The 57,671-nt window shown below is 55.5% G+C and carries 55 protein-coding genes (1 of these 55 running past the window's edge); 41 read left to right on the top strand and 14 right to left on the bottom strand.

From position 1 onward, the window contains the following. Window positions 1–971 carry the 5' portion of an NAD(P)/FAD-dependent oxidoreductase gene (locus EST62_RS13225; RefSeq protein ID WP_129052524.1) on the bottom strand. 487 nt of this gene lie to the left of the window's left edge, so only the first 971 of its 1,458 coding nucleotides appear in the window; it begins with the start codon at window positions 969–971; its stop codon lies off the left edge, out of view. 446 nt (window positions 972–1,417) lie between these two features. Here EST62_RS13225 and EST62_RS13220 point away from each other — a divergent pair, with 446 nt between their 5' ends. Continuing rightward, window positions 1,418–2,683, top strand: a complete 1,266-nt coding sequence (locus tag EST62_RS13220) for an ArsA family ATPase (RefSeq protein ID WP_256372376.1) — start codon at window positions 1,418–1,420, stop codon at window positions 2,681–2,683. Between the two features lie 116 nt (window positions 2,684–2,799). On the opposite strand, the gene EST62_RS13215 is transcribed toward EST62_RS13220, so the two are convergent. The 3 genes from EST62_RS13215 to EST62_RS13205 all read right to left on the bottom strand — a co-directional run bounded on the left by EST62_RS13215 (window position 2,800) and on the right by EST62_RS13205 (window position 5,770). Beyond that, window positions 2,800–3,507, bottom strand: coding sequence for a uridine kinase (locus tag EST62_RS13215; RefSeq protein ID WP_245153680.1), 708 nt, complete (start codon window positions 3,505–3,507; stop codon window positions 2,800–2,802). 506 nt (window positions 3,508–4,013) lie between these two features. Continuing rightward, window positions 4,014–4,787, bottom strand: a complete 774-nt coding sequence (locus EST62_RS13210) for a hypothetical protein (protein ID WP_129052522.1) — start codon at window positions 4,785–4,787, stop codon at window positions 4,014–4,016. A 137-nt stretch (window positions 4,788–4,924) separates the two neighbouring features. Next, entirely contained in the window at window positions 4,925–5,770 is an 846-nt protein-coding gene (locus EST62_RS13205) for a hypothetical protein (protein WP_129052521.1), read from the bottom strand. A gap of 344 nt (window positions 5,771–6,114) precedes the next feature. Here EST62_RS13205 and EST62_RS13200 point away from each other — a divergent pair, with 344 nt between their 5' ends. Further along, window positions 6,115–6,318 carry a hypothetical protein gene (locus EST62_RS13200; RefSeq protein WP_129052520.1) on the top strand — a complete coding sequence of 68 codons (204 nt, stop codon included), beginning with the start codon at window positions 6,115–6,117 and terminating at the stop codon, window positions 6,316–6,318. Between the two features lie 489 nt (window positions 6,319–6,807). On the opposite strand, the gene EST62_RS13195 is transcribed toward EST62_RS13200, so the two are convergent. After that, window positions 6,808–7,491 (bottom strand): fibrobacter succinogenes major paralogous domain-containing protein, encoded by a 684-nt coding sequence (locus EST62_RS13195; protein WP_129052530.1) that lies wholly within the window; start codon window positions 7,489–7,491, stop codon window positions 6,808–6,810. 208 nt (window positions 7,492–7,699) lie between these two features. On the opposite strand from EST62_RS13195, the gene EST62_RS13190 reads away from it, so the two are divergent. From EST62_RS13190 to EST62_RS13160, 7 genes are all read left to right on the top strand, one after another. Continuing rightward, window positions 7,700–8,200 (top strand): hypothetical protein, encoded by a 501-nt coding sequence (locus EST62_RS13190; protein ID WP_167599371.1) that lies wholly within the window; start codon window positions 7,700–7,702, stop codon window positions 8,198–8,200. 35 nt (window positions 8,201–8,235) lie between these two features. Next, window positions 8,236–8,622 carry a histidine triad nucleotide-binding protein gene (locus tag EST62_RS13185; RefSeq protein ID WP_129052519.1) on the top strand — a complete coding sequence of 129 codons (387 nt, stop codon included), beginning with the start codon at window positions 8,236–8,238 and terminating at the stop codon, window positions 8,620–8,622. A gap of 139 nt (window positions 8,623–8,761) precedes the next feature. After that, window positions 8,762–9,055 carry a FeoA family protein gene (locus EST62_RS13180; protein WP_129052518.1) on the top strand — a complete coding sequence of 98 codons (294 nt, stop codon included), beginning with the start codon at window positions 8,762–8,764 and terminating at the stop codon, window positions 9,053–9,055. Continuing rightward, entirely contained in the window at window positions 9,052–11,190 is a 2,139-nt protein-coding gene (gene feoB / locus EST62_RS13175; RefSeq protein WP_129052517.1) for a ferrous iron transport protein B, read from the top strand. The genes EST62_RS13180 and feoB overlap by 4 nt, the downstream gene beginning before the upstream one ends. Before the next feature lie 234 nt (window positions 11,191–11,424). Beyond that, window positions 11,425–12,279: a DNA damage-inducible protein D gene (gene dinD, locus EST62_RS13170; protein WP_129052516.1), complete on the top strand. Its 855-nt coding sequence runs from the start codon at window positions 11,425–11,427 to the stop codon at window positions 12,277–12,279. Between the two features lie 185 nt (window positions 12,280–12,464). Next, the gene (locus tag EST62_RS13165; RefSeq protein ID WP_129052515.1) at window positions 12,465–13,151 is read left to right on the top strand and encodes a hypothetical protein; all 687 of its coding nucleotides are present in this window, start codon (window positions 12,465–12,467) and stop codon (window positions 13,149–13,151) included. Between the two features lie 78 nt (window positions 13,152–13,229). After that, a complete protein-coding gene (locus tag EST62_RS13160) occupies window positions 13,230–13,799 on the top strand; it encodes a four helix bundle suffix domain-containing protein (RefSeq protein WP_129052514.1) in 570 nt (189 codons plus the stop codon). A 78-nt stretch (window positions 13,800–13,877) separates the two neighbouring features. Here EST62_RS13160 and topA read toward each other — a convergent pair whose 3' ends face one another. Then, a complete protein-coding gene (gene topA / locus EST62_RS13155; protein WP_129052513.1) occupies window positions 13,878–16,277 on the bottom strand; it encodes a type I DNA topoisomerase in 2,400 nt (799 codons plus the stop codon). Between the two features lie 395 nt (window positions 16,278–16,672). Here topA and EST62_RS13150 point away from each other — a divergent pair, with 395 nt between their 5' ends. The 8 genes from EST62_RS13150 to bioA all read left to right on the top strand — a co-directional run bounded on the left by EST62_RS13150 (window position 16,673) and on the right by bioA (window position 25,445). Beyond that, window positions 16,673–18,424, top strand: a complete 1,752-nt coding sequence (locus tag EST62_RS13150) for an N-acetylmuramoyl-L-alanine amidase (RefSeq protein WP_245153676.1) — start codon at window positions 16,673–16,675, stop codon at window positions 18,422–18,424. A 213-nt stretch (window positions 18,425–18,637) separates the two neighbouring features. Continuing rightward, complete coding sequence (locus tag EST62_RS13145) at window positions 18,638–19,639, top strand: biotin--[acetyl-CoA-carboxylase] ligase (RefSeq protein WP_129052512.1); 1,002 nt, start codon at window positions 18,638–18,640, stop codon at window positions 19,637–19,639. Beyond that, window positions 19,636–20,637: a biotin synthase BioB gene (gene bioB, locus EST62_RS13140; RefSeq protein ID WP_129052511.1), complete on the top strand. Its 1,002-nt coding sequence runs from the start codon at window positions 19,636–19,638 to the stop codon at window positions 20,635–20,637. The genes EST62_RS13145 and bioB overlap by 4 nt, the downstream gene beginning before the upstream one ends. After that, window positions 20,634–21,851, top strand: coding sequence for an 8-amino-7-oxononanoate synthase (locus tag EST62_RS13135; RefSeq protein WP_129052510.1), 1,218 nt, complete (start codon window positions 20,634–20,636; stop codon window positions 21,849–21,851). The genes bioB and EST62_RS13135 overlap by 4 nt, the downstream gene beginning before the upstream one ends. Further along, window positions 21,848–22,528 carry a DUF452 family protein gene (locus EST62_RS13130; protein ID WP_129052509.1) on the top strand — a complete coding sequence of 227 codons (681 nt, stop codon included), beginning with the start codon at window positions 21,848–21,850 and terminating at the stop codon, window positions 22,526–22,528. Before EST62_RS13135 ends, EST62_RS13130 begins: the two co-directional genes overlap by 4 nt. Beyond that, window positions 22,507–23,307, top strand: coding sequence for a malonyl-ACP O-methyltransferase BioC (gene bioC / locus EST62_RS13125; RefSeq protein WP_245153675.1), 801 nt, complete (start codon window positions 22,507–22,509; stop codon window positions 23,305–23,307). The genes EST62_RS13130 and bioC overlap by 22 nt, the downstream gene beginning before the upstream one ends. Further along, window positions 23,304–23,999, top strand: a complete 696-nt coding sequence (bioD, locus tag EST62_RS13120) for a dethiobiotin synthase (RefSeq protein WP_167599370.1) — start codon at window positions 23,304–23,306, stop codon at window positions 23,997–23,999. Before bioC ends, bioD begins: the two co-directional genes overlap by 4 nt. A gap of 138 nt (window positions 24,000–24,137) precedes the next feature. Next, complete coding sequence (bioA, locus tag EST62_RS13115; RefSeq protein ID WP_129052507.1) at window positions 24,138–25,445, top strand: adenosylmethionine--8-amino-7-oxononanoate transaminase; 1,308 nt, start codon at window positions 24,138–24,140, stop codon at window positions 25,443–25,445. 10 nt (window positions 25,446–25,455) lie between these two features. Here bioA and EST62_RS13110 read toward each other — a convergent pair whose 3' ends face one another. After that, window positions 25,456–26,322 (bottom strand): hypothetical protein, encoded by an 867-nt coding sequence (locus EST62_RS13110; protein ID WP_129052506.1) that lies wholly within the window; start codon window positions 26,320–26,322, stop codon window positions 25,456–25,458. Window positions 26,323–26,502: 180 nt separating this feature from the next. On the opposite strand from EST62_RS13110, the gene EST62_RS13105 reads away from it, so the two are divergent. Further along, window positions 26,503–27,477 carry a calcium/sodium antiporter gene (locus tag EST62_RS13105; RefSeq protein ID WP_129052505.1) on the top strand — a complete coding sequence of 325 codons (975 nt, stop codon included), beginning with the start codon at window positions 26,503–26,505 and terminating at the stop codon, window positions 27,475–27,477. Window positions 27,478–27,545: 68 nt separating this feature from the next. Here EST62_RS13105 and EST62_RS13100 read toward each other — a convergent pair whose 3' ends face one another. Next, on the bottom strand, window positions 27,546–28,250 hold the full coding sequence (locus EST62_RS13100) for a PHP domain-containing protein (RefSeq protein ID WP_129052504.1): 705 nt from the start codon (window positions 28,248–28,250) through the stop codon (window positions 27,546–27,548). A 648-nt stretch (window positions 28,251–28,898) separates the two neighbouring features. On the opposite strand from EST62_RS13100, the gene EST62_RS13095 reads away from it, so the two are divergent. The 4 genes from EST62_RS13095 to EST62_RS13080 all read left to right on the top strand — a co-directional run bounded on the left by EST62_RS13095 (window position 28,899) and on the right by EST62_RS13080 (window position 33,046). Continuing rightward, window positions 28,899–29,111, top strand: a complete 213-nt coding sequence (locus EST62_RS13095; RefSeq protein WP_129052503.1) for a hypothetical protein — start codon at window positions 28,899–28,901, stop codon at window positions 29,109–29,111. 566 nt (window positions 29,112–29,677) lie between these two features. Then, window positions 29,678–30,319 carry a hypothetical protein gene (locus tag EST62_RS13090; RefSeq protein ID WP_167599369.1) on the top strand — a complete coding sequence of 214 codons (642 nt, stop codon included), beginning with the start codon at window positions 29,678–29,680 and terminating at the stop codon, window positions 30,317–30,319. Window positions 30,320–30,467: 148 nt separating this feature from the next. Continuing rightward, window positions 30,468–31,409: a hypothetical protein gene (locus EST62_RS13085; RefSeq protein WP_129052501.1), complete on the top strand. Its 942-nt coding sequence runs from the start codon at window positions 30,468–30,470 to the stop codon at window positions 31,407–31,409. Window positions 31,410–31,444: 35 nt separating this feature from the next. Beyond that, window positions 31,445–33,046: a bifunctional glycosyltransferase/class I SAM-dependent methyltransferase gene (locus EST62_RS13080; RefSeq protein ID WP_129052500.1), complete on the top strand. Its 1,602-nt coding sequence runs from the start codon at window positions 31,445–31,447 to the stop codon at window positions 33,044–33,046. 96 nt (window positions 33,047–33,142) lie between these two features. Here EST62_RS13080 and EST62_RS13075 read toward each other — a convergent pair whose 3' ends face one another. Together EST62_RS13075 and EST62_RS13070 are read right to left on the bottom strand one after the other, a co-directional pair. Next, window positions 33,143–33,835 (bottom strand): isoprenylcysteine carboxylmethyltransferase family protein, encoded by a 693-nt coding sequence (locus EST62_RS13075; protein ID WP_167599368.1) that lies wholly within the window; start codon window positions 33,833–33,835, stop codon window positions 33,143–33,145. A gap of 91 nt (window positions 33,836–33,926) precedes the next feature. Further along, the gene (locus EST62_RS13070; protein WP_167599367.1) at window positions 33,927–34,244 is read right to left on the bottom strand and encodes a hypothetical protein; all 318 of its coding nucleotides are present in this window, start codon (window positions 34,242–34,244) and stop codon (window positions 33,927–33,929) included. Between the two features lie 904 nt (window positions 34,245–35,148). Here EST62_RS13070 and EST62_RS13065 point away from each other — a divergent pair. The 15 genes from EST62_RS13065 (at window position 35,149) to EST62_RS12995 (ending at window position 47,224) form a co-directional block, all read left to right on the top strand. Continuing rightward, the gene (locus EST62_RS13065; RefSeq protein ID WP_129052497.1) at window positions 35,149–35,358 is read left to right on the top strand and encodes a Flp family type IVb pilin; all 210 of its coding nucleotides are present in this window, start codon (window positions 35,149–35,151) and stop codon (window positions 35,356–35,358) included. A 37-nt stretch (window positions 35,359–35,395) separates the two neighbouring features. Continuing rightward, a complete protein-coding gene (gene cpaB / locus EST62_RS13060; RefSeq protein ID WP_129052496.1) occupies window positions 35,396–36,199 on the top strand; it encodes a Flp pilus assembly protein CpaB in 804 nt (267 codons plus the stop codon). A gap of 164 nt (window positions 36,200–36,363) precedes the next feature. Then, window positions 36,364–37,965 carry a type II and III secretion system protein family protein gene (locus EST62_RS13055; protein ID WP_245153672.1) on the top strand — a complete coding sequence of 534 codons (1,602 nt, stop codon included), beginning with the start codon at window positions 36,364–36,366 and terminating at the stop codon, window positions 37,963–37,965. Between the two features lie 5 nt (window positions 37,966–37,970). Further along, on the top strand, window positions 37,971–38,384 hold the full coding sequence (locus EST62_RS13050; RefSeq protein WP_245153670.1) for a TadE/TadG family type IV pilus assembly protein: 414 nt from the start codon (window positions 37,971–37,973) through the stop codon (window positions 38,382–38,384). Window positions 38,385–38,386: 2 nt separating this feature from the next. Beyond that, window positions 38,387–38,929, top strand: a complete 543-nt coding sequence (locus EST62_RS13045) for a pilus assembly protein TadG-related protein (protein WP_129052494.1) — start codon at window positions 38,387–38,389, stop codon at window positions 38,927–38,929. 6 nt (window positions 38,930–38,935) lie between these two features. After that, window positions 38,936–40,078: an AAA family ATPase gene (locus tag EST62_RS13040; RefSeq protein WP_129052493.1), complete on the top strand. Its 1,143-nt coding sequence runs from the start codon at window positions 38,936–38,938 to the stop codon at window positions 40,076–40,078. Then, window positions 40,054–41,529, top strand: a complete 1,476-nt coding sequence (locus EST62_RS13035; protein ID WP_129052492.1) for a CpaF family protein — start codon at window positions 40,054–40,056, stop codon at window positions 41,527–41,529. Before EST62_RS13040 ends, EST62_RS13035 begins: the two co-directional genes overlap by 25 nt. 14 nt (window positions 41,530–41,543) lie before the next feature. Beyond that, window positions 41,544–42,512: a type II secretion system F family protein gene (locus EST62_RS13030; RefSeq protein ID WP_129052491.1), complete on the top strand. Its 969-nt coding sequence runs from the start codon at window positions 41,544–41,546 to the stop codon at window positions 42,510–42,512. A gap of 17 nt (window positions 42,513–42,529) precedes the next feature. After that, window positions 42,530–43,477 carry a type II secretion system F family protein gene (locus tag EST62_RS13025; RefSeq protein WP_129052490.1) on the top strand — a complete coding sequence of 316 codons (948 nt, stop codon included), beginning with the start codon at window positions 42,530–42,532 and terminating at the stop codon, window positions 43,475–43,477. Continuing rightward, window positions 43,474–44,190: an A24 family peptidase gene (locus EST62_RS13020; RefSeq protein ID WP_129052489.1), complete on the top strand. Its 717-nt coding sequence runs from the start codon at window positions 43,474–43,476 to the stop codon at window positions 44,188–44,190. Before EST62_RS13025 ends, EST62_RS13020 begins: the two co-directional genes overlap by 4 nt. 160 nt (window positions 44,191–44,350) lie before the next feature. Then, a complete protein-coding gene (locus tag EST62_RS14045) occupies window positions 44,351–44,677 on the top strand; it encodes a hypothetical protein (protein ID WP_167599366.1) in 327 nt (108 codons plus the stop codon). 36 nt (window positions 44,678–44,713) lie between these two features. Next, entirely contained in the window at window positions 44,714–44,926 is a 213-nt protein-coding gene (locus EST62_RS13010) for a UDP-N-acetylglucosamine 2-epimerase (RefSeq protein ID WP_129052488.1), read from the top strand. 616 nt (window positions 44,927–45,542) lie between these two features. Next, window positions 45,543–46,271 (top strand): response regulator transcription factor, encoded by a 729-nt coding sequence (locus tag EST62_RS13005; RefSeq protein ID WP_167599365.1) that lies wholly within the window; start codon window positions 45,543–45,545, stop codon window positions 46,269–46,271. Window positions 46,272–46,334: 63 nt separating this feature from the next. Beyond that, window positions 46,335–46,670 (top strand): hypothetical protein, encoded by a 336-nt coding sequence (locus EST62_RS13000; RefSeq protein ID WP_129052486.1) that lies wholly within the window; start codon window positions 46,335–46,337, stop codon window positions 46,668–46,670. 245 nt (window positions 46,671–46,915) lie between these two features. After that, window positions 46,916–47,224, top strand: coding sequence for a thiol-activated cytolysin C-terminal domain-containing protein (locus tag EST62_RS12995; RefSeq protein WP_129052485.1), 309 nt, complete (start codon window positions 46,916–46,918; stop codon window positions 47,222–47,224). Between the two features lie 406 nt (window positions 47,225–47,630). Here EST62_RS12995 and EST62_RS12990 read toward each other — a convergent pair whose 3' ends face one another. Continuing rightward, window positions 47,631–48,374, bottom strand: a complete 744-nt coding sequence (locus EST62_RS12990; protein ID WP_129052484.1) for a metallophosphoesterase — start codon at window positions 48,372–48,374, stop codon at window positions 47,631–47,633. A gap of 11 nt (window positions 48,375–48,385) precedes the next feature. Beyond that, a protein-coding gene (prfB, locus tag EST62_RS12985; RefSeq protein ID WP_209019455.1) for a peptide chain release factor 2 occupies window positions 48,386–49,481 on the bottom strand; the annotation gives its coding sequence in 2 pieces (ribosomal slippage) (window positions 48,386–49,411 and window positions 49,413–49,481; 1,095 coding nt in all). A gap of 263 nt (window positions 49,482–49,744) precedes the next feature. On the opposite strand from prfB, the gene EST62_RS12980 reads away from it, so the two are divergent. From EST62_RS12980 to EST62_RS12965, 4 genes are all read left to right on the top strand, one after another. Continuing rightward, window positions 49,745–51,757 (top strand): alpha-1,4-glucan--maltose-1-phosphate maltosyltransferase, encoded by a 2,013-nt coding sequence (locus EST62_RS12980; RefSeq protein WP_129052482.1) that lies wholly within the window; start codon window positions 49,745–49,747, stop codon window positions 51,755–51,757. Window positions 51,758–52,083: 326 nt separating this feature from the next. After that, complete coding sequence (gene treS, locus EST62_RS12975; protein ID WP_129052481.1) at window positions 52,084–55,410, top strand: maltose alpha-D-glucosyltransferase; 3,327 nt, start codon at window positions 52,084–52,086, stop codon at window positions 55,408–55,410. A gap of 69 nt (window positions 55,411–55,479) precedes the next feature. Continuing rightward, window positions 55,480–56,121 (top strand): alpha/beta hydrolase, encoded by a 642-nt coding sequence (locus EST62_RS12970; RefSeq protein WP_129052480.1) that lies wholly within the window; start codon window positions 55,480–55,482, stop codon window positions 56,119–56,121. A 16-nt stretch (window positions 56,122–56,137) separates the two neighbouring features. Further along, the gene (locus tag EST62_RS12965) at window positions 56,138–56,419 is read left to right on the top strand and encodes a GIY-YIG nuclease family protein (protein WP_129052479.1); all 282 of its coding nucleotides are present in this window, start codon (window positions 56,138–56,140) and stop codon (window positions 56,417–56,419) included. Here the strand turns inward: EST62_RS12965 and mazG are convergent. After that, window positions 56,416–57,228 (bottom strand): nucleoside triphosphate pyrophosphohydrolase, encoded by an 813-nt coding sequence (gene mazG, locus EST62_RS12960; RefSeq protein WP_129052478.1) that lies wholly within the window; start codon window positions 57,226–57,228, stop codon window positions 56,416–56,418. The two genes, EST62_RS12965 and mazG, sit on opposite strands and share 4 nt — an antisense overlap. 327 nt (window positions 57,229–57,555) lie before the next feature. Continuing rightward, window positions 57,556–57,630, bottom strand: a complete 75-nt coding sequence (locus EST62_RS14040) for a hypothetical protein (RefSeq protein WP_371414703.1) — start codon at window positions 57,628–57,630, stop codon at window positions 57,556–57,558. Window positions 57,631–57,671 lie beyond the last annotated feature (41 nt).

Below are 57,671 nucleotides of genomic sequence, written 5' to 3'. Positions count from 1 at the left end.
TCGTCGAAGGATTTGGCCTTGTAATCGGCATCGACCTTCATGAACTTGTTCGGCAGGAACATCTTGTCGGTGATGTCGTTGCCGCTCTTGTCGAAGGCGCTGAGGCCGACGCCGGAGAACGACGGAATGAGCATGGAAAAATCGAACTCCTGCGTCAGCATTTCGCCATCCAGCGTTTCATAATGCGCCACGCCCGGCTCCACCTTGAAAACGCCCGCGCGGCGAATCCACTTGATGCCGTATTCGGCAAGCAGCGATTCGGTAAAAATCTTCGTCGGAGTGATGTAACCTCCGCGCTTGATAAACGCGCCGCCCATGCCGAAATCACCCACTTCATACTCGTTTGAAATCCAGGTGATTTCCGCCATGTGGCTGAGGCCGAGCGAGGCGATTTCGTGAGCGATATTAAGAATGTACTCAAAGGCCGCGCCCTGGCAGGTGGCCATCGCATGGCCGGTGCCAATGAGAAAGCGCTGCTTCTGACCGCTCTTCATCTTCTCGATACTTTTCTGCAACTCCTCCCATGCGTGGGCCGCATGGCTGTACGTACAGACCGACATACTGTTCTTGTCGGGGCCGAGTCCTTCGGTGGCCTCGAAGTTCAGCTTCGGGCCGGTGGCGTTGACCAGGTAGTCGTAATCGACCGTCTCGGTGTAACCGGCGTACTCCTCGTCGGTGTATTCGATGGTGACGTAACCCTTGCTGGTGGAGGCGTCGCCTTCGGGATGAATCGACAGCGCCTTGGCCTGCTTGAAGTCGATGCCCCAGCGGTCATAGACCTTTTTCAGTTTGAAGCGCACATCGTCGATGGTCATCTGGCCCACGCCAACCCAGATGTTCGACGGAATCCACTGGTAATAGCTGTTGGGCGAGACAACCACCACCTCATGCTGCTTCCCAAGCTTTTTCTTGAGAAAGGATGCGCAGGTATGCCCCGAAACGCCAGCTCCCAAAACGACGACCTTTGCCATAGCGAGTCAGATTTTCAATTGTTAAAACGAAATGTTGGTCACCGGAAACCGGTCTCTGTATCAAAAAAATCGTTCCGTGCAGCCATTTCCAGATTCACGGCGCACCCGATGTGAGCCATGATACATTCGGCCTTAAATATAACTATATACTCATATCCAGCAAACCCCGTCCGGTTTTTCCCGTTTGAGAGAAATCTATAGTGAATAAGCAGGAACCACTCCCGACTGAGCATTAACCCGATATCGCTTTCAAAAGTGCCGAAACGGAGGCTGGGGCAGTGGCGGAAAACCGGGAAAATACGATTTCGATTTCGACAGCCATCCTGCCACGCTCCGATTCCGCATGGGCCGGGGAGGCAGAAGCGTCCCCGACCTCCGAACCACCCCGATACAACTGAGCTCGTGACACCGCTTCCGGCAGAAATTATCAACCCCTCGAATCGGTTGTGAAACGGTACGGCCGTTCACTGGCGAAACAACTTTTCCTCCACAGGAGCCACGTCATGAGAAACATCGTGTTCACCGGCAAAGGCGGCGTCGGCAAAACCTCCATTGCGGCGGCCACCGCCGTCAGGGCCGCGGCCCTCGGCTACAAAACCCTCATCATCTCCACCGATCCGGCCCACAGCCTCGGCGACTCCTTCGACATCGAACTCGGCCCGTCGCCGGTGAAGGTGGCCGAAAACCTCTGGGGCCAGGAGGTGAGCGTCTATGGCGACCTGTCGCTCAACTGGGAGGTGGTGCGCGAGCACTTCGCCCACCTCATGCAGGTGCAGGGCATCGAAGGAATTTACGTCGAGGAGATGGGCGTATTACCGGGCATGGAGGAGCTCTTTTCGCTCTCTTACATCAAGCGATACAACGAGTCCAACGAGTACGACCTGCTCGTGGTGGACTGCGCCCCAACCGGCGAAACGCTGCGCCTGCTCTCCATTCCGGAGACCTTCGGCTGGATGCTCAAGCTCATGCGCAACATGGAAAAATATGTCGTCAAACCGGTCATCCGCCCGCTCTCCAAACGCATCGGCCGCCTGCACGACTTCGTGCCCGACACCGACGTCTATGACCAGGTCGATCACCTCTTTTCGTCGGTCGAAGGGATCATCGAACTCCTGTCGGACGACTCGAAAACCACCGTGCGGCTCGTGATGAATCCGGAGAAAATGGTGGTCAAAGAGTCGATGCGCGCGCTCACCTACCTGAACCTCTACAACATCACGGTTGACCAGATCATCGTCAACCGCGTCTATATGGACGACGTTGACGGGCACTATTTCAAAGGCTGGAAAGAGATTCAGAAGAAGTACATGGAGCAGATCGAATCCTCCTTCGCGCCGATCCCCATCACCAGAGTGCCACTTTTCCGCACCGAGGTGCTCGGTCTCGACATGCTCAAACTCGTCGGCGAAACCGTCTATGGCGACCGCAACCCGCTCGATATTTTCTACCACGAAGAGCACACGGAGATCACCAAAATCGGCGAAGGCCACTACGAGATGAAGCTGCGCCTGCCCTTCGTCTTCGACAACCGCATGGAAGCCAACGTCACCCAGGTCGGCGACTCGCTCACCGTGAGGATCGGCAACTACCAGAAAGGGGTCGTGCTGCCAACCTTCCTGGCCGGAATGAAGGTCGCCCACGCCGGGTACGAAGAGAAATGGCTGGCTATCGAGTTCAAGAAGAAGGAGATGACTGGAGAAAAGGCGGGATAAACGATCTTACATTCAGGAGGGTTTTAACCCGACGGACATTGAGAATTCTTACATTTACATTGCCCCGGCTTTCAAGCCGGGGGGAGGCAGAGTGAGCCGTCAGCTTCGGGACGCTCTCAGTCGCGGTAATACGCCGCTCCGGCGGGCAGATCGTCCGGGGCAGCGACTTTGTGCACGTTGTACTGGTGGTCGATGACCAGGTCAGCGCGATAGCGGAACGACTTCACATCCTCGCTCTCCTTTTCGAGCACCCGCATACGGTAGTCGTCGTCCTCCTCCTTGCCTCGCAACTGCTGGCTTTTGCGGGTCTCGCGCCAACTGAGGTCGATATAGACGCACAGGTCGGCGTCCTTGATGCCAAGCGCGTAGAGACCGTCCACGACCAGCACTTCGACTCCGGAGAAATCGCTGATGAAACGATCCAGTTGACCGGTAATGATGTCGATGCACGGCATGAGCGACATGCGCCCGGTGCGGAAATCGTTAATGTTGCTTTTGAGCAGATCCCAGTCATATTCGGCGGCGCCGACATGCTCGAAGTTGTCGGCGATTCTTGCTGGCAGGCGCTCGGCGGGAGAAACGCGGTAATAGTTGTCGGTATGGAGTATTTTTGGCTGTACCCCGGCTTTCTTCAGGGCTTTGGCGAGCGTGTGGGCAAGTTCGGATTTGCCACTTCCCGATTCGCCCGAAATGGCCACGATGAACTTGTGGCCGGGCCGGGTTCTGCAAAGAACTTTCATGTCCGAAACGATTCTTTCGCAGATCACCGCCGCCGCGGAGAGGTGTTCCTGCCTGATCAGAAGTACGTCATTGAGCATAAGCATCGATAGTTTGCCTCCGGTCAGCCACGCCAGAAATCGCCGCGCCGGCAGGCCATGTTGTCAGGTAACAGTCTGAATATAAACAGATTCACACATTTTCACCATAATTGCGCTTGCGGCGAAGGCACGCTATCGGCGAGGCGAGCGGGGCGACGGGGCTGGCGGATTCGGAAGACCGCGCCCCCCAAGGAAAACCGAAGGCTCAGCGAGAATTGCCCTGTCAAGGGCGAACTCCCGACCTGTCGGCATCGCCCCCCTGCAATCGTTTCGGATTCACCCTCAAATCCTTTCAAATTACCAGAAACCAGAGTGTCAGATATTCATGAATTGGTACTGGCGCGAACAACGCGCAACCATAGAGCGTGACCGCCAGAAAGCAAAGCCGAGACCTCCTTGCCGGTCTCCGGCAACCGATCCTGATTGTTCGCTGATTCTGGCAGAACGAAAAATAGCTGGGTTATTCCGCGATTCTGATGAGGCTTGCCACTCCCGGCAGGGCGCTACCGCCGCTATCGGCTCCGGCGCAGCGATTGGCCTCTTGTTGCCAGAATTTTGTTGATTTCGTCGAAGTACTCCGGAACGAAGGTGTCGAGCGAGCTATCCGGATTGCGCGTGATCGACCAGTGAATGCCGATCAGGCTCAGTCTGGAGTGGAAGACAGCGAAGCTCGGAGCGCCGGAATCGCCGACCTGCAAGTAGGTTTCATCGCCGCCAACGGAGGGCGTATCGTTATTGCCGTAATCATACCCGGCGGTAATTCCCGTTGATCCTCCATACGAATACGGAGCGATAACCTCCAGCACGTTTCGCCCGACCCTGTGACGCATTCCGTAATTGTAAAGTTCGAGGCCGAGATACCTTTTCAGAAAGGGCAGCAGCAGCACCGGATAGCGCTCGATCGAGTGATCGACGATTGCCTTTTTGTCAAACCAGCCAATCCACAAGTCCGTCGTTGCGATACGCACGCCCCCCGTCACCGTGTAGGTGTAGCTCGTTCCCGTCAGCTCGTTGGAGGACCAGAAGGTCAACTTCTCGCCAACAAGCGGATGACGATGATTGGCGGAAAGAAAGCAGTTGTCGGTCAGTAGCGTCCCCCAGCGCCCCGAATTGCTGAATCCGACCCCGGAGAAACTGTAGGCTTGGCCAACGAAATCTTTGCCGATACCGTCGTAAAAACGGTAGTGCCGCGCCGGATAGTAATCGCGCACGATCATTTCGCCACGGCTGGCGCTCGGCATCAGCAGCAGCAAGGCTGTCAGTATTGCAGGCAAAACAGTTCTCATGGCAGCTCTGGCTTTGGAAATATCAACCCCGTCACACGCATTGGCACAAAGCAAAAGATATGAAAAATACATCTCAAGCTTCAGGGCGACGCCGATGCTGTGGATTGTCAGCCAGTGGAGCAGGCATTCACGAGCCATTACGGCGAACTGCGTCTTCGCCGATTAAGCCATAAGCTGCAAACAATTATCATCGCATACCATTGCAGGTCCGGCTCCGGCACCGCTACCATTGACTGATCCTTTGCATCCAGAACAGTATTGATTTGGTCATAATATTCCGGAACCAATGTATCGCCGGAAATAGTTGATCGATCGCTTAACCAGTGGATGCCGACCAGCGCAAGGCTGGAGTTGTACACGACGAAACTCGGCGCGCCTGAATCATAATACTGCAAAACGGTTTCATCGCCCCCCACCGACGGAGAGTCGTTGTTGTCGTAATCATACCAAGCGACTTCCCCTATTGATTCTGTAGTCGCACCCAACGAGACCTTATACACTACGTTTCGTCCGACGATATCCTGTTTTCCGTAATTATAGAGAACAAGGCCCGTATAATCGGCATTATCAGGCAGCGTCAGAATGGGATAGCGCTCAATGGAGGCATCGACGGCGGTATTGAACCATCCGACCCAGAGGTCCGTTGATTCGATTTTCGTACCCCCGGCGATGGTGTATGTATAGCTCGCCCCGCCGGGATCGTTGGTGGCATAAAACGTCACCGTCTGTCCGATTGCAGGATGATAATGCGCAGCGGAAATAAAGTAGTTGTCAGAGACCAACGTCGCCCAGTATCCGGTGCCGTAGTTGCTGTAACCGACTCCTGAAAAGTCGTAGAGCGCGCCGATGAAATTTTTGTCGCTTCCGGTGTAAAATCTGGAGTGCCTCGCCGCAGCGTAATCGCGTATGGTCATCGTGCCGTTCACGGAGGCCGGCAGCAAGAACATCAACGTAACCAATAATGATGCCAGAAATTTTTTCATGGCAGTTAACGCTTTAGAGGTGAAAATGCAAGCGAATATCTTTTACAAATCGGAAAACAAAAAGACTGAACATCCTGTTATTACTTCCAAACCGTCACCACACAGTATTTACAAAGCGAATTATTGACAAGCCGAATCAAAACAATCAGTGGTATTTCATTTTTTTTGTATCTCAAAAGCTTGCACCTTACGTATTAACATCGAGATACGTCACGATCCGAACAGTAAACGTACTCCTCGTCGCGCCAGGAACATTTCGCGTCTGGCCGAATATATCCCGTTAATTCCCGAATTGCATTAAAGTCGCGTCAGAAGCTTGCCAGAGCAAAAGAAAAAGAGCTAATGTGTTAAATCTTTTAAACTTGCAATTGCGCCATCCGTTTTGGCAAGAACGTGGCTATTTTGGCCGCTTTAATTTCCAAATATCGCTTTTTGTTTTTCTTTTACAAAAAGAAACCGTCAAAGAATATTTATTTACGATACTTTTCTCCGTGAGAATTACAACGGCCATACCGCAAAAACCTGGAACGCTTCACACTAACGAATGAGCTATACAAAGATTATTATTGATTATTATTTTTTCCAGAATATTGCATCATTAGAAATATTCTGCACCTCCTCAGATTTTGTTTAGAATAATTTCACTCATTTTTACTCTGCTTTGCAACAAAATCATACATATGAAATATATCATAACGGTTATGGCCCAACGCCGGTCGCATAGCAGATAAATATATTGCCAGCCCCGAAAACCGAGAAAGTGCATATGCACAAAATATATAAACAGGAATATTTTTTTACGCCGAAACGCACCCGTTTACCTGACACGCTTTGGAGACAGCAGCTTGTCTTCATTCTGCCCTTGCGACGGCGGGTTCCGGATTCATTAGCTGACGGAGCCCCTGCCTCTCTGCCTTGCCACCATGGCGTTAACGCAGGCGTTTGCGGTGAAAACAGTCGTCGAAACCGGTGGGGAAAGCTCCGCAACGCCGGAACAGAGAACTCTTTGCCATCTGGCGTCGCGGGGCGAGATCGGCTCAATCCTTGACGCACCGCACGGCGAAGCCGTTGCGCGGGCCGACCTCGCCGTGGCGAAGCGCCCTGTCGTAGAATCCAAGCGCCCGCGCCCAGGCCTTGCCGGGACTTGACGCGGTGGCGGTCCAGAAGCGGGCGAACTTGCCGATCATGAGAAAGTTGCCGTCGGCATCGCGCCTCGCCCCGCAGGGCTGGGCGTCAAAGCCGCTGTTTGAATCGCTTTCGCTGACCGAACCGCCCCATTTACCGGGAGCTTTCAGGGCTGCGCCCGCGTTCTGCTCGCCACCGAGCGCCTCGGCAAGCTCGCCCCACTCCTTGTCGGTAGCGACATGCCACCCTTCGGGAGCGAGGCCTCTCGGATCGCTGACCGCATACCTGTTATAGAGCGAGCCGCAGGTTTTCCCTTTTTCTGCGTTGTTGTCGTACGAGCATCGCGCGCCGACGGTTTGCGCGGCCCACGCCGCCCCCTCTTTGACCTCCGGAATCGGATCGCCGTTGCGATAACGGGTCACTTTCAGATTTTCGCTCATCCAGACATGCTCGCCGATTTTTACCGCGCCGTAGGTGTTGCCGTCAATATCGGTGAGGGTTTTCGGCTTGTTGCCGTTGCAACCGGCCATGAACAGAAGAGCGAAAAGAAGCGGTTTCATGGCTCCGGATTTGCCGGGGATGCGTCGTTTCATCATCATTGGGTTCCCTTGATTGATTGCGTTCTCCGGATTTCGCCGACAGCCTGATGGCTGAACGGGAACGGATGTTAACGGAGTTTATTGCAGACAATGTAGCGATTGCCGCAAGTTTATGCCAACCACTGCACCGGGTTGGCACGGAGGACGCTCTTTTTTATTAAATTTGCTAAATAAAGCTCTTATCGTCCACCATTCACGACAGCTCATGAACCGGCAGGCATTCAGCAAAATCACCAGGAGCGTCTCACTCATCGCCCTTGCAAGCCTCCTCGGAGCCTGCAATCAAAAGCCGCCCGAACAGCAACCCGCCGCGCCCGAACCGGCGCTGGCAGCTACCGATACCGCAGCCAGCGCCGTCACGATCGAATCCGGCAACAGCACGGTCGAGATCACCGATGCGGTAAAACCGTGGCCGGATGACGCGCCTGCCGATGTGCCCAGGTATCCGTACGGCACGATCAGAAAAGTCATCAAAACCGAAACGCCCGACGGATGCAGTTGGGACATGGCCATCGACCACCTGCCCGAACACGCGCTCCGGGACTACGAAGCGGTGCTCAAGGCGAAGGGCTTCGAGACCACCTCGATGATCGTCCCCGAAAAGGAGGGCGACCGGGGAAGCGTGACCGGAATCAAGGCGCCGTTCACGGTGGTGCTTATCGGCTCGGGCGGCAGCATGAGCCTGTCGATCATCCAGAAACAGTAGTTCAGCATTCATCAATCGACAACCCCTGCGACGCTATGAAACGTTACGATCCAGACTGCATCTTCTGCAAGATTGCCGCCGGGCACATTCCGGCCAGCCTGATCTACAAAAACGACCATGTGGCCGCCTTTCACGACATCAACCCGATCGCGCCCGTCCACGTGCTCATCATTCCGCGGGAGCACATCCGGTCGCTGAGCGACTTGACGGAGGGCGATTCGGAGATTGCCGCAGAGATTCTCTTGGCCGCGCGCATCGTGGCCGAAAAAACCGGGGTGCTCGACTCGGGCTACCGGGTGGTGTTCAACAACGGCGAGGACGCCCTGCAGAGCGTCGGGCACATCCACGCGCACTTGATCGGCGGCAAGACGATGGGCTGGCCTCCATTCGCGGGCCACGAAGTGGCTCACGGGCAGAAGTAAGCGCGAGCACCGTTTTTTCTGAAATTGCATTCCGACTTCAAAACGGGAAACATTTTAACTTGCACCTCTCGTTATTTAGAATTAGTCTATTTAAGTTCACCAAAGAGAGCATTGATTTTTTTACAGGATTGAAAAACAGATGAAGTTATCGGAATTGAAAGCCGGAGATCGGGCGCAGGTGAGTTCGGTCGCGGCGGAACCGGCTGTCAGGCGTCGCCTCATGGATCTGGGGCTGGTGAGGGGCACGGAGCTGGAGCTGCTGCGGTTCGCCCCGCTTGGCGATCCCATAGAAATCAGTTGCAACGGCCTGCTGCTGACGATGCGTCGCAACGAGGCTGACGGTATCACCGTACACAAACTCGCCTCGGCGGAAGGCCGTCAGCACGGATGGCAAGGGTTGCGCAAACGCCATCGTTTCGGACGCCGCGCATGAGCCAGCATAAAACCATCACGGTCGCCCTGGCCGGCAATCCCAATGCGGGTAAGTCCTCGCTCTTCAACGCGCTGACCGGCGCGCACCAGCGGGTGGGCAACTTCCCCGGCGTCACCATCGAAAAGCACGAGGGTTATCTCGATTACAAGAACTACCGCATCACCGTGGTCGATCTGCCGGGAACCTATTCGCTGACGCCCTACTCGCCGGAGGAGATCGTCACGCGCCGCTTCATCATCGACGAGAAGCCCAACGTGGTGGTCAACGTCGTCGAGGGCACCAACCTCGAACGGAACCTGATGCTCACCGTGCAGCTCATGGAGATGGAGGTCGATCTGCTCGTGGCGCTCAACATGATGGACGAGGTCGAACAGCAGGGAATTTCCATCGACCTCGACCAGCTCGAACAGCTCTTCGGCAGCCACATCGTGCCGATCTCCGCGCGAAACCACAAGGGACTCGACGACCTGCTCGACCATATCGTCAGCGTCAGCGAGGGGCGCATCGAAATCAGAAAGAACAAGGTGAGCTTCAGCGCGGAGGTAGAGAAGGCGATTGACAAAATCGTCGGCATGCTCTGCCATGAGCCGGCGCTTGACAAAGCGGCCAACCACCGCTGGATGGCCATCAAGCTGCTCGAAAACGACCGCGAGGTTTACACCCAGGTGCAGAAGTACCCGGTGTGGGTCAAAATCGAGCTGGCGTTGCAGGAGGCGATTTCGGAGTGCGGCATGCTGCACAGCACCGATCCCGAAGCGCTCATCACCGAGGATCGCCACGCCTTCGTGCGCGGCGCGATGCAGGAGTGCGTGCGCAAGCCGAAGACGACGCGAGCCTCGGCGAGCGACTACATCGACATGGTGGTGCTGAACCGGGTGCTCGGCCTGCCGGTCTTTTTTCTGGTCGTCTGGGCGATTTTTCAGCTCACCTTTACCTTGGGCAAGCCGCTCATGGAGGCGCTTGCATACTCCTTCGGCCTGCTGTCGGAAACGGTCGCCCCGCACCTGCCTGCCGGAATGGTGCGCTCGATCTTCGTTGACGGCGTGATCTCCGGCGTGGGCAGCGTGGTGGTGTTTCTGCCCAACATCGTACTGCTCTTCATGGGCCTGTCGTTCCTCGAAGCCTCCGGCTACATGGCGCGCGCGGCCTTCGTGATCGACAAGGTGATGCACCGCTTCGGCCTGCACGGCAAGTCCTTCATTCCGATGATTACCGGCTTCGGCTGCTCGATTCCGGCCATCATGGCCACTCGTACCCTGAAGAGCCGGTCGGATCGCCTCGCCACAATCATGACGATTCCATTCATGAGCTGCGGCGCGAAGCTGCCGGTCTATGTGCTCTTGGCCGGGGCCTTCTTCCCGCCCGCGATGGCGGCGAACGTCATGTTCGGCATCTACCTGCTCGGCATAGCCGTGGGCCTCTGGACGGCGTGGCTGCTGAAATCCACTGTTCTGAAAAGCGACTCTGAACCGTTCGTGATGGAGCTGCCGCCCTACCGCTGGCCGACGCTCACCTCGGTGGTGTTCCAGGCGCGGATGAAGGCCGTGATGTACCTGAAAAAAGCCGGAACGCTGATTCTCGGCGCAGTGATTCTGATCTGGGTGGCGAGCAACTTCCCGCGCAGCTCGGCGCTCGACGCGGAGCTGGCGACGGAGACCGCGCGGATCGAGGCATCGGCAGTCGCGCTGGAGCTGAAGGCGGAACAACGGCAGAAGCTCGAAGCGCGAATCGACGCGGGCCAGCTCGAATACTCGATTGCGGGACGAAGCGGCAAGCTGCTCGAACCGCTCATCCGCCCGCTCGGCTTCGACTGGCGCATCGGCATTGCGCTGGTGACGGGGCTTGCGGCCAAAGAGGTGGTGGTCTCGACGCTCGGCACGATTTTCTCGATAGGCCACGCCGCCGGCGAGACGAGCCTTTCGGAGATTCTCCGAAGCGAACCGGGATTCAGCAAGGCTACCGCGCTGAGCCTGATGGTGTTCGTGCTGCTCTACATCCCCTGCGTGGCGGCGGTGGGGGTGATGAAAAAAGAGGTCGGCACGTGGAAGCCGGTGCTTTTCTACTCAGCCTACGTCATGCTGGTGGCATGGATCGCCTCGTTCATCACCTACCATCTCGCGCTGCTGTGGATGTAGGCGGCGTCAAAATCGTCTTCTCCGACGCAATGGCGAGAGCGGAGTATTTCAGCACTCGCAACCCTTTGCGCGCGAGCTGACAATTATTTACGTTGAGCCGGTGACGCTGAACCGATCTTCCGTGATGCGTCACCGCTCAGGCGTTGACCTTCGGCGACGCAGATTTCAGAGAGCGGCTTGTCTCCGTGCCCATAAAATCATGTATTGAGAATCCAACCCCTAAATTCTTGAATCATGAAAACCGAACAGATTCATTCGTTGACAGCCTCATTTGAAGCCCATGCGCGGCAAACCGAAAGCGGCGTCGAATTCTGGCTTGCCCGTGACCTCCAGCAACTGCTGGGTTACGGTGAATGGCGCAATTTTAATACTGTCGTCTCAAAAGCGAAGATATCTTGCGAAGTATCTGGCTATGCTGTGTCTGACCATTTTGTTGACGTCAACAAAATGGTCAACCTCGGCTCAGGCAGTCAGCGGGAGATCGAGGACATCATGCTGACCCGGTATGCCTGCTATCTCGTCGCGCAAAACGGCGATCCGCGAAAGCAGGAGAGTGCCTTCGCGCAGACCTACTTCGCCATTCAGACCCGGCGAGCCGAGCTTATCGAGCAGCGTCTGCTCGAAGCGGAGCGGGTGTCGGCGCGAAAGAAACTCAGCGAAACGGAAAAGGAGCTGTCGGGCGTCATTTTCGAGCAGACGGGCGGCACTGAGAGTTTTGCCGTAATTCGAAGCAAAGGCGATCACGCCTTGTTCGGTAAAAGCACGCAGGCGATGAAGGCGCAGTGGAACGTGCCGGATAAAAGGCCGCTGGCGGATTTCGCGCCAACCATCATCCTGAAAGCCAAGGATTTCGCGAGCGAGATCACCATTTTCAATGCTCGCGAGCATGGCATGAGCAGCGAATCGGAGATTTCGCGAGAGCACGTAACCAACAACGCCGCCGTACGGAACACCCTTCTGGAACGCGGAATCCGCCCGGAAACCCTACCCCCGGCAGAGGACGTCAAAAAGGTCGAGCGCCGTCTTGCTTCCGAGGAAAAGCGCTCGCTGAAAAATCCCGACGGCTTGAACGACGCATCCGAGGAGTGAGGGAAGGAGATGCAATGCGCCGGTTATCGCCATGAGCAAAGCCGCTGAACTGGCAGGAAAATCGTATAATGAACTGAGCATGGAAATGTCATTCATCTAACCCCTGCATGAAGTGAATGTCGCGATACACGATTTAGAGATGTTTTTTTAACTTTGTTTTATAACCATTTTAAGGAAAAGAGCATATGAGCTCAAATCCAAAAGCAAATGAGGATAAGACTCGTCTCGATGAGATTGTGACGCAGTTTTCTGGTGCTGTGCATGAGTTGAAAATATATCATTACACGCTCAAGCAGCTTGTTGATGCGGAGGAGGATCGTATGCTTTTGCAAAGGGCGGCGGGTCGATTTTTTGAGTTGATACGTGATGTTTTAGTCAATTATCTGAATCTCGAATTTTCAAAATTGCTGGGCCCTCCAAAATCGTGCGGTGTCGAGAATTTCAGTGTCGAGAATATTCTGAACGATGCGGAATTTGGTTGGAGTGAGCTATTGAAACAGTCTGTCAATGAAGAGTTATCTCGCATACCTCTTTCATTCTGTGACAGGAAGAATGGCGCAATTTATACCGCAAGAAACAAGTATTTCGCCCATTACGACAAGGAGGTATTTTTGGCAAAAGGGGTTATCGGCGAATTCCCGGAGGGTGATGATGAAAAGGCATTAACTGCTTTGGAGAATATCAGTAACCTGTTTTATGAGGCACGATTTGGCGAGATCAGAGGGGACATGGTTTTGACGGGAGCAGGGGATGTACATGATTTGAAAAAATATTTGTGCAGAGGGCTGGCTTTCAAAAAGCTTTTTCATGAGCGTGGCGCTGATGTTCAACGTCTCTATGAACTTCGCAAAGAGCAGTGCCCGCATCTTTAAGAGTTGACAGAGAAAAAGACACAAGGGACAAAAAAGACGGAAGGGACGAAAGTGAAGGAAAATAGATAACCAAAATTTATGACTATGCCGGATGACAGGATTATTCCTCCGCATGGCGGATATCGCAAGTTGCTCTCTTATCAAAAGTCCGAGATTGTTTACGATGCAACCGTCTCTTTTACGCGGCGATTTTATAGCAGACGTGACAGAACCGTCGATCAGATGGTTCAGGCGGCTCGTTCCGGAAAGCAGAATATCATCGAGGGAAGCATGGCTTCGGGAACATCAAAGGAGACGGAGCTGAAACTGACCAACGTTGCCAGGGCGAGTCTCGAAGAGCTGCTTGCCGATTATCGGGATTTTCTTCGCGTCAATGGATTGCCGGAGTGGGATGCGCGGCATCCTTATGCGTTGCGGCTGAGGGAACTCAACCGGCAGCCCGATGCGGATTATGAGACCTTCCGGAAAGGGATCGAGCACGAAAATCCTGAAATCTGCGCGAATGTCATCATTGGACTTGTCAAAGTGTGCTGTTATCTGCTCGATCGACAGCTTCAAAGTATCGAGAGTTGCTTCCTCGAACAAGGCGGGATACGGGAGCGCATGACAAAAGCCCGGCTTCAGAGAAGAAGCGCCAAAGAGAAGTAGTCCTCGGTCTCTCTCTTTTCATCTCGCCCTTTTCGTCCCTTTCGTCCTTTTGGTCTTTACCGCCTCTCCCCCGGCTCCTCATGCTGTGGCTTCGGCCTCCTGCTGTTCGCTTGCGGCGGTGATGAGGCCCGCATCTTCGGCGCGGGTGATGATGTCCTCGATGGGCAGGTTCATCGGGGCAGGCGTGCCGTCGAGCATCGTGATCGTTACGGCCGGGTGGGCCGCCATGTGCTCGTCCATCGCCTTCTCAAGGCGCTTTTGGGTCGCTTCATCGAGCGTGTTCCACGAGAGCCGTCCGCGGCACTTCGGGAACTTCGAGCAGCCGAGCCACAGGCCGCGCTTGCCGGTTCGCAAATACATCGGCGCGCCGCATTTGGCGCAAGCCAGATCGGTGGTGACTGGCGGAACCTTGATCGGCTCGATGTGGCGCAGCTTGCTGAGGTTGAGCAGCGTGTTGCACTTCGGGTAGTTCGAGCAGGCCAGGAACGGGCCGAACCGGCCGTTACGCAACAGCATGTGCCCCTCGCCGCACGACGGGCAACGCACACCGGTCTCCTTCGGCTTGGCCTTGTTGGTGGTGATCGCCTTGACGTTCTTGCACTTCGGGTAGTCCGAGCAGCCGAGGAACTTGCCGCTCGTCGTCCACTTCACCACCATGTGCCCCTTGCCGCACTTTTGGCAGATGACGGCGTCGCGGTTCTGCGGAATGAGCGGGTCGCTCTTGCGGTGGCTCAAAACCGATTCGAGCGGACGGTAAAAAGCGTCGAGCACCTTTTCGTACTCGTCGTCGCCAGAGGCGACCTTGTCGAGTTCGTCCTCCATCTCGGCAGTGAAGCGGACGTTGAACAGGTCGGGGAAGTTCGCCACGAGAATCGTCGAAACATCGCGCCCCAGTTCGGTCGGGATGATCTTTTTCTTCTGAAGCTCCACATAGCGCCGCTCCTGAAGGGTCGAGAAGATCGAGGCGTAGGTGGAAGGGCGGCCAATGCCGTAGTTGTCGAGCTCCTTGACCAGGCTCGCCTCGGTGAAGCGGGCGGGCGGACGGGTGAAGCTCTGCTTGCGGTCGAGCGCCGACATGGCGAGCTGGTCGCTCACCGAAATCTTTTCGGGCAGCTTGACCATCTGCTCCTTTTCGATTTCGTCGCGGGTCGATTTCTGCGCTTCGTATTCAAGCTCCTGCTGGTCGTCATAGACCCGGAAGAAGCCGGGGAAAAGCACCTTGTTGCCCGTGGCGCGGAAGACGAACTCTTTCTGGTGATCTTCCACGTCCACGCGGGTCTGCTCGATCTTGGCCGGAGCCATCATCGCGGCGACAAAGCGCTTCCAGATCAGTTCGTAGAGCCTGAACTGGTCGGGCGTCAGGTGGCGGCGCAGCGATTCGGGCGTGCGCGTCACCGAGGTGGGGCGGATCGCTTCGTGCGCATCCTGGGCGTTCTTGCCCGCCTTGCCCTGGCTGCCGAAGCCTTTGTACTCCGGCCCGAACTGCTGCGAAATGTAGTCGTGCGCCTGCGCGACCGCCTCGCCGCTGATGCGGGTCGAGTCGGTTCGCATGTAGGTGATGAGGCCGGTCGCGCCCTCCGGGCCGAGGTCGATGCCTTCGTAGAGCTGCTGGGCGGTGCGCATCGTTTTCTGCGAGCCGAAGCCGAGCTGGTTGGAGGCCGCCTGCTGCAAGAGCGAGGTGGTGAAGGGCAGCGGCTGCTTGCGCTGAAGCACCTTCGGCACGATCTCGCCGATGGCGAACAGGCGGCCCTGGATGGCCGACGCGATCGCTTCGGCCTCTTCGCCGGAGGTGATGTCGGGCTTGTCGCCCTTGACCTTGACGAGCTTCGTCCGGAAGGTTTCGCCTGCGTCGGTAGTGAAATCGGCGTAGATCGTCCAGTACTCCTGCGGCGTGAAGGCCTCGATCTCCGTCTCGCGCTCGCAGATCAGCCGGAGCGCCACGGACTGCACCCTGCCTGCCGAAAGGCCGCGATAGACCACGTTCCACAGGAACGGGCTGATCTTGTAGCCGACGATCTTGTCGAGGCCCTGCCGGGTCTGCTGCGAGCGCACGAGCCGGTAGTCAATCTGCTTCGGATTGTTGACCGACTCGATGATGGCGTTCTTGGTGATTTCGTTGAAAAGCACCCGAAAAACCGGCTTTTTGGCAAACTCGATCTCGTTGGAGATGTGCCACGCGATGGCCTCGCCTTCGCGGTCGGGGTCGGTGGCGATCAACACTTCGTTGGCCTCCCCGGCAAGCTTCTTGAGCTGCCGCACCACCTTCTCCTTTCCGGCGATCACTTCGTATCGCGGCTCGTAGTGATTGTCGAAATCGATGCCGATCTCTTTTTTGGGCAAGTCCTTGATATGCCCTACCGAAGCATAGACCGTGTAATCGTCGCCCAGATATTTGTTGATAGTTTTCGCCTTTGAGGGCGACTCGACGACGATCAGGGTTCTGTTCCTGGCCGAAGGGGTTGCGCTTTTTGAAGCCATTGCGATGGAGCCCTGTTGCTTTGGGATTGCGGGCTGCCCGTCGCTACAACCGGGAGACGCCCTTGCAAATAATGTCGGAAAAAGATAGGGCTTGCCCGCCAAAAAACAAATTCTGTCCTATCCGGGCCTTTGTCGGCGTACGCTGGAAATTTATGGCGACAGGCTTCGTCCGACGCTGGATGCTGAGCTTTTTATTGCTTATTATTACCCCGATCGACAGAAGGCCAGGGCCACGGTTCATTGCCACCACAAAGAGCGGTCATGCCTGTAACGCCATTGTTATCAAGGCTGCCGCTAAAAAATGTCCTGAGCGGCCAGACGCCTGTCGGGACATCAAGTTTTTAACGGTGCCCTCAAGGCCGCCCCAATGCATAGCGACGATTTCAATGCGTATCATGAAAGACTCTTTATCCAGACAATTTTTCAGGCCGCTTGGCCTCCTGCTGTTTTTTGTCATGTTTGCCTCCGCCGCTCTGGCCGAAAATTCCGGACAGGATGCCGTTTTCCTGCGAGTCGCCAATGGTCCCGATCAGGGTTATACCATCAAGGTGCAGGGTGAGCAGTCCGGCGAGCTGTTTCTGGCCGACATCGGATCGCTGGCTCGCGCCATGCGGCTCGGCAGCGTTTTCGACGGCAGGCGGATGCAGATCGACGAAGCGTTCGGCTCCACGGTGACAAGCTGCATCCTCACGGAGAAGAACAATTTTGCGGTAATCGGTTCCGCCGCCGGGGACAGCCCGATACGGGTGCTCCAGCTCGCCTCGGCTCCCGTGTTCGGCAGAGATCGGGTCTTCCTGCCGGTTGACCAGGCGTGCCGGATGTTTACGCTCTGGCTTGGCCGTCAGGTTCGGTACAATGCGCGGACGGGGCGGATCGACGCCGAGCTCGGCAGCCGCTGGCCGAGCGCTTCGCTGCAATCGGTCGGCCAGCTCCCCGACGACGCCCCGCCGCCGAAATCGCCGGAACCGTCTGCGCCAGCACCGGATAGCGGCAGGGATTCAAGCGCGGCCAGAGAAAAAACCGTGATCGACAACATAAGGATTCAATCCCTTGCAAACGGCGCCGTCATCCGGTTTTCAGCCACCGGCGGCACCCGCAACGCCTCGTTTCTCAGGGCGGACAAGAGCAACAACCTCTACCTGACCATTGAAAACGCCACCGGAAACCCTGCGCGTCTTGCAAAGAATTACCCGGGCGGGGTGGTCAAATCGATCAGCCCGATGCCTCTCGACAGCGGGGCCATGCAGTTCACCATCGCGCTCAACATCCCCTCCTCATCGATCAAATCATCATCGTTCAGGTATGACGCCGCAAAGAACGATTATGTGATCTCCGTCATGAATGACGTCGATGTCGAAGCGATCCATATGACCGAAAAGGAGCGCCGCATCCAGGAGCGCCTGAGCCACGATGTGGACAAGTGGAAGCTCGACGCAGTGGTCATCGACGCCGGACATGGCGGCAAAGACCCCGGAGCCATCGGCATCACGGGTACGCGCGAAAAGGATGTGGTGCTGAACATCGCCCGCGACCTCGGCATGTTCATCCGGCAGAAGTGGCCGGAGGTCAAGGTGATCTACACCCGCAAGGAAGACCGGTTCATTCCCCTCAAGGAGCGCGGCCAGATCGCCAATCGCTACGGCGGCAAGGTGTTCATCAGCATCCACTGCAACTCCACCGCCGGCAACCGCAAGGTACGCGGCCCGGAGGTCTATATTCTCGGCCCTCACAAAACGCAGGCCGCGCTCAATGTGGCTATGTTCGAGAACTCGGTCATCACCGAGGAGGAGAACTCGAACGAGAGCTACAAAGGCTTTTCGGACGAGTACCTCATCATGAGCAGCATGGCGCAGAGCGCCTTCGCCACGCAATCGACCGAGCTGGCGCAGGATGTGCTCCGGCGGCTGGGGCGTGACGGCAGCAACAACGGACTCGGCGTGCGGCAGGCGGGATTCATGGTGCTCTGGACGCCTTCGATGCCGAGCATTCTGGTCGAGACCGGCTACCTCTCAAACCCCGCCGAGGAGAAGCTCCTGCGCGACCGAAAAGCGCAGACCGGCGTTGCGTACGCCATTTTTCAGGGACTGCAACAATACCGCTCGGCCTACGAAAGCCGAATGGCGGTTTCCTCCCGCGCCGTCAACTGACCGCCGAGGCCGCAGGACACTCCCGCCAGCCATCGCCAGCGCCGCTTTGCCAGATTTGCTTTTTGTATAGTTGTCAACCAGCCATTACATTCAGGTTGACCATTCGGCTCCGGCGACGCGCACTCCTTTTTCAGATCGAAACTGTTTCGACATGAATGATTCCTGTCATAACCATCTTTTGCCACTGACGGCTCCGGGCGCGGAGGCGGCAGCATGAATCCGGTGACGGCGACCATTCTGCGACGCCTCGCCGACGATGGCGGATTTGTTTCCGGCGGCGAGCTCTGCGCCGAGCTGCGGATCACCCGGAGCGCGGTATGGAAGCACATCGCCGCCCTGCGCAAGGCGGGATACGCCATCGAAGCGGTGAGCGGCAGGGGCTACCGGCTCGAACGCCTCACCGGAAATCCGGTGCCGGAGGAGGTCGCGCCACTGCTCGACACGGCGTCGTTCGGACGAAACTTCATCTCTCTGGCGAGCACCGACTCGACCAACCTCCGGGCGCGAGCGCTGGCCCGCGATGGCGCGCCGGAGGGCGCGGTGGTGGTGGCCGACAGCCAGACGGGCGGACGGGGGCGGATGCGCCGCGCGTGGGTTTCGCCGCCGGGCGTGAATCTCTACTGTTCCATCGTGCTGCGCCCGCCCGTGCCCTCCGTCCGCGTGCCGGAGATTCCGCTCGTGGCGGCGGCGGCGATCCACGACGCTATTTCGGAGGAGTGCCCAGGCCTCACGGCTTTCATCAAGTGGCCGAACGACATTATCGCGAGCAGACGCAAGCTCTGCGGCATTTTGTGTGAAATGGAGTCCGAGCCGGACTGCACCCACTTCGTCGTGGTGGGCTTCGGGCTGAACGTCAACCTCGATCCCGTGCCGGAGGAGCTGCAAAGCATCGCCACCTCCATCGCCATCGAAACCGGCGCTCGCGCCTGTCGCGCCCGCCTGCTCGCCGCCGTGCTGAACCGCTTCGAGCACCTCTACCTCGAATGGCTCGGTCGGGACGATCTTTCGTTCATTCTACCCTGCCTCGAAACTCACGCCTGGCTGAAGGGGCGCGAGCTGAAGATCGAGCAGTTCAACACGGTGCTCGTCGGCGCGGAGGCGGGGCTGTCGCCGCAGGGCCACCTCCTCTTGCGCACCGCCGACGGAACGATTCTTCCCGTCACTTCGGGCGAGGCGCACCTGCTCCCCCTCAACCATGAAACGAGACCCGCATGACATCACGACTGCACCCCGACATTGAAGCGGCTTACCGGGTGCTCGATACCGGCGAGCCGGTATCGCTCGAACTCGCCACGGCGCTGGCCAACCTGCCGGACTCCGAGGTGCTCGACCTGGTGTCGCTCGCCAGCAAGGTCAAGGCCCGCCATGCCGTGAACCACGGCGCGATTCACGCTTGCTCGATCATGAACGCCAAATCCGGGGTGTGCGGCGAGAACTGCCGCTTCTGCGCCCAGTCGAAGCACAACAGCGCCGAGGTCGAGGTCTATGAGCTGGTCGATGAGGCGCGGGTGCTCGAACAGGCCCGGAGCGCCTGGGAGCAGGGAATCGGCCACTTCGGCATCGTCACGAGCGGCTACGGCTACCTGAAAATCACGCCAGAGTTCGAGCGAATTCTCGGCATGATCGACCTGTTGCACCGCGAACTGCCCGGCCTGTACATCTGCGCCTCGCTCGGCGTCCTTGGCGACGAGCCTGCCGCCGAACTGGCCCGTCACGGCGTTGCGCACTACAACATCAACATCCAGGTCGATCCGCGCCGCTACGGCGAGCTGATCGCCACGACGCACGGCGTTGACGAGCGCATCGAGACGATCCGGCGGCTGCGAGCCAGCGGCATCGCGGTCTGTTGCGGCGGCATTCTCGGCGTCGGAGAAACGATGCAGGAGCGCATCGGCATGATCTTCGCGCTGCGCGACCTCGACGTGTCGGTCATTCCGCTCAACGTGCTGGTGCCCATCGACGGCACGCCGCTCGAAGGGGCAGCGCCGGTCTCGGTGCCGGAGATCGCCAAAACCTTCGCCATTTGCCGCCTCGCGCACCCGACGAAGATCATCAAGTTCGCCGCCGGGCGCGAAACCGTGATGAAGGATTTTCAGGGGTTGCTGATGCTCGCCGGCGCGGATGGCTTCCTCACCGGCGGCTACCTGACCACCCGTGGCCGCGACATTGCCGCCGACCGGCAGCTCGCCCGGCAACTCTCGATGTTCTCATGAGCGGCGGAGTTACGGACACGGGCTACGCCGAGCTGCCGATTCTGGCCGACATTGCGGCGGAGCTTGAAAAGCTGAAAGCGAAGCAGCGCTTCCGCTCCATCCCCGCCACCGGCGAGCGGAGCGGGCGGTTCATCACCGTTGCCGGGCGCGAGCTGCTGAACCTCTCCTCGAACGACTACCTCGGCCTCGGCGCTGACCGCGAGCTTTTCAAGTCGTTCATCGCCGGGATTCGGGATGATCGGTTCGATGACGGGCGCTACGCCATGACCAGCTCCTCGTCGCGCCTCTTGACGGGGCACCACCCGGTCTGCGACCAGCTCGAAGCTGCGCTTGCCGCCGCGTACGGCAGCGAAGCGGCGCTCGTCTTCAACAGCGGCTACCACGCCAACACCGGCATTCTGCCCGCGCTCGCCACCCGCCACGACCTGATCCTCAGCGACAAGCTCAACCACGCGAGCATCATCGACGGCCTGCGAATCGCCGAGGCCGAGTACCGCCGCTTCCGCCACGCCGACTGCGATCATCTCGAAGAGCTGCTCCAGGCCGCCGGAGATCGGTACCGGCAGATTTTCATCGTCACCGAATCGGTCTTCAGCATGGATGGCGACCTGGCCGACCTCTGGCGTCTCGTCGATCTCAAGCGGCGCTACGGCGCGGTGCTGATCGTGGACGAAGCGCACGGCGTAGGCGTCTTCGGCAGCCGGGGCCTCGGCCTTTGCGAAGAGGCGGGGGTGACGCGGGAGATCGATATCATCGTCGGCACCTTCGGCAAGTCGCTCGCCTCGACAGGCGCGTACGCCGTCATGCGCGGCCTCTTCCGGGAGTACCTCGTCAACACGATGCGCACCCTGATCTTCACCACCGCCCTGCCGCCGATGACGCTCGCCTGGAGCCTCGCCACCTTCACACGACAGCTCGAAATGCAGCCGGAGCGCGAGCATCTGCTCGGCCTCGCCGCCTCGTTGCGCATCCGGCTTCGGGAGGCGGGGTTCGACGTTCCCGGCGAGAGCCACATCGTGCCGGTGGTGCTGGGCGAAGACAGCCGGGCGGTGGCGATGGCCGGAGCGCTCGGCGAGGCGGGATTCCACGCGCTGCCGGTGCGCCCGCCGACCGTGCCCGAAAACAGCTCGCGCCTTCGTTTTTCGCTCCGCGCCGACCTCACCGGCAAAGACATCGCCGCGCTTGCCGAAACCATGAAAAGGGGCGCATCGTGAAAGCGGAGTGGATCGTCCGGCGAGGCAACCAAAATCTGCTGCTCTTTTTCAACGGCTGGGGCATGGATCGCCGCGTGGCCGACTGGCTCGTTTCGGCGTGGCCCAGCGGCGACGGACGCGACATCGCCGTACTCTGCGACTACCGCGACCTCTCGCTGCCCGCATGGCTCGGCGAGGCGATGGCCAACGCGGATTCGGTCGATCTTGTCGCCTGGTCACTCGGCGTCTGGGCGGCCTCGAACGCCGGGATCGGGCGAGTTGGCCACGCCGTGGCGATCAACGGTACGCCGACGCCGGTCGATGCGGAGCGCGGCATTCCGCCGGAGATTTTCCGTGGAACGCTCGAAAGCTGGAACGACGAGAACCGCAAGCGCTTCGAGCGCCGGATGATGGGCGGCGTTCCGCCGGAGATCGCCGAGGCCGTCCGTTCGGAGCGAGATGCCAACGACCAGCAGGCGGAGCTTCGCTCGATTGGCGATGCTGTCGCCCGCTGCCCGGCGGAAAGCGCCGCGTCGTGGAGGTTCTCGAAGGCAGTGATTGGCGAGCGCGACCTGATCTTTTCGCCGGAGAACCAGCGCCGGGCGTGGCGCGAGGCGGGAGTGCCCGCCGTCGAAATTGCCGGGATGCCCCACTTTCCCTTCACCCACCTCGCCGGATGGCGGGAGTTGCTGGCATGAGCGGCGTGATCGACAAGCAGCTCGTGCGCCGCCGCTTCCGGCGGGCGCTGCCGACCTACGCCGGTCACGCCGAGGTGCAGCGCCGCATGGCCGCCCGGCTGGTTGCGATGATCGAGAGCGCCGGAGCCGCGCCGCCGCTTGGCCGCGTCTTCGAGTTCGGCTGCGGCTCGGCCATGCTCACCTCGATGCTCTTCGAGCGCCACTCGGCGGACGTGTTTTTCGCCAACGATCTCGTCGCCGAAAGCCGCGTGTTCGTCGAACAGGCGCTGGCCGGACGGACGATCGGGCGGCTGGAGTTCCTGCCCGGCGACGTCGAGCCGCTCGATCCGCTGCCCGCCAATCTCGATCTCGCTGTCTCGAACGCCACCGTGCAGTGGCTGCACGATCCGGCGCGATTTTTCGAGCGGCTCTCGGCGTCGATGATGCCGGGCGGCCTCGTGGCGTTCAGCACCTTCGGCGCAGAGAACATGCGCGAAATCGCCGCGCTCGGCGAGGCGGCGCTCCCCTACCGGAGCATCGGCGAAGTCGCCGCACTTGGCGGAGCGGCATTCGAGGTGATCGCCATCGAAGAGGAGATCGTCCGGCAGGAGTTCGAGACGCCCGAAGCGGTACTCCGCCACATCCGCGCAACCGGCGTGAACGGCGTTTCCCGCCGCGCCTGGACGCGCTCGCGCTATCTCGATTTTCTGCACCGCTACCGCACGGCCTACCCGACGGGCAGCGGCGTCGCGCTCACCTGGCATCCCGTTTATTGCTGTTTCAGGAGGAAAGAGTCATGAAAGGAGAAGTGCTCGCCATCTCCGGCATCGATACCGGCATCGGCAAAACCGTCGCCACCGGCCAGCTCGCCCGGAGCTTCGCCGGGGCGGGAGTGCGCACGATCACGCAAAAGATCGTGCAGACCGGCTGCGAGGGCGTTTCGGAGGACATTGCCGCGCATCGCGAGCTGATGGGCATCCCGTTGCAGGAGGTCGATCTGGACGGCACGACCTGCCCGTACCTCTTCCGCTTTCCGGCCTCGCCGCATCTGGCCGCCGCGCTGGAGGGGCGCGAGATCGACTTCATGGCGATCCGGCGCAGCACCTTCAAATTACAGTTGCGCTACGAGCTCGTGCTGCTCGAAGGGGTTGGCGGGCTGCTCGTGCCGCTCACGCCGGAGCTGCTTTTCGCGGACTACGCGCGCGACGCGGGCTACGGCCTCGTGCTGGTCACTTCGCCCCGCCTCGGCAGCATCAACCACACGCTGCTCTCGCTCGAAGCATGCGCGGCGCGGCGCATTCCGGTTCGAGGCATCATCTACAACCGGTTCTTCGAGGCGGACGAACGCATCGCCGCCGACACGCGCACGGTGATCGCCGCCGCCCTCAAGCGCCTCGGCTGCGGCGACGCGCCGGTGATCGATCTCGACGCCCGCGGCCTCGCGGCGACGGCGGGCGACCTGCAACGCATCCTGAACCCGCAGAACAATTAGTGCTTCGGTGACAATACATCGCAAATGCCTCCGCAAAAAGAGATTGGGCTAAAGCCCTGATATATTTTGTGTTATGCATACACCCCGGACTAAAGTCCGGGGCAATTATCAAGCGTTTTAATTGCCGGAGTAGTTATCATGGATCTCGAATTCGACCGCCAGCATCTCTGGCACCCCTACACCTCGATGAAGGAGCCGCTGCCGGTCTATCCGGTCAAAAGCGCCAGCGGCGTGATGATCGAGCTGGAGGACGGGCGGCAGCTCATCGATGGTATGTCTTCGTGGTGGGCGGCGATCCACGGCTACAACCACCCGGCGCTGAACCGCGCCGTGACGGAGCAGCTCGGTCGCATGAGCCACGTCATGTTCGGCGGCCTGACGCACCAGCCAGCCATCGAGCTTGGCCGCCTGCTTATCGGCCTGTTGCCCGATCCGCTCGACCGGGTTTTCTTCTGCGACTCCGGCTCGGTGTCGGTCGAGGTAGCCATCAAAATGGCGCTGCAATACTGGCAGGCGGCAGGCAGGCCGGAGAAGAAGCGCTTGCTGACGGTGCGTTCCGGCTACCACGGCGACACCTTCATGGCCATGTCGGTCTGCGATCCGGTCACGGGAATGCACAGCCTCTTCAGCGGCGCAGTGCCGGAGCAGCTCTTCGCCGAAGCGCCGTCGTGCGGCTTCCGCGAGCCGTGGCGCGAGGAGGCGATGTCGGAGATGAAGCAGATGCTCGAAACTCACGCCAGCACCGTCGCGGCGGTCATCATCGAGCCAATCGTGCAGGGGGCGGGCGGGATGCGCTTCTACAATCTGGTTTATCTGCAACGCCTCCGCGAGCTGTGCGATGAGCACGAGGTGCTGCTCATTTTCGACGAGATCGCCACCGGCTTCGGGCGAACGGGCCGGATGTTCGCGATGGAGTACGCGGGCGTCACGCCCGACATCGTTTGCCTCGGCAAGGCGCTGACCGGCGGCTACATGAGCCTCGCCGCAACGGTCGCCTCCGGCCATGTGGCTGACACGATCTCGACGGGCGACCCCGGCGTGTTCATGCACGGCCCCACCTTCATGGCCAACCCGCTCGCCTGCGCGGCGGCGGTGGCGAGCCTTCGCCTGTTGCTCTCCAGCGACTGGCAATCGAGCGTCCGGCGCATCGAGAAGCAGCTCGCCGAGGAACTCGCCCCCTGCACGAAGCTCGACGGCGTGCGCGACGTGCGCGTGCTTGGCGCGATTGGCGTGGTGGAACTCGACTGCCCGGTCGATATGGCGAAAATCCAGCGGGAGTTCGTCGAGCGCGGCGTCTGGGTGCGGCCGTTCGGGCGACTGGTCTATCTCATGCCTCCATTCATCATCGGCGACGGAGAGCTGGCCCGGCTCACCTCGGCGGTCTGCGAGGTGCTGGAGATGAGTGCTGACGGCGCTCCACCCAATTCCGATGAAGCACAACGCTGAGATGCAGCGCTCAGATATGCGCCGAGCGCTGCATCTCAGCGTTATCGAAGCGGTTGTAGGCGAAGGTGATGCCAATGGCGAACGCAATCGCGCCGATGCCGAGCAGCACGCTGATGTAGGGCGGCGCGGTCAGGGCGAGCCGGATGAGCAAGGTGGCGACGGCGAACCCGGAGTTCCGGAAAACAACGGGATAGCTCGAACTGTAGCGCAGCGAAATCAGCACGATCAGCACGTCGCTGAAGATGAGAATCGTGAAGAAGAGCGAAAAGAATTCGTTCGTGGCATTGCCATTCAGATACTTCAAACCGTCGATAGCGCCGATCACGAGAAAGATCAGCAGGAGCAAAAGCGAGATGATCTTCTTGACGGCGATGAAATCCGCCGCGGCCTCCTTGTCGCGGGTGATGGCGCGATGGTGCTGGAGCTTGTAATAGACGCCGAGCAGGAGGAAAATCGACAGGCCGCCGCCCGCATAGGCAAGCATGAGGAGCACCGGCTGCGACGCCTCCGCCCAGCCCAGCGGCTCGCTGAAATGCACCAGCTCGCTGAAGGAGTGGCGAAGCAGAATGAGCGAGAGAATTTCAAACTGCTTGCCGACCGACACCGAAACCGATTTGGAGAGACTGAAGACCAGCCCGAACACTTCGAGGCCGAGCAGCATGGAGAGCGCTGTGCTGATGGCGTAGTAGTGGCTTTTCGGCAGCAGGGCAGCGACTTCCACCGGAAGCAGCCCCTGCCGGGCAAGCTCGATCAGCATGAGCGAAGAGAGGAACGCCAGCAGCAGCAGATTGGCTGCAACGCGCTCCCGTCGCCGGTCTTCCCAGAGCTGCTCAAACCAGTCGTACAGGGCGACAAAGCGCCGGAGAAAAACAACCATCGTTCCGCATTTGAGGCCGCAAGTCACGGCCGGATGTTTTTGCAACACCACAAAAATAGCAAAACCCGCTCAATCTTTCCGTTAAAGTCTCGTGAACGGGTTTCCGCTACCGGATCGATTCGGAAGGATTCGCGCGGCGTATTATCTTCCGCAATCGCTCACCTGTCAAACTGATTCACTATGCTGTTGTTTTCTCTCGCGGTGGTTGCCGGACTGGCGTTGCTGGTCTGGAGCGCCGGTCGTTTTGTTGACGGCGCAGCCGCGACGGCCCGCCATTTCAGGATTCCTCCGCTGCTGATCGGCATGGTGATCGTGGGGTTTGGCACTTCGGCCCCCGAAATGTCGGTGTCAGCCATCTCCTCCTCCCAGGGCAATCCCGACATTGCGCTGGGCAACGCGATCGGATCGAATATCACCAATATCGCGCTCATTCTCGGCATCGCCTCGCTCATCAGCCCGATTGCCGTGCACTCCCGCGTCCTTCGCAAGGAGTTGCCGATCCTGAGCGTCGTGACGGCCATCGCGGCGTTTCTGTTCTCCGACGGTATGCTTGACCGGCAGGATGCCATCATGCTGCTCGGCATATTTGCGCTTCTGACCGGCTGGTCGGTTCGGGAAGGCATCAGTAAATCGAGCGACGACTTCGGCGAAGAGATGGAGCAGGAGCTCGAACAGCACCGGATGCCGCTGAAAAAAGCTCTTTTCCTGATAGCCCTTGGCCTCGCCCTGCTGCTCCTGAGTTCGCAAATGCTTGTCTGGGGAGCGGTCGGCATAGCGGCGGCGCTTGGCGTGAGCAATCTGGTTATCGGACTCACGATCGTGGCGGTTGGCACCTCACTGCCGGAACTGGCCTCTTCGGTCGTAGCCGCCCGCAAGGGCGAGCACGACATCGCCTTGGGCAACGTGCTGGGTTCCAATCTGTTCAACACTCTGGCCGTTGCCGGAATCGCCGGATCGATCCATCCGGCGGAAATAGCGCCGGTGGTCTTTTCCCGCGACATCATGGTGATGTCTGTGCTGACCCTGTCGCTGTTCGTCTTCGGTTACGGCTTTCGCGGCGCAGGCACTGGCCGCATCAACAGGATCGAGGGCGGCTTTCTTGTCGGCAGCTATGTCGCCTACACCATCTACCTTGTCATGTCGAGCGCGAGCTGAGCGCGCGAGGCGACGCTGTCTCGATGGCGCGGGATTGGCTTTTGGCGGCTCTCCGGCAAAAACGCCACTCATGGCCGGATTTTTCCGCCACGGTACAAAAACAGCGAAACCTGGTCGTTCTTCCGGATCGCCTCCTTGACCGACTCGACATTCTTTTCGCACCGCAAGAGCGTTTTCCACGAGAGCAGATGACGCCGTTCGTGAAAGTCGGAGTTGGCGATGTAGTTGAACTTTTTCAGACCGACCACATTGAACAGGTCGTCACGGTTGGCCACCTCCCAGGCGTCGAACAGCGAGGCGAGGCGTTCATGGTTTTCCCAGAGGTAGAACGACGGGTCTTCCCCGGAATGGTTCCTGAAATAGGGGTGGCAGGCAACCGAAATGCCCTGTTGTCGGTGGATGGATTCAATGATCTCTTCGACGGAGAGATCGGGAGCGATGTACTCTTTGATGTCGAGGGCGAGGATGTGGTAGCGCTGCGTATTGTTGGTCAGCTCGACACCCGGAATCAGCAGCATTCCATACCGCTCCCACGCCCTCCTTGCCGCCCCCCACAACGCCTCCTGGTACGCGCCAAAATCCTGACGATCCATGACGGAAAGCTCGGAAACCGGCTTCCCGTAACGCTCGATGCTTCCGCTGTCAAGCACATGATCGGTGATGGCGATCACATCGAATCCCGTCTCGCCGTAAAGATCGACAACCTCGTCAATCGAGCAATTGCCGTCACTCCAGGTTGTGTGGATATGAAAATCGCAATAAAGCCATTGCATGAGCATCCCGGTAAAATTGAGATCAAAGCCATGCCAAAGTAAGGCCGTAAAGCGAGACGATGCGCACCCGAAGCGTGAACCCTCTGCAAACTCTTTTCTGCGCAGGAAACAACCTCGCCTGCGGGCTACCCGGCGACTATTGCCATTGATGAGGATGAACGCAAATAAAGCCGGGAGGGGAATCAGATGCGAGATATTCCGCTCGGAAAAATCAAGACTAAGGCTATATATTTCAATATCTTATATCACTACTGACTTTAAGGAATACCCTCAAGAGAATACTCCCGCCACCTCTGCCATCTCCGGCTCCTTCTCAAGCAGAACAAGTTTATAACAGGAAAAAAAGTCGAAAAAAATTGTTATTCTATGCAAATGAGCTTGATCTGACTATTTTGGTTTACTTTTTTTATACATTATAAGGAAACAACATAAATCTCGCTGATTGCTGAATCCTGATTTGCGCATAATCATAATCGGCATCAAAAACAGGTTGGCGAGCCTCATGGGGAAAGGCTATGAGCCATATTAAAATAGACACTTACAGACATTTATTTATCGCCCGTTACACGGTCAATTCATGAGACATCTCCGATAGTCAACGCCTAACAGTAAAGAGCCAATAATTTTAACGGGGGGGGAGGGAAAGCTATGTCAAACATGTTTTTCGTCATTCAATTGGCCATTGAGTCGATACAAACTACCCTTAACAAGTGGTCAAACTTCAGACCAGAAAAAGGCGTCATTACAATGGAATACGGCTTGCTCGGCCTCTTGATCGCCGCCGCTCTGGTTGGGTCTGCTCAAGCCCTGAAGGATGTAATCGCCGATCTGTTTACTACGGCCATCAATGCGTTTCCCTGACAGGCTTCGTTTTATTCAGAACGACAGCCTCATCTCCGGGATCTCTTTGCGATTTATTGTTGCCGGAGCAATAACCGATTTTGATGGAGAATTAGCGCTTGAAAACGCTTCTGATTCCCGATCAGAGGGGCGATGCCGCTGAAATCCACCGTATCGGCAATTTTTTTATCAGCAACTCTCCATGACCAGCCATTCGATCAATCACCTCACTGCCATATTGACTTGCCAAGCCTATCGACAATAACTATAATTTATTTATATATACAATACATTACCTATATAAAGTGCTATCCTTCCCCTTTATCGCTGAGACTGTCATACGCATTCTTGCTATTAGAAGCTCTTGTTATTTCAAAGCTTAATCGACGAGCAATAATTTGAAATATTGCAGGCGGTTAGTTAAAATAACATAACGGGCTTAAAACCTTTAGAGTGAGTTTAAAAAAATGACCGATATAAATTTGAAATACAAGACAGACGACGATAAAGGGTATCATCCTTTTTTCATAGTCATGATGATTTTATTATTCCATATGGTGATATTCTTTAACTATCACGACTTGATATTGCAACAGATCACGTTACGCGATTTTGACGGATACTGGCATCTTGTAAGAGTAAAAGATTTATATAATTATGGAAATACATTTCACACAACTCTTTACCGCAGCAATGCCCCCTATGGCGAAACCCTTCACTGGACATCCGCGTTTGATCTACTATTATATGTCGGCGCATATATAGGATCATTTTTTGTTAATTTTAACGTCGCGCTTTTATGGTGGTCAATTATTATTAATCCGCTATTACATATACTTACTTTTCTCGTTCTTTTCTGGAGCTTGCGTGATTTGGTCGGGGATTTACGAGCCTCGATTTTTGGAATTCTCTTTCCTTTTCAATTATATCTTTTTGGCATTTTTGATATGGGAGTACCAGATCACCATGGGGCTCAAATTTTTCTATTCTCTTTGTTTGTAGCTTTAATTCTCAAGTCAATTATGAATGAGAACTCGAAATGGTTTTCGCTTTGTGGTATTGTAGGCGGGATATCTCTGTGGTCTGGACTGGAAAACATTACTATTATTCTTATAGCCAGTGCGTTCTTTGGGCTTGCGTGGATTATTGAAGGAACAAACCATGAAATCAAAAATCTTGTCTTTTCTCTCTCGCTACTATTAACAACTTCACTGGCAATGTTTTTTTGATACAAGATATGATGAACTAATAAATATTGTATATGATCGAATCTCTATAGTTCATATTTTCTTATTCGCGATCATCACTTCTTTTTGGATTCTTACCGCTCTTTTAAGTAAATGGAGCAACCTCCTGAAAAACAAAAAAAGACGTATCTTGATAGCAACAACCGGAGCTATAGTCTGCTTCTTGTTCATGCTTGATTTATTTCCTTTTTTTTTTAAAAATCCACTTTCCGACATAAGCCCGGCAATTAAATTAATTTATTTAAATCAAACGAATGAATTTACCGGATTGTTTTCAGGGAATAATATTCACCAAAAATTATCTTATGCCTTTTGGGCAATGACGCTGCCAGCAGTGCCTCTCGGCATTTCTCTTGCTTTTCGCAAGCACACAAAAAAAAGACAAGCCTGGTTATTTATAACATTCATAAGTATAGCTTATATCTTTCTGTCAGCTTTGATGTATCGCATGATCGCATATGCTATGCTGTGCGCTCTCATCCCCATATCGTATGGCATTTCTCATTTTTATATCTTTATCAAGAATAATACTGGCCGGTCATATTACAGGTTTGTCAGAACGTGTTTTATTTTGATATGCTGTTATGCCTTTGTGGCGCCAAACATGCTTTTTAGTTCTAAAGACCAAGGCTATTTAGTATATGACAAAAAATTTTTATCTCAAATATGCCAATATCTCAACAATGATCAATTATTAAAAAACACACCAAAACGGATACTAACAAGCATCTACCTTGGACCGCTACTGCTTTGCAAAACCCATCATGAAGTGATAGGTACGCCATCACACCGAAATACTTCCGGAATACTCGACACCTATCACTTCATGAATGCGAAAAAGCAGGATGATGCCCATATGATTGTCCAGCAAAGAGGAATACAGGTAATAATAATAGGCCGACCGGAGTGCGGGATTTGTGATTATTTTATTGATATTAGTAATAATGCTGAAGAATCAGACAATATATTTCATCATCAACTTTGGAAAGGAAATATCCCGGCTTGGCTTCAAGCCTATCCGACACCAAAAAGTCTTGAAGGCAAGATAAAAGTTTTTAAGGTTAAAGAATAATATCGATATTTTTCTCTTAAAATGAACTTTATATAATGAGTCAAAAAAATAAGATTTTAATATTTATAGTAGCCTATAATGCAGAGAGCACGATTGAAAACGTACTTATGCGCATCCCTTCTGATCTTCAGGATGAATATGAAATCGAAGTGTTGATTATAGACGATCAATCATCGGACAATACGGTATTACGTTGTATAAAAACAATAAAGGATAAGGAAATTAAATTTACTACTCATATTTTTGTAAACCCTGAAAACCAGGGATATGGTGGAAATCAGAAGATCGGATACCAATTCGCTGTTGAGCGTAATTTCGATTGTGTCGCACTATTGCACGGCGATGGTCAATATGCTCCAGAATGCTTGAAAGATTTGGTGAAGCCTGTTTTAAACGGTGAAGCCGACGCAGTATTCGGATCAAGAATGCTTACTCATTTCGGAGCGGTAAAAGGCGGCATGCCTCTCTATAAATATGCTGGAAACAAAATATTGACATTCATTCAGAATGTCATATTGAAAACCTCTCTCAGCGAATTTCACTCTGGTTACAGAGTGTACTCCGTAAAGGCACTGAAGCAGATCCCTTTTCATTTGAATACACCCGACTTTCATTTTGATACCGAAATAATAATCCAGTTACTATTTTATGGATTCCGTATTGCAGAGCGCCCAATACCAACCTATTATGGGGATGAAATCTGCTATGTGAATGGGATGAGATATGCTTTAGATGTAACCATTGCGACAATCAAAGCGAGGATGCAGAGCCTTGGCCTCTTTTACGATCGCAAGTACGATATTGCTCAGCGACATAATGGCAGCGAACATTACGAGGCTAAACTGGACATCGACAGCCCATCCCGGCGCACACTGAAAAGCATTCCTACTGGTGCTAAAGTTCTTGAGTTCGGCTGCGGATCGGGGGCGCTTTTAAAAGAGTTGAGCAATAATTTTTGCCACGTATGCGGAGTGGATCAGTTCTCGCCGAATGACGAGAATAAAATCACCTTTCCATTCTACCGATGCAATCTTAATTATGACCCGTTCCCTGTAATGCCGGGTGATTATGATTTTATACTTATGCACGATGTGCTTGAACACCTGGCTCAACCAGAATGCTTTCTTGATAAAATTTATTCCGCTTGTCATTTTTCTCCAGATTCGAGGGTCATTGCCAGTACCGGAAATATTGCTTTTTTCCCGATCAGAGCATTGCTTTTATTAGGCCAGTTCAATTATGGAAAAAGGGGAATCCTGGACCTGACGCATACTCGTTTATTCACTTTCAAAACGTTCAAAAGAGTGTTTGAACAAGCTGGCTTTGACGTCATACGCATGGAAGGCATTCCTGCGCCTGTTAAGCTGGCATTAGGTGATAACTATCTCTCAGGCTGGCTTACAACAGTAAACCGGTGGCTAATCAGTCTGAGTCGTTCTCTTTTTTCCTATCAGATTTATCTGGTCGCCAAGCCGAAGCGCTCACTGAAGCTGTTACTGAAAGATGCGAAAGAAAAAGGCCACGAATATTTTTCAAACAACGGTGTCGATAGAGCCTTCCTTTCCATTTCCCAGGATACCTGTCTTTCCAAAAATTCCGATTCGTCGATCATTTCAACAAGAGAAGCTATAAGCTGATCCGGGATAACGGGTGGTAATCTGGCAGTATATCGGCGTTCACGGCAATATTATCAGAACGCCAAATTGTTCTTTTTGATGAAATCAAGCCTGCGCTTAATAAATCCACGGAATAACCCGCCTCGTTTGAGCGGCATAGTCAGCATATTCGGGAAAAGTTTTCGTCAAAACCTTTTCTTCATAATGCATTCGGGTAAATTGCATCGCGATTTGCGCAGCGAAAAGCAGCACGGCTTGCCACGACCAGAAATTGATGATTGTCCCCAGCGTGCCAACCGCCTCAATCAAATAGAGCGGGTGACGAACGATGGCGTATGGTCCGGTTGTAATAAGCTTTCTGCCTTCGGGCAAAATCGAAAACGATCGCCCCAGCCAAAACAAAACCACAATCGCGCCAACATTTCCTGAAGCGAGCAATGCGCTCGACAATATCCGCGCCCATAATGGCAGATTCTCGCAAGGGCCGATCAAAAGCAGCGCAAAAAGCATAAACGCACCCAATAGCGCAGCCATCGATGGCACTATTCCTGCGGATTTTGACTTGGTGCGCAGCCGCACCACATAAAGAATAGCAACCATCATTCCGTAAAGCCCAATGGAAAATACGGACAAGGATTTTCCCAAAACCTCGATACTTGGATTGGTCAGATCGAATCCTTTCAAATGCGTAAAGCCGATCCGAAAGCTCGCCCCTGCTGAAAAAGCGAAAAGCACCCCGGCGAGCGACCGGATGATAATATCCTTGATGCGGGATGTATGCTGATTGTCGTTTGTTTTTTGAATAGACATTGGGGTCATTTGTTTTTTTTGCGCAGAAAAGCTCCTTAAATAAGAGGCCGCATCACAATCAGCCTTAACAAGTCCAACAATCTATCCCAGTTCATAAAAAATAATACTGTTTGTTTCTGAACGGATGTGATGCAAACTTTTCTGAATAAAGAACCCCGCCGCAAGCAGCGGGGTATTTTACCCTTAGGGAATAAATGTAAGCAAAATATCCTGTGCGGATAGCTGAATTTTTGGCAAATTTACGAGTAATCACTCCGCTCATTATCCAGCACGATGCGTGATGAAGCGGATACGCCATAATTTCCATCCGCCGGTATTCTCGTATTTTCGGTTCAGAAAGAAGAGATTTGCCGTTTATATAGCGATAATCCCGCTTCTCTTGTGTCGCGTCGGCGCTTCGGAGCGACACGTCATTACTCCAGCCATTAAAATTCTTACGCGATTGCCCCATCCCGGAAGCCTTCAGAACGGATTTTATAGATAAAGCATAATAAAACAATGTGTTAGCCCAATCTCTTTCTGCGGTGACTTTTGCGATTTATTATTGCCGGAGTAATCATTATCCAATATCCGATGCGCAAAAATAAAAAAACTGGTCGAGATTACGGCCCTCCGTTTTTCATGCCAACTACCTGTTATTACTTCGGTCATTAAAACTCTTAAACAATTGCCCTGGACTTTAGTCCGGGGTTTATAGATAAGACAAAATAAATAAGGGCTTTAGCCCAATTTCTTCTTTTAGAGAAGATTGCGATTTTTTGTTGCCGGAGCAATAATGGAAACGCCCCCGTTAACGAGCAGGATCGAATAAGACTATTGAACCCTATACAAAAGCATAGATACGAGACATATGTATTCTCTATAATGCGCGGCATATCAAAAAGCTGGCTTCCTGAAAAAAACAGCAGATGGGAAAAAAAATAAACGTTGAAGAAAACATCGCCTCCCAGAGGATTAAAGGTCGAGGCCCACGATACCGCTACTTTGTTTTTATAAGTTAATCTAAACAAAAAGTTATTTATCAAACAACCGAAAGCAATCTGTTGAAAATGAATCACAGATTCACAGGTTAAGTTCTTTTCTTTATTATAAATCGCTCAAGCAGGGGTAGCTCTGCGAGCTTTTTTATGATATCACACAAAACATAACTATTGTATTTTACATTTTTTTAACCTAAAATACACCCGTAGTACAACCCGCCTTATGAGGGACCTTATGCAAGAAAGTAGATAATACGTAAGAGCGCTCCCCATAGGCGGATATCTCAAATTCCGGATAATCATTTATTAATTTTTCATTGGGAGGAAAAAGCCATGTCAAACATGTTTGTCGCAATTAAACTGCTCGCTGCCGCTATGTCAGCCAAACTGAGTGAGCGCTTCGGCATCGAATCACAAAAAGGTGTCACCATGATCGAGTATGCCCTGGTTGGCGCCTTGATTGCAGCAGCATTGGTTTCATCTCTTACTGTTTTGAAGGGCAATATAGCTGGTTTGTTTACCAACATCGGCAATAATCTGTAATAACTTTATGGGTAAAAACTTTTCAACTGTCTAAGCAGTGAAACTACCAGTACTCGCCGCCATCGCGCTCACCTTGGGTGCGGTGGCGGCTTTTATGGCTGCCCGCTGGGTAGGCACCACCAAAACTGAAGATCAAGCTTCGGGGAACAGGGTCGTTATCGTCGAGCAGCCTGTCGAAGCAGGCAAAGCCATTACGGCTAATCAGATCAAGGCCATTGAGTGGTCAGGCACTGTCGTTCCGCTCAATGCTTTCGGTCGAACCACCGACGTAGCTGGTCGGATTGCTCGCGTATCCATGATTCCCGGCGAGCCTGTGTTACCTGGCAAACTGGCCCCGAAAAACTCTGCTGGAGGCTTATCCTCAATCATCCCGGAAGGCAAGCGAGCCATCACTGTTAAAGTGGACGAGGTTATCGCGGTTGCCGGATTTGCCTTGCCGGGCAGCTATGTGGATGTTCTGGTGAGCGGCAAAGACGCCGACGATGAACCGTTTTCGAGAACCGTGCTTTCGCGCGTCAAGGTGCTGGCTGTGGCGCAGGAGACCACTGCCGAACAGGAGAAGCCGAAAGTGGTTAATGCCGTCACCCTTGAGCTTACGCCGTCTGAAGCCGAAAAGCTCGACTTGGCTCGCAGCATCGGGAAGCTTTCGCTCGACCTGCGTAACGAATTCGACACCGCCGAAATAGACTCTCCGGGGGCGCGCCTGTCAGATATTGTTTATCAACAGACCACTCGCGCAACCACCCCTTCGACTAATGTGCAAACAAGAGCTGTTACCCACAATAAAAGCGGACTCGATGAAATCCGGGGCATCAGCCGGGGACCAGTTTCCGCCGAATAACTGCTTGTCTGGCTCATTGATTCAAATTGAATCAAGAAGTATCCGCCATTCCTGATTCAATGCAGCGCGCAAAAGATGTCCTTTTCGATACAACGGATTAACCAAACAGGGCACTATCCAAAATGCACATGAATTTGACATGCCTAAAGCGTTCTGCCCGCAGGATGAGTGCTCTTGTAGCGCTGCTTGCCGGTGTTTTACCCGCGGCCTCGGTGGCCGCTCCTGAACCCGTTGTCAAACAGGACAAACCCGTATCCGCAAAGAGATGGGTCTCACCCGCGCCCGTTGCCAAAAAGAGCCTGCCTGAACCAGTCGCCAAAAAGAGCGCATCTAAGCCCTTTGCGAAAAAAGAGTTACCCGCGCCAGCGAGGAGATGGGTTTCGCCCGCGACAGGCACGGCGGCAATGGACGCGCCATCGATTTATCGTGTACCTCTGGGCGAATCGAGAGTTTACCGGTTCAGGCAACCCATCCGGCGCGTTGCCGTAGGCGACCCCAAGGTGGCCGACTATATTATGATGAACCGCTCCGAAATCTATCTGCTGGGCAAAAAACTGGGATCGACCAACCTTGTTGTATGGGGCCAAAATGGCAACGTAACCTCCACGCCAATACAGGTCAGCCGCGGCACCACCGCCCTGCAAGCCTTTCTGAAAGTTCTTTTCCCGAAAGAGAACGACATTCAGATATTTTCCTGGGGCCAGGCGCTGGTGTTGTCCGGCTCTGTGTCTGACGCTCTGGTTGCAGACAGCGTCACCCGTCTGGTGACAGCGTATCTGGGTGGATCGGTTCCGGGCGACAATCCTGAATCCGCTCTTATTGGCAGTGATCCTGCGGCATTGAAAGGCATCCTGGGTGAGAACAATAACATCTCTACCCCTATTTTAAGCGTGAATACGAGCATGAGCAGCTCGTCTGGCGGGGCCAATAGCGCCTCTGCAGGAGCTGACAGTGCCCGAGGGATGGTCAACCTTCTCAAGATTCGCGATCCACAGCAAGTCCGACTCGAAGTCTGCATTGCCCAGGTATCGAGGACTTTTCTCGAATCTCTGGGCGTAAGCTTCCGGAAGGCCTCGAGCGATTTACAGGGAGGAAGCCTTTTGACAGGGTTCGTCAGCAACGCTACGCTGAATAACGTCTTGTTTGGCCGGTTGGGCGTGGCCAACGGAATCAAAGTTGTCGCGGATCGCAAACCCTCTCTGTTCAAGGTTCTGGCCGAGCCCACCATTGTCACCATGAGTGGTAAAGAGGGGTATTTCCTGGTTGGAGGCAAGGTTTATCTGCCAAGTACTTCCTCACTGGGACGCATCGAATATATCGAACGTACCTATGGCGTAGGGTTACGCTTTACGCCGGTTGTGCTGGATGCCGGACGCATTTCGCTCAAGGTTGTTCCAGAGTTTTCCGAGCCTGACAAAGAACCGCTCATTCCGGGCGCCACCAATATGCCCTCGTTTAAAGTCAGCACCGTGTCCACCTCTGTCCAGATGAACGAAGGTGAAAACCTTGTTATTGGCGGACTTATGCTCGACAATTTCACCAATGTGATCGATGAAGTGCCCTTACTGGGTGAAATTCCCATTATTGGAGCACTCTTTCGCGATACCCAGAAAAATGGCCAGAAGACCGAACTCATGGTCATTGTTCGCCCCACCCTGGTCAAAGCCAGCACCACCATGCCGGAGCTTCCGACAGACAAATTTGTCGCACCTACTTCAGAAGAGCTTTTTTTCAACGGCAAGCTCCATGGCTCACAAAAAAAATGATCACCATGCGCAAGAACAGGGCCATCAAGTCTCCGGCAAAAATGCTCGCTCGATCCCAAAAGGGCAATGCTCTGGTCGAGTTCGCGCTCGTTCTGCCTGTGTTTCTGACTCTTGTTTTCGGGATGGTTACTTTTTCCCTGGCCCTGTACAACAAAACCGTGCTTACCATGGCAACCCGTGAGGGCGCTCGCGCCGGTGCTATTAGTTCCAGCGCCGGTATTGCTGAGACCGCAGCTACGTCGGCCAGCAACAATCATCTCATCTCTTTTGCATCGGGAACTACCACACCTACCATTAATGCGAGCATTAGCAGCGGCGTCATCACGGTCAATGCCAGCTTCAATTACACAGGACTTCCTTTCCTGGGGGTGCCTACGAGCCTTCTGATTTCAGCTCAAACCAGCATGAAGGTCGAATAGCCATGACACAGTCACGCGCCATCAACAAGCGACTGCAAGGCCAGCGCGGCATTGTCGTCATCTGGTTCGCCCTGCTTCTGCCGGTTTTGTTTGGCTTTATGGCTTTGGCGATTGACCTGGCCCGTCTTTACCAGACCAAGGTCGAACTGCAAAATGCCGCCGACGCCGCAGCCCTGGCCGGAGCGCTTGCCGTTTCCAGCCCTTCTCCGGGAACATTCAGCTGGTCTAATGTTGTACCCGAAGCGCAAAAAATGGCGCAAAGTAACTATGCGAATGGCGTACTGATTCAGCATGTCACCATTGACAATGGCTACTGGGACGCCTCAAATCCTGCCGCAGGCCTGCATTCCTCGTACACTGCGGGAGATTTGCCCGCCGTCAAAGTCACGATTGAGGTTTCCGCCACCAAAAACGGCGGGCCTCTGAATTTTTTCTTCGCCCCGTTTCTGGGAATTGCCAGCAAAGACATTCAGGCTACCGCCACTGCCGCGGCGAAACTTCCTGTTGCTCCCGCTACAGCGACTACTTCCATACTGGTACAATAAACACCTATGAACATTGTTACTTACTCTCCCCATCCCTGGGATGTTCTGGACACGCAGCTTGAACTTGGTCAGTACCAGTTCGTCCAGCGAGTTGGCGAACTCAAGGACATGGTGCGCCAGCTTACGACCCAGAAATACGACCTCGTCTTTCTCATGGGCTTTGAACCCGGCAATCCCCAGTATATCCATGAAGTTGAGAGGCTCTGCCTGGCGCTACCCAGCGCCACCATCGTCGCCCTGCACCCCGGCATACCGCCTGAACTGCTCTTATCGCTCATGCGCGCCGGAGTACGTGAAGTCATTGCCGACAGCGCTGCTCAAACCTTGCAGTACGTTATCGAACGCGCCCAGCTTCGCGTCAAGGGCGTAAGCGTTAACCGGGGGCGCGTTTTGGGATTTATCGCCGCCAAAGGGGGGGATGGCTGCTCCTGCATAGCCGCCAACCTGGCATACGCGATCTCCCAGTCCGGAAATCGCGTACTGGCGATCGATCTCTCTATACCTTTTGGCGACCTCGACCTGTACCTCACCGGCCGTCAGCATCCCCAGGATATGGCCGACATCTCCGGTCAGTCTGACCGGCTCGACCAGCCGTTGCTCGACAGCATGGTGCAGCACCTCAGCCCTACGCTCGACCTGATTCCATCGCCCACTACATTTGAAAAAATCGTTCATATCGAACCCGAGCGCGTAAACGAACTCATTCGCATTGCCATAAACTTTTACGACTACATTCTGATCGATTTGGGCGACGCTTTCGATCAGGTCGGCCTCTGGGTTCTCGATCGCCTCGAGGAACTCTGCCTCGTGGCCACGCCGTCACTTCCATCGATGCGCCGGGCAGGTCAACTGCTCAACCTCTGGAGAGAGCTGGAAAAACCCGTTTCGAACGTTGAACTCCTTCTCAATCGCGCCGACGCGAATAGCGCCATCTCCAGCGCCGAAATAGAAAAGGTCATCGGCAAGCCGATCAGCAAAAGCTTTCCCGCCGATGCCAAAGCCGTGCAGGATGCCCTCTTGCTGGGTAAGTCCGTCTTGCTGGCAGCCCCAAAATCCAAACTATCCCAAACCATCGTCAACTGGTCCGAGCTCCTGACCGGCGCGAGTCAGCCCAAAACATCGCTATGGCAACGCTTAAAGATCAAATAGCCCGGTGGAACCTCTCCACCAAACGGGCGGCGACTCAGCCTGCTGCGCCTGCTGCGCCTGCACCGTCGCCAGCGCCCGAAACTCCTGAGACCCCTGCGCCCACTCAGATCGGTCAGGCTCCGGTTTCGCCTGCGCCTGCGCCGTCGCCGCTGCCGTCGATAAAACTCAAAGCAGCCATCGGCGTAAACTATTTCGCGACCAAAATGCACCTTCACCAGAAGCTGCTCACCCGCATCGATCTCAACGCCATCGAGAGCCTGACCCCCGACCGGCTGCGCAACGAGCTTGGAGTGCTGCTTGTGGCGCTTATCGAAGAGGAGGCTCTTCCTCTCAATGTTCTGGAGCGCAACCGGCTGGTGGCCGATCTCAAAAACGAAATCATGGGTCTGGGCCCGTTGGAACCCCTGATAGCCGACCCCGCCATTTCTGAAATCATGGTCAACGGGCACCAAAGCATCTATGTCGAAAAAAATGGATGCATTCACCCCACCGACATCCGTTTCAACGACGACGCGCACCTTATGAAAATCATCGACAAGATCGTCTCGCGCGTCGGGCGGCGCATCGACGAGTGCAGCCCGATGGTCGATGCCCGCCTGCCCGACGGGTCGCGCGTCAACGCCATCATTCCGCCACTGGCCCTCGACGGACCGGTGCTTACCATCCGGCGCTTTGCCGTGGTGCCGCTGCAGATGCGAGACCTCGTTCAAAAAAACACGCTCACTCCTCCCATGGCTGAACTGTTGTCGGCTCTGGTCAAGGTCAAATGCAACATCATCATCTCCGGCGGTACCGGTTCGGGAAAAACCACCCTGCTCAACATTCTTTCAGGCTTTATTCCCGCGAGCGAACGCATCGTCACCCTCGAAGATACAGCCGAGTTGCAGCTTCAGCAGGAACATGTCGTCCGGCTCGAAACGCGCTTGCCAAACATCGAAGGCACTGGCGAAATCACCATGCGCGCGCTGGTCAAAAACGCCCTGCGCATGAGGCCCGACCGTATTGTGGTGGGCGAGGTGCGCAGCTCCGAGGTGATCGAAATGCTGCAAGCCATGAACACCGGCCACGACGGCTCGCTCACCACCATTCACGCCAACAGCTCGCGCGATGCCCTGGGTCGGCTCGAAAATCTGGTGGGCATGTCGGGCGTCGTTCTGCCAAGCAAAGCCCTGCACCAGCTCATTTCCTCGTCGATTCACTTTATCGTTCAGATCTCGCGACTCGACGACGGCAGCCGCAAGATCACGAGCATCCAAGAGATCAGCGGCATGGAGGGCGACGTTATCACCACCCAGGAGATATTTCGCTACAAGCGCACCGGCACCAATCCGGACAACTCCGTGCAAGGAGTGTTCACCGCCACGGGCATCCGTCCAAAAGCGGCTGAAAAAATCCGCACCTACGGTTTTGCCCTGAGCGACGGAATCTTTGATCCCGTCCATATTGACTAAAACGCGCGCTTATCATGACCACATTTTTGACCTCATTTTTTGTTTTTGTGGCCGTCGCCCTGATCACGGCGCTGCTTTATTGGGCGTGGAGCAACTTTTTCGACCGTCGCAGCAAAGCGAAAAAAGAGCGCTTGCAGGCCATTCACGCCGCCGTTCACGCCAGCCAGCCAAGCATCGGCAGCGCCCGCGTCCCGCAAGCTGAAAACGAACTCGAAACCTGGCTGCGATCGCGCTCCAAAACCTTCGTGGCGCTCGAAAACCTGATCAGACGCGCCCGCAGCCCACTTACTGCCGGACGCCTGATAGGCCTCATGCTTGTTCTGTTTACCGTTGTTATGGCGTATGGGGTTCTGCGCCAGATCAATCTCTGGCTCGTCTTCGCTCTGGCCTTCGGTCTGGCGAACCTGCCGGTTCTGTGGTTATCCCAAAAGGCCAGCAAGCGCGCCAGAGCCTTTGGAGACAAACTGCCGGAAACGCTCGACTACATCTCGCGCGCGCTGCGCGCCAGCCACAGCCTGAACTCGGCTATCAGCATGGTTGGAAAAGAGTTCCCTGATCCCATAGGGACCGAATTCAAAACGGTCGCCGATAAAATCAGCTTCGGTATTTCATTCAAAGACGCGATTCGCGAACTTGCCGATGGCATTCAAAGCCGCGACCTGAATTTCTTTGTCGTTTCGATCCTGATTCAGCACGAAACAGGCGGCAAACTCACTGAACTGCTCGATGGGCTGGCCAAAACCATGCGTGCCCGCATCAAACTTCGCGGCAAAATTCGTACACTCTCATCCGAAGGACGCGCATCAGCCTGGATTCTGGGCAGTTTACCATTTGTGCTTACCGGTATCCTCACGTTCGCAAACCCCGGCTACATCTCGATACTCTGGACCACGGCACAAGGCCAAAACCTCATCGTAATCGGTTGCGTACTTCTGTTCACCGGCCTCGTTGTGCTCAAGCGCCTCGTCAAAATCAAGGTTTAACCATACCCGCGCCCACCATGCAAACCGTCCTGCAAATTTTGACTATCGTGCTCTCGGGAGCTGCTGCCGCCTCGATTGTTTTTGCGCTGTACAATGCAGGGATAGATAGCGTCTTCAAAAAACGCCTGACCCAGGTCGTTCGGCAGGGCGGGCTCGTTGCCGACTCCCCCTTGTCCAAAACGACCGCCCCCACCAGAGTAGCCTCCATCATCAACATTCTCTCCAAGCTTTCACTCCCGGAAGAGGGGTGGCAAAGCTCCGGCGTTCAGTTGAAATTTTTGCAGGCAGGTATTCGCCACAAAAAAACGCCGATTTACTACTTTGCCGTCAAAACCATGCTCACGATCGTTCTGCCTGGGCTGCTGGCTATATTTCTGTATTTCACCCGCCCGGACATCTCCTTTACTCTTGCCATGTTCATGGTGCTGTTCACGGCGGTTGCAGGCTACTACCTTCCTGAATTATTGCTGCGCGTCATCACCCAAAAACGTGTTGAACGTATGCGCGACAGCCTCTCTGACATGATGGACCTCATTGTCGTCTGCACCGAGGCCGGCATGAGCGTCGATGCCGCCATTACCCGCATATCGCGCGAAATGGCCCAAACCGACCCCGAATTGGCCCAGGAGTTTTACCTCGCCTCACTCGAAATGCGCGCCGGAGCCACCCGCATCGACGCTTTACGAAACCTGGCGCTTCGCTCACGCCTCGAAGAGATGGACGATCTCGTTTCCGTGCTCGTACAGGCAGACAGATTTGGCTCCAGTCTGGCCGAGGCGTTGCGTGTGCATTCAGATATGATGCGCTCTCGCCGCAGCCAGCGAGCCGAAGAGATTGCCGCCAAAATCCCCGTCAAAGTGGCGTTGCCTCTCGTTTTGTTCATCTTTCCGACGCTTTTCCTCGTGATGCTGGGACCGGCAATCATTCAGACGCTTGAAATCTTCAGCAATCAGCCCAAACCATGAGCATTGACACCCTGTCGAGCGCCCTGTGGACACGCTGCCCATGGTGGCTGTCCGGCGCGCTTGTTGGCTTGTGGCTGGCGCCTCTCGGCCGCATCATTGCGCGCAGGGTGTTACAGCGCGCCCAGGCACCTCTGCATGAATGGCAGGGACCCGGCGGCGGACTCGGACAGCCCGCTCCGCTCTCCCGGCAACTCTGGGTGCCGACGCTCAACGCCGTGTTGTGGGCCTGCGCGGCAAGCGCCGCGAGCCAGCCGACACGCTGGGGTTCGCTGCTCTGGGCCTTTCTGGCCAGTACGCTGGTGCTGCTCGCCCTCATGGACTGGGACAGTACGCTCCTTCCGGATATGATCGTTCTGCCACTGGCGCTGGCAGGTCTTTTCGGCAGCCATGCCGGGCTTACCGGGCAAAGCCTCTTGGTCAGCGCGTTATCCGCCGCCGTGGTGCTGGGTCTGCTGGGCGGGCTTGCCTGGGTGTTCCGGCGCATCAGGGGCGTGAGCGGCATCGGCGGCGGCGACATCAAACTCCTCGTTGCGCTGGCCGCCTGGTTTGGCGTTGACGGCGTACTCTACATCGTGTTTTGGGCAAGTCTGATTACCGTGATCTGGAATCTGGCGTGGCGGCACTTCAAAGGATTCCGTCCGCAAGCCGAATGGCCATTCGGCCCCTCGATTGTGATTGCCGCGCTGGCATGGAGTTTGTTCCGCCCGGCTTGACGCCGCCGCACTCTGCAAGCCTTCGCGAGGTAACGATTCGCCATGCGCCAAAAGGCATGGCGATGATCGATGCGGAACGCGGTTGTTATGCTCTGCGTCAATTATGAGGCACGGATTCAATAAAGCGTCAGTAATCCAGGCTCGGAGGACGATGGAATGAGTGCTCTTTGATCTCCTCGCGCCATCGTTCTTCACGCAGCTTCCGGACGGCAATCAAGCGCATCAATGCTGTTCAATACCGCATAATCTGCCTTTCCCCACCGCAAGCCCCCTCCTGGTACGCGCCAAAATCCTGACGATCCATGACGCAAAGCTCAGAAACCGCCTTTCCGTAACGCTCGATGCTCTCATTGTCAAGCACATGATCGGTGATGGCGATCACATCGGATTCCGTCTCGCCGTAGAGATCGACAGCCTCGTCAATCGAGCAATTGCCGTCGCTCTACGCTGTATGGCAATAAAGCCACGCGCATGGGCATTCCGGTAAAATTGAGAGCTGAGCGACAGCGCAGCGGGAAATTCGATGCCGAACTGCCTCACCCTGCACAAGAGCACCGCCCGCCCCTCGACCGTCGAAATCGGCGCTAATGTGCTGGTTGCCCCCGACGAAGAGGAAATTCTCAACCGCGCCTCGCTCATCCTCTCCGGCAAGCAGTCGGAAAAAACCCTGATTCCCGAAAACTGGGACGGCGCGGCAGCAAAGCGCATAGCCGAGGTGCTCGAACGGGGAGGGTGAGGGAGGAGCGGCGCGGGCTGGGCCATCGAGTCGTAGGGCAGCGTATCGCCTGGAAGTTGTCCCCTAAGCAGTATCGCTTAGGGGCTGCTTGTTTGCGTTACAAGCGCAGGCGCATCTACTCCGGTAACATTCCGATCGCCGCTGCCACGCCATTGCCAAACCCCGTATTTTTCCCTCACTCCTGAACCGACCAGCAGTACCCTGTATCAGCCGAGATCGCGTAACAGCTTTCCGGCATTTATTCTGCTGTCTTGCCTGCTTCCGAAAAGTATTGGTAGTCAGTGTTCCGCGCTGTCCTGCTCTGTCACTCTGCAATAAGGGCAAATTGCCTTGTCAGAAATATTTATCCTTTTACTCGTCGCCACAGAAGATTCGATTTACAAAGCATTTAGCGAACCAGAGGGTCGCCTTTTTACATAAACGCATCTGTTTATTGTAAATATTATTTATTTGATGATGGTGATTTATTATATGTTTTATATTTGTGCCTTGGTGTTGCTTTGAACGGCTCGTAAATGTTGCCTTGTAAGAAAATATCAGAATTAATGGCATTGAGATAAAAATATTTTTTTCAAAATTAATCATGAAGATAATTTCTTCTGAATCCGAGCTGGCAATGAATGATTATGAAAAAATAACGCAGAGAATAATCATTGTTGATGATGATTGTTCGATCAGAGATTCTATTGCGAAATATTTGAATCTAAAAGGCTGGGGTGTTACGATAGCCGGCTCGGCGATAGATTTTTATAAAAATATCGACCAAAAAAGATTCTCTATTGCAATTATTAACCCAAGTCTGCCCGATCAAAATGGGTTCGTGCTTGTCAGATATTTGTATTCCAACACGAAAGTCAGAATAATTATTTTATGCGAAGCTTTATCGACTGAAAGCAAAATAGATGGTTACCGTTGCGGAGCAGATCATGTTTTAGGAAAGCCATTAAATTATCAAGAGTTAGGAGCGATTGTCTCCAATTTGATGCGAAGAGTTGAGGCGAGCAACACTTGTGACGGCAGAAACAATTTTAGTGTTTTGTCAGAAAGTAAATGGAAGCTTATTCCTGATGAATGGTTTCTGGTTACGCCATCGGGAAAAACATTACGTTTGACGGCAAAAGAGTATGCCTTTATCAGTTGTCTTGCCAGCCAGCCGAAAAGTATTGTTTCAAGAACGTGTCTTATGCAAAATCTCGGCTATATGCAGAACGAATGTGGACATCGCTCTTTGGAGTCGCTGGTGTACAGGCTTCGCAAGAAGATATCGCCAACACTCGATACACCGATCAAAACGGCGAACGGTTCTGGATATACCTTTACTTCGGTATTGGAGCTGGATGGATGACATTGATCGCAGTCATCCGGGTAAATAATGCGATCATAAAAAAACAAAACATAGGAGGTTATTATGGCTGAAGTACCAAACTTTTCAGTTAGCGGATTTGAACACACAGCCTCAAATCCAAAGACACTTCAAAGCGCCCATGCCCAAATGCCAAGACTGCATGCGCTTAATTTGTCAGCGTGCGTTGGCGCGCGCTATGATTCGGCCACGAACAAAATCTGTTTTACAGTCCCGATTTATGGTGATGCCTGTATTACAGCACCGATGTCTATTCCTTTAGATGCCGGATTAAAAGCATGTATTCAGACATGCGGCGCGCTGATTCCGACAGGCGTCAAGGTCACTATTTATCTTAACGATAATGCAGTGTGGAACGGGGTTGTATTTGGTAGTTGCTAATCTTGTTAATCAAGATTTTTTGTGAGTTTTTTTTCTGCGATAATCCTTGCTGCTGTATCTGGTATTGAAAGTCAGATACGCATAAAGACCTTGCGTGAAAGGTTTGTGATAAATTGTTTTTTCTTATCCACTCTTTCATGCCAATGTATATCAAGTAAGGAGGTTGGTATTGATAAGATAAGGGCTGTCTTATCAGGAAGGAATAAAATATAATTTCAGCTCAAAATAAAAAGAAGGAGGTTGAGATGGCAAAAGCTGGATCAATATTGGTGAAAAACACCGGTTGGTTTGTGGCTCATTTTTCTGTTCAGTATATGCAGCAGGAAAAAGAGCTTACTGTGAATTCTGGGAATATTACGGCAGGGCTGTCAAAAGCGCTTTATATTCCACCGGATGCTACAAATATATTCGTGAAGATTCAGGAGGAATATTTTATAGCTTCTTGGTCAACGGTCGGTGTATTTAATTTTGATCAACCTGTTGTCAAATGTTATGAAGTCTACGGGACAACCTTATCTGCAAAGGTGAAAGAAGTTGCTTGTCCTGGAAGTTGATTTCTTTTTTCTGAGCGTCCAATCAAGGTCATTGATTAGGCGCTCAGAAAAAATTAAAAAAAATAAAACAGGAGAGAGATATGCCAAACGGACATGCCGCATGTTGGTTAGTTGCCAATGGTGAGGATAATAATAAATATTACACCCGCTGCGACCCATATACTGATGCGTGTGAAACAGCATTCAAAGCGAGGGTTAGACGTCAAGCTGGAGGCTGCCGAAACGTTCACCGTGAATATGTGCAACCTGTCAACGCAATCCTGATTTGATTGGGCTATATATAGTTCAGAATTTTCAGGCTGGGTGCATTAATCATGAATCGAGCTATTCAGTATCGAATAGCTCGGCGTATCCTGGCCATCGGATTATGAGCCTTTTTTCCGAGAACTCCGCTACAAAACACCTTTCATCTCCCGCTTCCTCCCCCCCCAAACGCCGCCAGCACCACAAACTCAATCCCACCCCGCATCGCCTGCGTCGCCGAATGATAGTGCCCACTCAAAACTGCGCGTACATTCGGATAGCGCGACAAGATCGCGACGACCTCTTCGTGGTTCCACAGCAAGCCGTGTTTTTCGTCGGTGGTTTCTTCGAGTAACGGAAGGTGGCTGAGGATGATGACCGGTTCTTCGTTTTTCAGGGCGAGGTCGAGTTCCGTCACGAGCCATTCGAGTTGGTGAGCGCCGATGGCTCCGCAGTAGAAGGGGGCTTTGACGGTGTCGCGGTAGTATTCGAGCAGGTGGCGGTCGGCTTCGTTTTGGGGTTCGTTGATGGCTGAAACGTCCATGCCGTCGAGCACGATGAAGCGAGTGCCGCGCTGGGCGAAGGTGTAGTAGAGGCTGTCGAGGCCCATGATTGCTTTGTATCGCTCCGGCGGCACAGCGAGGCAGTGGTTGCCTGCGACGTGATAGACCTTGCCGCCGAAGCGGGCGAGCATGTCGCGTACGGCGATGAGGTCGGCCTCGGCTTCGGGGCCTTCGCGGCTGATGAGGTCGCCGAGCTGGATGACGAACTCCGCACCCTCGCGTGTCCACTTCTCGATGCACCGTTCGAGACCGGCTTGCGTCTCGTTGCCGGTCTCGCTTTCGGGGTTGTAGTGAATGTCGGTGACGATGCCGAAGCGGAGCGTTTTGTGCGTGGTCTCGCTCATGCTCTTTCCGATCAGTCGCCGAATTCGGAGAGGTAGCGTTTGATGTATTCGTCGAGGTCGCCGTCGAGCACGTTTTCTACGTCAAAGCGTTCGTAGTTGGTGCGGTGATCCTTGATGCGCCGGTCGTCGAGCACGTAACTGCGAATCTGGCTTCCCCATTCGATCTTCTTCTTCTTGCCCTCGATCTCGCGCTTCTGCGCCTCCTCCTCTTCGCGCTTGCGCTGGTAGAGCTGGGCCATGAGCATCTTCATGGCGCGTTCCCGGTTCTGGAACTGCGAGCGCTCCTCCTGGCAGCCAACCACGATGCCCGACGGGATGTGCTTGATGCGCACGGCGGTTTCGACCTTGTTGACGTTCTGCCCGCCCTTGCCGCCGCTGCGGAAGGTGGAGAGTTCGAGGTCCTCCTTGCGCACTTCGATCTCGACATCCGGCGGCGCTTCAGGATAGGTGAAGACGCTGGCAAAGGAGGTGTGGCGGCGGGCGTTCGAGTCGTAGGGCGAGACCCTGACGAGCCGGTGAACGCCGTTTTCGGCCTTGAGGTAGCCGTAAGCGTAAGGGCCGATAATTTCGAGCGTTGCGGTTTTGATGCCCGCGCCTTCGCCCTCCTGGTAGTCGTCGGTAAAGACCTTGAACCCCTTGCGTTCGGCCCACCGCATGTACATGCGGTAGAGCATCTCGGCCCAGTCCTGCGCCTCGGTGCCGCCCGCGCCCGCGTGGATGATAATCATGGCGTTGCCTGCGTCGTCCTTGCCGGAGAGCATTTTGCGAAACTCCATCTTGCCAAGCTCCTCCTCGATGCGGTCAAGCGTGGCGTCGAGGTCGGAAACGAGCGATTCGTCGCCAAGTTCGATAGCGATCTCGATCTCCTCCTTCGCATTGCGGGCGACGGCGCTGAACTCGTCGAACTCATCGATCCACGACTTGTGCTCTTTCAGCTCCTGAATCAGGGCGTTGGCCGTTTTCTGGTCGTTCCAGAAGTCGGGCGCCGCCGAAATCTTCTCCAGGTCGCTTATTTTTTCCTTTCGTTCATCAATGTTAAAGATACCCCCGTAACTGGTTCAGGCGGTGCTCGATCTGGTGCAGGCGATCTTTTTCGGCGTCAAACATATCAGTATGGGTAAATTTTTATGGTAAAACGATGCTCAATAGAATCATTTTTTTCAATCAAAACAAACCGAGCGGGTTCCGAAGTTTACGTTGAGGCAAATTAAGCTCCATCGCGGCGGTGGAAAGAATTCGACATTTCATATTTTGCAGGTTCATGCGACCGGCTTTTCCGCTTTTTGCGTGAAGCCTTGCCGTTCCAGTTCTGCTAATGAAGAGCGCGTCCCGAATTACGGCGCACTCTGAAGTTCTCATCACTACAGCTTATGAAGTCAGAGTTTGTCCTGCCAGCCCCGATTCGTCCAGATCGCCCCTTCGATGGCCGTCGGCGCGTCGTGATCGACCGGGTTTTTCCTGAAATCGACGGTGGCCGCTTTCCCGTCAAGAGAGCCGAGGGCGACCGGATGACGGTCGAGGCCGATATTTTCACCGATGGCGCCGATACCATCGTTGCCGAACTGCTCTGGCGCAGGAAGGGCGACGCGGAGTGGAGCGCCTCGCCGATGACGCACCTCGGCAACGACCGCTGGTCGGCGGCGTTCGAGGTCGGCGCGCCGGGAGTGTATGAATATACCGTCCGGGCGTGGATCGATCATTTCGAGACCTGGCGCAAGGGGTTGCGCAAAAAGCTCGACGCGGGCCAGGATGTGTCGCTCGACCTGCGCATCGGCGCGACGCTCGTCGAGCTTGGCGCGGCTCGCGCGGCGGACGAGGATGCCGGGACGCTGCATCACTACGTCGGCCTGCTCACGGTCGGCGCGAGCGAGGCGGCTCTCGAAGCAGCGCTCGGCGAAGGGCTTGCGGCAGCCATGCGGCGCGCCCCCGAAAAAGCGATGGCGACGCTGTACGACAAAATCCTGCTGCTCCAGATCGACCAGAAAAAGGCCGGGTTCAGCACTTGGTACGAACTCTTTCCCCGCTCGTGGTCGGAGGAGCCGGGCAAGCACGGCACCTTTCGCGACTGCATGAAGCTTCTGCCGCGCATCGCTCTGATGGGCTTCGACGTGCTCTACCTGCCGCCGATCCACCCCATTGGCATCACCAAGCGCAAGGGCAAAAACAACGCTCTGGTGGCCGGGCCGGATGATCCGGGAAGCTGCTGGGCGATTGGCAGCGCTGACGGTGGTCACACTTCGGTGCATCCCGAACTCGGCACGATGGAGGAGTTCGAGGCGTTCGTGCGGGAGGCCGATGCGCAGGGCATTTCGGTAGCGCTCGACATCGCCTTCCAGTGCTCGCCCGACCATCCGTGGGTTCGGGAGCATCCGCAGTGGTTCCGCTGGCGTCCGGACGGCACGGTGCAGTTCGCCGAGAATCCGCCCAAGCGCTACGAGGACATTCTGCCCATCGACTTCGAGTCGGCGGACTGGCAGAATCTCTGGATCGCGCTCCGCGACGTGTTTTTCTTCTGGATCGATAAAGGCGTGAAGATTTTTCGAGTCGATAATCCGCACACCAAGGGCTTCGCCTTTTGGGAGTGGGTGCTCGGCTCGATCCGTGAAAAACATCCCGACACAATGTTCCTGGCCGAGGCGTTCACCCGCCCCAAGCTGATGGCGCGGCTGGCCAAGGGGGGCTACACCCATTCTTATACCTACTTCACCTGGCGTAATACGAAGCGCGAGCTTCAGGAGTACCTGACCGAGCTGACCCAGACCGAGCTGCGGGAGTACATGCGCCCGAACTTCTGGCCCAACACGCCCGATATTCTGCACGAGGAGTTGCAGGGCGGCAGCCGACCGCGCTTCATCATCCGCATGGTGCTGGCCGCCACGCTCTCGTCGAACTACGGCATGTACGGCCCGGCCTACGAGCTGTGCGAAAATACGCCATTTCCCGGCAAGGAGGAGTACATCGATTCGGAGAAGTACGAAATCAGGCAGTGGGATCTCGACCGCCCCGGCAACATTCGCGCCGAAATCACCACGGTCAACCGCATCCGGAAGGAGAATCCGGCGCTCCAGCAGACCAGCGACATCACCTTCGTGACGATCGACGTTTCGCAGGGCCAGGAGCAGGAGCAGCTCATGGGTTACGTCAAGTGCTCGCCCGACGGCTCGAACGTCATCCTCACGGTGGTGACGCTCGACGACCGGAACACGCGCGGCGGCTGGCTGCGCTTCCCGCTCGAAAAGTTCGGGCTGCCGCACACCGAGCGCTTCACGGTCGAAGACCTGCTGTCGGGGCGCACCTACGAGTGGAACGGCGAGTGGAACTACATCGAGCTGAATCCGCACCAGATGCCGGCGCACATTTTCAGGCTCAATCTGCCATCATGAACGTCGGGGAGTCCAGATCGAAATCGGGATCGATGTCGATGCCTTGCGTAGGGGCAAGCCCCCGCGCTTGCCCTCGGCGAGAAAAAGAAATTGGGCTAATGCCTTGATTTATTTTTTGTTACCTCGTTCTCCCCGGCTTGAAAGCCGGGGCAACATGAATTATAAGAGGGATGAATGTCCGTCGGGCTAAACCCCTCCTGAATATGGGAAAGCCGGTGTCTTCGAGTCATCCGCATTTCCCGTCTTGTCGGAGTTTTCATCACTTATTTAGACCACACTTGGACCTTGCCTTTCTGAAATAACCTAACGCACCTTTTTCACCACCAATGCCAACACGTAAAGCTGTAAAAAGCTATCAGCCAGAGCCGCTCTGGTACAAGGACGCCATCATCTACGAACTGCATGTCAAGACTTTCTGCGACAGCAACAACGACGGAATCGGCGATTTCCGGGGGCTGAAAAGCCGTCTCGGCTACCTCGAAAGCCTCGGAGTAACGGCCATCTGGATTCTGCCGTTTTATCCTTCGCCGCTACGCGATGACGGCTACGATATTGCCGATTACACGTCGGTCAATCCGGACTACGGCACGCTCGACGATTTTCGCGACTTCCTCGAAGAGGCGCACCAGAGGGGCATCCAGGTAATCACCGAGCTGGTGGTCAACCACACCTCCGACCAGCACGAGTGGTTCAAAAAGGCGAGAAAAGCCCCGAAGGGTTCGCCCGAACGCGACTTTTACGTCTGGAACGACGACGATGAAAAATATGGCGAGACTCGCATCATCTTCCAGGATTTCGAGACCTCGAACTGGACCTGGGATGAGGTGGCCGGGCAGTACTACTGGCACCGCTTTTTCCATCACCAGCCCGACCTGAACTTCGAGAACCCCGCCGTGCACCAGGCGCTGTTCGACGTGCTCGACTTCTGGCTCGGCATGGGCGTGGATGGCCTGCGACTCGACGCCGTGCCTTACCTCTATGAGGCGGAGGGCACCAACTGCGAAAACCTGCCGCAAACCTTCGACTTCCTGAGGAAGCTGCGGACCTACGTTGACGAGCACTACCCCAACCGGATGCTCCTGGCCGAAGCCAACCAGTGGCCGGAGGATTCGGCGGCCTATCTCGGCAAGGGGGACATGTGCCACATGAACTTCCACTTTCCGCTCATGCCGCGCATGTACATGGCCGTGGCCACCGAAGACCGGTTCCCGATCATCGACATTCTCGACCAGACGCCGGAAATTCCCGACGCCTGCCAGTGGGCCTCGTTCCTGCGCAACCACGACGAACTGACCCTTGAAATGGTGACCGACGAGGAGCGCGACTACATGCGCCGCATCTATGCGCACGACCAGCGGGCGCGCATCAACCTCGGCATCCGCCGCCGCCTCGCGCCCTTGATGTCCAACGACCGCCGCCGCATCGAGTTGATGAACATCATGCTGCTCTCCCTGCCCGGTACGCCGGTGCTCTACTACGGCGACGAGATCGGCATGGGCGACAACTACTACCTCGGCGACCGCGACGGCGTACGCACGCCGATGCAGTGGAACGCCGACCGTAACGCCGGTTTTTCACGCGCCAACCCGCAGCGCCTGCTGCTTCCGGTGATTATCGATCCGGAGTACCACTACGAAGCGGTCAACGTCGAGGTGCAGGAGTCGAACTCCAACTCGCTGCTCTGGTGGATGCGCCACACCATCGCCACCGCCCGCCGCTTCAAGGCCTTCAGCCGCGGCACGATCGAGTTTCTCAACGCCAGCAACCCCAAGGTGCTGATGTTCATCCGCTCATACGAGGAGGAGACCATTCTCACGGTCATCAACCTCTCGCGCAATGCGCAGGCGGTCAGCGTCGATCTTTCCGCTTACGAAGGGTGCGTACCCGAAGAGGTGTTCAGCATGAACCGCTTCCCGAGGGTGCACCACGCGCCCTACATGGTCGCGCTCGGCCCATACGGCTATTTCTGGCTGCGGTTGATCCAGGAGGAGGCTCCGGCAGGCCGGTGCGCCCTGGTCGAACAGGTCGCCTTGCGCGCCGGAAGCTGGCAGGAGCTGTTCGCGGGCCGCAATCTCGACCGGCTCGAAACCGCCATTCTGCCGCCTTATTACAAGAGCATCCGCTGGTTCGGCGGCAAAGCCCGGAACATCATCCGTATCAGGGTGCTCGACACCGTGCCGGTTTCCGGAATGGAGAACGCCGCGTTCGCCATCACCGAAGTGCACTACCCAAGCGGCGAGAACGACCGCTACCAGCTTCCCCTGACCTTCACGCCGCTCCAGCAGGGCGACCTTGCCGACGACACGTTCCGTCGGCACGCCATCGCGCGCATCGAACTCGATGGCGCGGAGGGCTTCCTGATCGACGCATCGCTCGATGCCGCGTTCCGTTCGAGGCTGCTTGAGCTGATCCTGCGCAAAGAGAGCTGGCCGGGCGCTGCCGGAAAGATCGCCGCCGAGGCGGGCAAGATGCTCGACGCCTGTTACCGGAATCATGCCGGAGAGGAGCCGCCCGCTTCGCACCTGATGGGGCTGGAGCAGAGCAACACCTCCATCCGCTACGGCGAAGAGCTCTGCCTGAAGCTCTACCGGAAGATCGACACCGGCATGGCCCCGGAGGTCGAGATTTCCCGCATGTTGACCGATCAGACGCACTTCCGGAACACGCCGCTCTATCTCGGATCGTTCGATTACGCAAAGAGTTACCGTGATCGCTACTCGCTCGGCATCTTGCAGAATTTCGTGCCGAACGAGTCCGACGGCTGGCAACTGAGCCTCGACCACGTACAACGCTACTTCGAGGAGGTGCTCTCGCACCGGGCGCAGGGGCACCTGCCGCCCGCGCTGCCGCCACGCTCGGAGATGACCGGCCAGATGCCGGAAATCATGCACGAGCTGGTCAGCGAATTTTACCTCCACATGGTCGGCAAACTCGCCGAGCGCACGGCGGAAATGCACAGCGCCCTCGCTTCGGTCGATACCGATCCGGCATTCTCGCCCGAACCCTTCACCACGCTCTACCAGCGCTCCATCTACCAGGCGATGACCGACCAGGTCAAGCGCAGCATGATCTTTTTGCGCGAATCCATGAAGTCCGTGCCGAAGGAGTCCCGCCCGCTCGCCCATGAACTACTCGGCATGGAGCGGGAGATTCTCCGGCAGTTCGACCCCATCCGCAAGGAGAAGATCGACACGGTCAAAATCAGGATTCACGGCGACTACCACCTCGGCCAGGTGCTCTACACCGGCAACGACTTCGTGATCCTCGATTTCGAGGGGGAACCGGCCCGTTCGCTCTCGGAGCGCAAAATCAAGCGCTCGGTCTATCGCGACCTTGCCGGAATGCTGCGCTCGTTCGACTACGCGGCATTCAACGTGCTGATACAGAACCAGTGCATCCGGCCCGAAGACCGCAAGGCGCTCGAACCGTGGGCTGAACTCTGGAGCTACCATGTGGGTCAGCACTTCATCGAAGTTTACACGCAAAACACCGAAGGCGCAGAGCTGATTCCCGGAGAGGCCCGCCAGCGCGAACTGCTGTTGCGCAGCTACCTGATGAACAAGGCGATCTACGAGCTGATCTACGAGCTGAACAACCGACCCGAGTGGCTGCCGATTCCGATGAACGGCATTCTCCGCCTCATCAGAAACTGACGAACCCGCACGCCGTCGCCGGTCTCGCGCTCGCAAACGCGAGACCGGCTTTTTTTACCCCGTGATTCCATGAACGAATACCATATCGACACAACGGTCAGCGGACGCTCTCTCGTCGAATTGCCGGATGGCGGCGGGCCGTTTCCGCTGCTCGCCGGATTCCACGGCTACGGCCAGAGTGCCGAAGACGAGCTTGCGATGCTCCGGCAGATTCCCGGCTCCGAGCGGTGGGTTCGCCTCTCCATCGAAGCGCTGCACCCCTTCATCAACGCCAAAGGTCAGCCCGGCGCGAGCTGGATGACCCGCCGCGACCGCGAACGGCGCATCGCCGAAAACGTCCGCTACGTCGATGCGGTCATCGGGCGCGTGACGGCGGAGGTGCCGTCCGGTGGCCGCCTGGTGCTGCACGGCTTTTCGCAAGGAGCGGGCATGGCCTGCCGGGCCGCCCTGCTCGGACGCCACCCGGTCAGCGCCGTCATGCTCCTCGGCGGCGACATCCCGCCCGAACCTGGCGACCTCGCCCGGTTTCGCGCCGCGCATCTGGCGCGAGGCGAGAACGACCAGCTCTATCGCAAGAAGCAGCTCGACCTGGATGTTCTCCGTTTGCAAGAGGTTGGTCTCGAACCGGCGGTTTGCGAGTACGCAGGAGGACACGGGCCGACCGGCGAGTATTTCGCGGATGCGGGGAGGTTTCTGGAATTATTGTTCTGATAAATAGTATTTCGACATGAAGGTCGTTTACAAGATCACCTACCCAAACGGCAAAATTTATGTTGGCAAGGATCTGACCGGTAGTCTCAACTATTTTGGGAGTGCCGACAGCCGACTGATCGAGAAAGACTTCAGTCTTGAAGAACGGCGAGATTTCACGATAAGAAAAGAGATTCTCTGGGAGTCTGAATCCGCGTCGGACAAGGAGGTTAACCGGATGGAGGTGGAAATGATAATGAAATTCCGCTCCAATGACCCTGCCCTTGGTTATAACAGGTGGCCAAAATTCAGGGGTTAGCACCCCTTTTTCGCCTCGTTCCACAGCTCGTCCAGCTCGTCGGCGGAGAACTCCTGCCAGCTCCGGCCTGACGACAGCACCGACTCCTCGACCTTGCGGAAGCGATCCATGAACTTGTTGGTCGCCTTGCGCAGGGCGTCTTCGGGGTTCGTGTCGATGAAGCGGCTGTAGTTGACAATGGTGAAGAGCAGGTCGCCGAACTCCTCCTCGCGCTCCTCTTTGCTTGCCGCATTGCGCAGTTCACCGATCTCCTCCGTGAGCTTGTCGAGCACCCCCTCGTCGCTTGGCCAGTCGAAGCCCACGCCCGCCACCTTCTTCTGCACCCGGTAGGCCCGCAGCAGCTCCGACATCGCCTTCGGCACCCCGTCGAGCAGGCTCGTGCGCCCCTCCTTCATCTTGAGGTTCTCCCAGTTGCCCAGCACCTCCTCTTCGGTATCGGCCTTCACGTCGCCAAACACGTGCGGGTGGCGGCTGATGAGCTTGTGGCACAGCGCCTCGAATACGTCGATGAAGGTGAACTTCCCGGCCTCGTCGGCCAAGAGCGCCTGGAAGCAGACGTGCAGCAAGAGGTCGCCCAGCTCTTTCTTCAGCTCGGAATCGTCACCGGCGTCGATGGCGTGCACCAGCTCGTAGCTCTCTTCGAGCAACAGGTGCGCCAGCGACTCCGGCGTCTGCTTGCGATCCCACGGGCACTCCGAGCGCAGCACCTTCACAAGATTCACCACCCGCTCGAAATGTTCGGCAGGCGTGACGGCGTTGTGGTTGAGGACGGATTCTTTGAGGGCGTCGATGGATTGCTGATTTTTCATGATGACGGGGGATAGTTGCGATGCGCCGAAAGTTACTCTTTCGTGTGCAGAATTCTTACTATTGAAATGGGTAACGAATCAGCGCATGGTGTGCTCAAGAGAAAAACGCCAGTGATTTGTCATCGCGAGCCTCCTGTATCAGGATCGATACCGCACACGGACAATGAACATGATTTTCTTCGGCAAAATCTGTCGTTCATAACTGTAGGGACGGCTCTTGTGGCCGTCCTCTTACGAAAGAGCAACGATGGTAAATAAAGGATCCTCGAAGCAGAGCTTCGAGGTATTTAGAAGAGTTGGAGCTGCTGTGAATGCAACTTTTTATACTCAATTTCTCGACCTTGGAGTCTGTACATACTTTGTTATCGTATTTTCATCACCATGACGACCAACCGTATTCACATAAAAACCCTTTGACCAAAACTCACCTCCCCATAGCTTCT

Source organism: Chlorobaculum sp. 24CR, assembly GCF_004118635.1.
GTDB lineage: Bacteria > Bacteroidota > Chlorobiia > Chlorobiales > Chlorobiaceae > Chlorobaculum.
Note: the sequence above shows the minus strand (reverse complement) of the source record. Positions and strands in the feature narration are given on the sequence as shown.

Bases quoted from the DNA above. Each gene is read 5' to 3' on its own strand.
- EST62_RS13185 (WP_129052519.1), top strand. From the start codon at position 8,236: ATGAAACGTTACGATCCAGACTGCATCTTCTGCAAGATTGCCGCCGGG.
- EST62_RS13030 (WP_129052491.1), top strand. From the start codon at position 41,544: ATGACCACATTTTTGACCTCATTTTTTGTTTTTGTGGCCGTCGCCCTG.
- EST62_RS13205 (WP_129052521.1), bottom strand. From the start codon at position 5,770: ATGAAAAAATTTCTGGCATCATTATTGGTTACGTTGATGTTCTTGCTG.
- EST62_RS13000 (WP_129052486.1), top strand. From the start codon at position 46,335: ATGGCTGAAGTACCAAACTTTTCAGTTAGCGGATTTGAACACACAGCC.
- EST62_RS13210 (WP_129052522.1), bottom strand. From the start codon at position 4,787: ATGAGAACTGTTTTGCCTGCAATACTGACAGCCTTGCTGCTGCTGATG.
- bioA (WP_129052507.1), top strand. From the start codon at position 24,138: ATGGATCTCGAATTCGACCGCCAGCATCTCTGGCACCCCTACACCTCG.
- topA (WP_129052513.1), bottom strand. From the start codon at position 16,277: ATGGCTTCAAAAAGCGCAACCCCTTCGGCCAGGAACAGAACCCTGATC.
- mazG (WP_129052478.1), bottom strand. From the start codon at position 57,228: ATGAAAAATCAGCAATCCATCGACGCCCTCAAAGAATCCGTCCTCAAC.
- EST62_RS13110 (WP_129052506.1), bottom strand. From the start codon at position 26,322: ATGGTTGTTTTTCTCCGGCGCTTTGTCGCCCTGTACGACTGGTTTGAG.
- EST62_RS13020 (WP_129052489.1), top strand. From the start codon at position 43,474: ATGAGCATTGACACCCTGTCGAGCGCCCTGTGGACACGCTGCCCATGG.
- EST62_RS12965 (WP_129052479.1), top strand. From the start codon at position 56,138: ATGAAGGTCGTTTACAAGATCACCTACCCAAACGGCAAAATTTATGTT.
- bioD (WP_167599370.1), top strand. From the start codon at position 23,304: ATGAAAGGAGAAGTGCTCGCCATCTCCGGCATCGATACCGGCATCGGC.
- EST62_RS13025 (WP_129052490.1), top strand. From the start codon at position 42,530: ATGCAAACCGTCCTGCAAATTTTGACTATCGTGCTCTCGGGAGCTGCT.
- EST62_RS13195 (WP_129052530.1), bottom strand. From the start codon at position 7,491: ATGATGAAACGACGCATCCCCGGCAAATCCGGAGCCATGAAACCGCTT.
- EST62_RS13180 (WP_129052518.1), top strand. From the start codon at position 8,762: ATGAAGTTATCGGAATTGAAAGCCGGAGATCGGGCGCAGGTGAGTTCG.
- EST62_RS13045 (WP_129052494.1), top strand. From the start codon at position 38,387: ATGACACAGTCACGCGCCATCAACAAGCGACTGCAAGGCCAGCGCGGC.
- EST62_RS12980 (WP_129052482.1), top strand. From the start codon at position 49,745: ATGAAGTCAGAGTTTGTCCTGCCAGCCCCGATTCGTCCAGATCGCCCC.
- EST62_RS13165 (WP_129052515.1), top strand. From the start codon at position 12,465: ATGAGCTCAAATCCAAAAGCAAATGAGGATAAGACTCGTCTCGATGAG.
- dinD (WP_129052516.1), top strand. From the start codon at position 11,425: ATGAAAACCGAACAGATTCATTCGTTGACAGCCTCATTTGAAGCCCAT.
- EST62_RS12990 (WP_129052484.1), bottom strand. From the start codon at position 48,374: ATGAGCGAGACCACGCACAAAACGCTCCGCTTCGGCATCGTCACCGAC.
- EST62_RS13010 (WP_129052488.1), top strand. From the start codon at position 44,714: ATGCCGAACTGCCTCACCCTGCACAAGAGCACCGCCCGCCCCTCGACC.
- feoB (WP_129052517.1), top strand. From the start codon at position 9,052: ATGAGCCAGCATAAAACCATCACGGTCGCCCTGGCCGGCAATCCCAAT.
- treS (WP_129052481.1), top strand. From the start codon at position 52,084: ATGCCAACACGTAAAGCTGTAAAAAGCTATCAGCCAGAGCCGCTCTGG.
- EST62_RS13145 (WP_129052512.1), top strand. From the start codon at position 18,638: ATGAATCCGGTGACGGCGACCATTCTGCGACGCCTCGCCGACGATGGC.
- bioB (WP_129052511.1), top strand. From the start codon at position 19,636: ATGACATCACGACTGCACCCCGACATTGAAGCGGCTTACCGGGTGCTC.
- EST62_RS13075 (WP_167599368.1), bottom strand. From the start codon at position 33,835: ATGTCTATTCAAAAAACAAACGACAATCAGCATACATCCCGCATCAAG.
- EST62_RS13065 (WP_129052497.1), top strand. From the start codon at position 35,149: ATGTCAAACATGTTTGTCGCAATTAAACTGCTCGCTGCCGCTATGTCA.
- EST62_RS13095 (WP_129052503.1), top strand. From the start codon at position 28,899: ATGTCAAACATGTTTTTCGTCATTCAATTGGCCATTGAGTCGATACAA.
- EST62_RS13135 (WP_129052510.1), top strand. From the start codon at position 20,634: ATGAGCGGCGGAGTTACGGACACGGGCTACGCCGAGCTGCCGATTCTG.
- EST62_RS13160 (WP_129052514.1), top strand. From the start codon at position 13,230: ATGACTATGCCGGATGACAGGATTATTCCTCCGCATGGCGGATATCGC.
- bioC (WP_245153675.1), top strand. From the start codon at position 22,507: ATGGCGGGAGTTGCTGGCATGAGCGGCGTGATCGACAAGCAGCTCGTG.
- EST62_RS13005 (WP_167599365.1), top strand. From the start codon at position 45,543: ATGAATGATTATGAAAAAATAACGCAGAGAATAATCATTGTTGATGAT.
- EST62_RS13050 (WP_245153670.1), top strand. From the start codon at position 37,971: ATGCGCAAGAACAGGGCCATCAAGTCTCCGGCAAAAATGCTCGCTCGA.
- EST62_RS13150 (WP_245153676.1), top strand. From the start codon at position 16,673: ATGAAAGACTCTTTATCCAGACAATTTTTCAGGCCGCTTGGCCTCCTG.
- EST62_RS13035 (WP_129052492.1), top strand. From the start codon at position 40,054: ATGGCAACGCTTAAAGATCAAATAGCCCGGTGGAACCTCTCCACCAAA.
- EST62_RS13055 (WP_245153672.1), top strand. From the start codon at position 36,364: ATGAGTGCTCTTGTAGCGCTGCTTGCCGGTGTTTTACCCGCGGCCTCG.
- EST62_RS12995 (WP_129052485.1), top strand. From the start codon at position 46,916: ATGGCAAAAGCTGGATCAATATTGGTGAAAAACACCGGTTGGTTTGTG.
- EST62_RS13190 (WP_167599371.1), top strand. From the start codon at position 7,700: ATGAACCGGCAGGCATTCAGCAAAATCACCAGGAGCGTCTCACTCATC.
- EST62_RS12970 (WP_129052480.1), top strand. From the start codon at position 55,480: ATGAACGAATACCATATCGACACAACGGTCAGCGGACGCTCTCTCGTC.
- EST62_RS13215 (WP_245153680.1), bottom strand. From the start codon at position 3,507: ATGCTTATGCTCAATGACGTACTTCTGATCAGGCAGGAACACCTCTCC.
- EST62_RS13080 (WP_129052500.1), top strand. From the start codon at position 31,445: ATGAGTCAAAAAAATAAGATTTTAATATTTATAGTAGCCTATAATGCA.
- EST62_RS13040 (WP_129052493.1), top strand. From the start codon at position 38,936: ATGAACATTGTTACTTACTCTCCCCATCCCTGGGATGTTCTGGACACG.
- EST62_RS13100 (WP_129052504.1), bottom strand. From the start codon at position 28,250: ATGCAATGGCTTTATTGCGATTTTCATATCCACACAACCTGGAGTGAC.
- EST62_RS13105 (WP_129052505.1), top strand. From the start codon at position 26,503: ATGCTGTTGTTTTCTCTCGCGGTGGTTGCCGGACTGGCGTTGCTGGTC.